Origin of the sequence: Streptomyces sp. NPDC049040, assembly GCF_043197715.1 — a bacterium.
Classification (GTDB): domain Bacteria; phylum Actinomycetota; class Actinomycetes; order Streptomycetales; family Streptomycetaceae; genus Actinacidiphila.
This window is the reverse complement of the sequence record NZ_JBICTO010000007.1, coordinates 203,646-258,801: the sequence shown is the minus strand read 5'-3', so window position 1 is coordinate 258,801 and position 55,156 is coordinate 203,646. Positions and strand designations below refer to the sequence as shown.

Below are 55,156 nucleotides of genomic sequence, written 5' to 3'. Positions count from 1 at the left end.
GGCCCGCGGCCCCTTCGTTGGAGGTGGTGTCCGTGCCAGCCAGGGGCGGTAACCCAACACCACGCGTGGAAATGGACACCGCCCAGACGCAGCTGGGCGGGGTGTGACCGGTGCGATGAGGCAGGCCGCAGCAGTGCGCCCGCCGTGGGACCTCGCGCCGGGGCAAGTGACCGGACGGCAGGGGACAGCAGCCCGGTCACGACTCCAAGGAAAGCGGCCGGCGCCGGGGACGCCCGGAACCGGCCGCTCTGCGAAGAACAGACCGTGAAGCACACATTACAGCGTGTTCAGAGCTGCTTGTCGGGAACGGTCCGCGCCGGCGGCACCGCAGGTACGGGCAGCAACGGCAGCCGCAGACCGCCGAAGGCGTCTTCCGGCACCACGGGGGCGGCCGGCCTGACCGGGGCGATCCTGCGGTAGGCATCGCCTTGGGCCGGCCGCGGGTCGGCCTCGCCCTTGTTGGGCCACAGCGACATCGCCCGCTCCGCCTGGGCGGTGATGGTCAGCGACGGATTGACGCCGAGGTTCGCGGAGACGGCCGAGCCGTCCACCACGTGGATGCCCGGGTGCCCGAACAACCGGTGGTAGGGGTCGATCACGCCGTGCTCGGGGTCCTCGCCGATCGGGCAGCCGCCCAGGAAGTGCGCGGTCATCGGGCGCTGGGTGGCCTCGCCGATGTTGCTGCCGGGGAAGCCGTTGATCTGCTGGGCGATCAGCCGCGCCGCCTCCGCGCCCTCCGGGATGTGCACCGGGTTGGGCTCGCCGTGGCCCTGGCGGGCGGTGAGCAGTCCCTTCCCGAGGCCTTTGGTCTTCCGGAAGGTGGCCAGCGAGTTGTCGCTCGTCTGCATGACCAGGCCGATGATGGTGCGCTCCGACCAGCGGCGGTTGGACAGCGAGCGGAAGGCCAGGACGGGGTGCCTGATGTTGTTGCCTGCGAACTCCAGCCAGCGCGGCACCCTGCCGCGGTAGGGCGCGGCGAGCACCGAGAGCGAGCCCATCGAGTTGGACCCCCGGCCGTAGCGGACCGGCTCGATGTGGGTGTGGTCGTTGGGGTGCACCGAGGAGGTGATCGCCACTCCCCTGGTGAAGTCCAGCGGGCGGTCGGGGTGCTTCCTGCGGTAGCGGCCCGGGGTGGTCTGCGCGCCCACCAGCGCCTCGGAGTTGGTCCGGGTCAGCTCGCCGAGCCGGGCCGACATCCCGGGCAGCCGGCCCGTGTCGCGCATGGCGTGCAGCAGTGTCTGCGTGCCGTAGGTGCCCGCCGCGACCACCACCTGCCGGGCCCGCAGCACCCGCCGCTCGCCCTTCCTGCGGTGGTCGGTGGGCACGGCGGTGACCCGGTAGCCCCCTTCCGCGTCCTCGGTGAGGTCGACGACGGTGGTCATCGGGTGGACCACGGCGCCGGCCTGCTGGGCGAGGTGCAGGTAGTTCTCGTTGAGGGTGTTCTTGGCGCCGTGCCGGCAGCCCGTCATGCACTCCCCGCACTCGGTGCAGGCCCGCCGCGTGGGCCCGGCCCCGCCGAAGTACGGGTCGGGGACCTCCTCGCCCGGGGCGGCCCTGCGGGTGTCCCCGGCGCCGTCCGCCCGCTCGGCGTCCTCGTGCTCGCCGTCCTCCGCCACGGCGTCCTTCCCGTCGCCGAAGAAGACGCCGACCGGGGCCAGATGGAAGGTGTCGCCGACGCCCATCTGCTCGGCCGCGGCCCGCAGATGCACGTCGGAGGGCGTGACGGTCGGGTTGGTCCGCACGCCGAGCATGCGTTTGGCCTGGTCGTAGTAGGGCGCCAACTCCTGCTGCCAGTCGGTGATACGGCCCCACTGCCGGTCCTGGAAGAAGGCGGCGGGCGGCACGTAGAGGGTGTTGGCGTAGTTCAGCGAACCGCCGCCGACCCCGGCCCCGGCGAGCACCAGCACGTTGCCCAGCACATGGATGCGCTGGATGCCGTAGAGGCCGAGCGCGGGAGCCCACAGGTAGTTGCGGAAGTCCCAGGAGTTCCTCGGCAGTTCGTCGCGGGCGAAGCGGCGGCCCGCCTCCAGCACCCCGACCCGGTAGCCCTTCTCGGTCAGCCGCAGCGCCGAGACGGCGCCGCCGAAGCCGGAGCCGATGACCACGACGTCGTAGTCGTAGCCGTCTTCCTCTGCCACAAGTGCCTCCTCAGCGGATCCTCAGCGCCTTCATCAGCCGCAGCGACCGGTTCAGGAAGGCCGCGTACTTCTCGTCGTCCATGCCGAAGGAGGGCGCCATGGGAAGCAGCCGCTGGATGGCGACGGTCTGGGCCTCGGTGAACTTGAGGATCCCCTCGGAGCCGTGCCTGCGGCCGAGCCCCGAGTCCTTCATGCCGCCCATGGGGGCGCGGACGCTGCCGTACGCGGCGGCGTAGGCCTCGTTGACGTTGACGGTGCCGGAGCGCAGCCGGGCGGCGATCCCGGCGCCGCGGCGGGTGTCCTTCGTCCACACGCTGGAATTGAGTCCGTAGTCGGTGGAGTTGGCGCGCTCGACGGCCTCCTCCTCGTCGCGGAAGCGGTAGACCGACACCACGGGGCCGAAGGTCTCCTCCGTGCACACCGCCATCGGGGCCTCGACGCCGTCCAGGATGGTCGGCTCGTAGACGTAGGGCCCGATGTCGGGGCGGGCGCGGCCGCCGGCCAGCACCCGGGCGCCCTTCTCGCGGGCCTCGTCCACGTGGCGGGTCACCACGTCCAGCTGCCGCTGCCCCACCAGCGAACCCATGCCGGCGCCGTACGCCAGCCCGGTGCCGAGGCGCAGGGCCCTGGTCCGCTCGGCGAACTTCGCGAGGAAGGCGTCGGCGACCGACTCGTCCACGAACAACCGCTCGATGGAGATGCACAGTTGGCCGGCCGACGCGAAGCAGGCGCGGACCGCGCCGTCGGCGGCCTTGTCGAGGTCGGCGTCCCGCAGCACCAGCAGGGCGTTCTTGCCGCCCAGCTCCAGGCTCGCGCCGATCAGCCGGGCCGCGGCCCGCTGCGCCACCTCGCGGCCGGTGCGGGTCGAGCCGGTGAAGGACACGTAGTCGGCGTGGTCGACCACCGCAGGGCCGACGACGGGTCCTTCGCCGATCACGATCTGCCAGACGCCGTCCGGCAGCCCCGCCTCGATCATCCGCTCGCGCGCCCACAGGGCGGTCAGCGCGGTCTCGGTGTCCGGCTTCATCACGACCGCGTTGCCCGCCGCCAGGGCGGGCAGCGCGTCGCCCACCGACAGCTCCAGCGGGTAGTTCCAGGGCGCGATCTGCCCCACCACCCCGCGCGGCTGGCGCAGCTCCACGGTGCGGGTGAGGGTCGGGATGGCGCCCAGGTGGCGCCTGGGGGCCAGATACGAGGGGGCCTTGCGCCCGTAGTGCCGGGCGGCCATCGCGACGACCTGCACCTCTTCGTGCGCGTGCAGCCGGGTCTTGCCCGTCTCGACCTGGATGAGGTCGAGGACCTCCGCCTGCCGGGCCAGCACCAGGTCGTGGAACCCGAGCAGCACTCCCGCCCGCTTGCGGGCCGGTGTCGCGGCCCATCCGCGCTGGGCTTCCCGCGCGGCGCGGAAGGCCTCGGCCACGTCGTCGGGCGACGCCTCGGGGTACTCGGCGAGCCGCTCGCCGGTGAGCGGCGTGTGGCTCACGGTCCTGGTGCCGCCCGGCAGCCCGCGGGTCAGCCGCGCCACCAGCTCGGGTGTGACGACGTCCCCAGGGCCCCGGGCGCTGACCGGCGCGGCCGGATTCCCGTCGGGGGGTGCGATCGCTGCTGCCGGCGTCGGCGAATCCGTCATGCCGGTGAGGTTACGACTCCGGACACCGCGTGGCTACCCATGAGTAGCCGTTTTCTCCCCCGGCGACGCGATTCCGCCACCTTCCGCTGGCACTCTCCCTCCCGCGCAGGCCACCCCGGGGTAACCCGCGGTAGCCACAAGTGCAGCATCGGCCCCTGCGGCTTCCTTGCCCGCCCCCTGTCACGCGGACGGATCGGGCGGTGTCTTCATGCCGCACGACGCACACGGACGCCCCGAAGGAGATCGACACCATGACGCCACGCATTCCGAAGGCCGAGCTCGACAGCGAGCTCAGGGAGAACATGATCAAGCAGCTCGGCTCCGTGCCCGAGCCCCTGGAAGTGCTCGCGAACCACCCCGAGCTGGCGCGGGCCAACCAGGAGTTCGCCGCCGAGGTGGGCAGGTGGGACGCGGTCGACGCGGGCCTGAAGACCTTCGCGCACATGGCGGTTGCCGCGCAGGTCGGCTGCGGCTGGTGCCTGGACGTCAACTACTTCGCCGCGCTGAACGGGAACCTGGACCTGGCCAAGGCCAGCCAGGTGCCGCGCTGGCGGGAGTCGGAGGTCTTCACCCCGCTGGAGCGGGACGTGCTGGAGTACGCGGAGGCCATGACGAACACCCCGACGACGGTCACGGACGAGCTGTCCGCGGCCCTGCTCGACCGGCTCGGCCCGGCCGCGCTGGTCGAACTCACCGTCTTCATCGGCTTCGCCAACCTGGCGGCCAGGACCAACACGGCGCACGGGATCACCTCGCAGGGCTACTCCGACACCTGCGCGGTCCCGCTCGCCGCACGCCCCGCCGGCTCCGGCGTAGCGTCCACCGCATGACAGCCGACCAGTTCGTCACCCACCGCAGCCTGCTGTTCACGGTCGCCTACGAGATGCTCGGGTCGGCCGCCGACGCGGAGGACGTGCTCCAGGAGTCCTGGCTGCGGTGGGCCGACGTCGACCGCTCGCAGGTGCGCGACGCCCGCGCGTACCTGGTCAGGATCGTCACCCGGCAGTCGCTCAACCGGCTGCGGACGCTGTCCCGCCGACGCGAGGACTACGTCGGGGAGTGGCTGCCGGAGCCGCTGCTGACCAGCCCCGACGTCGCCGAGGACGTCGAACTCGCGGAGAGCGTCTCGATCGCGATGCTGACCGTGCTGGAGACGCTGGGGCCCACGGAGCGTGCGGTCTTCGTGCTCCGCGAGGTCTTCGAGATGCCCTACGGCGAGATCGCCGAGGCGGTCGGGAAGCCGGCCGCCACGGTGCGGCAGATCGCCCGGCGGGCACGCGAGCACGTGGCGGCCCGCCGGCCGCGGGAGCGGGTGAGCCGGTCGGAGCAGCAGGCGGTGGTGGAGCGCTTCCTCGCCGCGCTGCGCACCGGGCGGTTGCAGGACCTCATGGAGGTCATGGCCCCCGACGTGGTCCTGATCGCCGACGGCGGCGGGGTCACCGCGGCCGCTCCCGCGCCGGTGTACGGGGTGGAACTCGTCGCGCGGCTGCTCGCCCGCCCGGACCGCAGCGTCCACGCGATGTGGCTCAACGGCGCGCCCGCGGCCCGGATCGAGGTCGACGGCAAGTCGGCTGCGGTGAGCCTGGTGGTGGAGAAGGGCCTGATCACCCGGATCCACGCGATCGCCGACCCGCGCAAGCTGACCCGGCTGGAAGAACCGGCGGAACTCTCCAGGTGACCGCGGCCCGCCGCCGAGCGGCCGCGCCCGGTGGTCAGCGCCGCCGGGACGGCCGGGCTCACGGGGTGAAGGTCGCCCGTGCGGTGTCGAAGACGGCCCGGGTCTGCTCGACCTGGGTGACCGGGCCCGAGACCCACACGTCGTACATCCGGCCGTCCTGCGTCCAGCACAGGTCGAAGGTGCGGCGGGCGCCGGTGCCGTCGGCGAAGCCGTCGTAGGTGAACTCCCAGAGCGCGGCCTCCTGGCCGTGCTGGGTGGTCCTGGTGATGACGCCGTCGCGGAAGCCGGTGTACGGGCCGTTCGGGCCGCGGGCGGCGACGTCCTGCGCGTGCATCACCGCGTACGGGCCGCCGGGGTCGAGCGACTGCACGCGCTCGCCGAAGCGGAAGCTGTGGTCGGGCGACCAGTAGTAGACCCGCGGCGCGACCTCCTGCCGGATCCAGCCGGCGGGCAGCGCCACCGAGAAGCCGCGCTTGTCGGTGGTCGTGCGGAATCCGGCCGGGAGGGCCGACGCGGTGGGGGCGGGCGAGGGAGGCGGTGACGCCGTCGTCGGCGGCGGGGACGCCGTGGTCGGCGGCGCGCTCGCGGTGGCGGGCGGCGGCGCGGCCGTGGCGCCGCCGCCCCTGGTGACGACCAGGGCCGCGGTGCCGCCCGCGACGACCGCGATCAGGACGGCCGCCGCGACCCCGGCGAGCAGCCTGCGCCGCCGGCCGCGCGGCGCGGCCGGCGCGGCGGGCTCGTGGACGGGGAGTTCCGGGGTGGGCGCGTCCGGTGTCGGCGGCTCGACGCCGGTCTCCGCGTACGCGACCAGTACGGTCTGCACCTCCGCGGCGGCCATCCGGCGGGCCGGATCGCGCTCCAGCAGCGCCCGTACGACGGGCAGCAGCGGGCCGACCGCGGCCGGCGGTGTGATGTCGGCGATCGCGACGGCGTGCACGATCTCGCCGATCGACTCGCGCTGGAAGGGCGAGTGGCCGTCGACGGCCGCGCACAGCAGCGCGCCGAGCGACCACAGGTCGGACTCGGGGCCCGCGGGCCGGCCCGACATCCGCTCGGGCGCGGTGTATTCGGGCGAGCCGACGAAGCCGCCGGTCTCGCTGATCGTGGCGCTGCCCGGGATGCGGGCGATACCGAAGTCGGTGAGAACGACGCGGCCGGTGGCGCGGTCCACCAGGACGTTGGCGGGTTTGACGTCGCGGTGCTGGATGCCGTGCGCGTGGGCCGCGTAGAGCGCCCCCGCGACGGCCGCGCAGATCCTGGCCGCCTCCCGCGGTGCCAGCGGGCCGTCCTCGCGCAGGATGTCGGCCAGCGAGCGGCCGTCCACCAGCTCCATCACGATCCACGGGCGGCCGTCCTGCTCCACGACGTCGTGCACCACGACGACGTGGGGGTGCCGGATACGGGCCACGCTGCGGGCCTCGCGCAGCGCGTGGTCGTGCTGCCGGCCGGAGTCAGGGTGCAGCTCCTTGACGGCCACCTGGCGGTGGAGCAGTTCGTCGGTCGCCGCCCACACGGTGCCCATGCCGCCGCGGCCCAGGCGTCCGGTGATCCGGTACCGCCCCGCCACGACCCGCCGCGGTGCCGCGGCGCCCGGACCCCCGTCACTCGCCATACGGCCATCATGCCGCACCGCCCCGGCGGCACGGGGGGATCCATCGGCAATGGTGCACCGGTCACTTCGCGGCGTAGGTCTCCATCACCTTGTCGAACGCCCGCTGCACAGCGGCCCGTTGGGAATCGGGACCGTAGATGAGGACCACGTGGTAGCGGCCGCCGATCTGGATCGCGACGTTGCGGCCGTAGACGGACTGCCCGTTGGCGTCCCGCCAGGTGTACTCGCCCTCGGCGGCCGGGTGGCCCTGGACGGTGACGCTCTGCAGGCCGGCCGCCGAGGACCACGACGAGTCGCGGAAGTCGGCGAGTTCGGGCTCGACGAGCTGGTAGGCGAGCGGGTCGTCGCTGTCGCCTGTCGCCTTGTCCCGCCCGGGCACGACGGTCATCGTGAGGTCGCTCCCGGTGTAGCGCACCTGGCCCTTGGAATTCTTGCCCGCCCGCTGCCAGCCGGTGTGGACGGCCACGGTGAAGCCCGCGGGGTCGGTGCGCAGCACGAAGTCCGAGCCGAGGTCCGGCGGCGGGGCAGGCGGCGCCGCGGTGGTGGACTCCTGTGTGGGCTCCTTCGTCGGGGCCTTGGTCGCGGTGTGCGTCGCCGGCGCGGAGGACGGGGGCTCGGTGTCCTTCTTCTTGCCGCCGGAGCCGGGCATCTCGGCCGGCACCGTACGGTCCCCGTTGCCGCCGTCCGTCGAAGTGCCGCGGTGCGGCAGCAGGAGCACCGCGGCCACCACGAGCACGACGAGCGCCGCGAGGACCAGCACCAGCAGCCGGGCGCCGAGCCGGCGCGGGGCGGCCGCGGTGCCGTCGCCCGCGGGGCGGCGCGAGGAGACCACCTGCTCCTGGTGGAAGTGCTCCTGCCGGACCTCGCCGCGCTTGACCCGCTCCCGCTTGGCCTTGGCGACCTTGGCCTGCTTGCCGCGGGCGTGCCTGCGGTGCTGGAGCCCCGCGGGGTCGGCGGCCTCGCGGCGCCGGCGCCTGACGAGTTCGCCCTTGCGGCGCTTGACCGGCAGCTTCGCCGCGTCGGTGGGCACCTGGACGGTGTGGGCGCCGATCTCCGGCTCGGGCGCGGAGCGGATCAGCGAGCGCAGCCAGCCGCCCAGCTCCTCGGCCTCGGGCCGCTCCTCGGGGTCGGGCCGCAGCAGCGACTCGACGACCGGGCGCAGCGGCCCGCACTCCTCGGCGAAGGCCGGCGGCTCCGCGCACACCATCTGGACCAGCTCGGCGGCATTCTCCTCGGGATACGGCGGGTGGCCCTGGACGCTGCGGAAGAGCAGCGAGCCCAGCGCCCACAGGTCGGCGGGCGGGCCGACGGGCGGGGACAGCTGCCAGTTCTCGTGGACGGGGTGTGCCTGTTCGGGCGCCCAGCGCTCGGTGACGGCGCCGACGACGGTGATGCGGTTCTGCCGGGCCCGCTCCTGTTCGAGCGCGGACCTGGGGCCGTGCCAGGCGGCCGGGTCGCGTCCTGCCCCCTCCGACGGGCCCTCGGCGCTCTCCGCGCCCTCCGCGCCGCCGCTCATCGCCGGGACCTGCTCGGGCTCCTCCGGCAGCGGGTCGTAGCCGCACAGGGCTTCCTGTGCGGCGCCGGCCGCGAGGCCGCCGAGCATGGCGCGGCCGTCGTCGCAGACCAGCACCGTGCCGGCGGTCACGTTGCGGTGGGTCCAGCCGTTCGCGTGCAGCGCGCGCAGCGCGGTGAGGACGTCGGAGGCGACCTCGGCGGCGCGGTAGGCGTCGATGGGGCGTTCGGCCAGCAGGGCGGCGAGCGGGCGGCCGGACACCAGTTCGCTCGCGATCCACAGGCTGCCGCCCTCGACGAAGATGTCGAAGACCTGCACCAGCCTGGGGTGGTCCGGTATGGCGGCAGCGGCGCGGGCCGCCGCCAGCGCGCGGCGCGAGCTGTCGTCGAGGCCGTCAGGGCCTGCGTCGTACCCGGCGGACTCCGCGGCGACCACCTCGGGCAGCAGCACCTGGCGGACCAGGACCTCCTGGCCGCTGTAGGTGTCGAAGGCGCGGGTCTCCACGAGTTCGTACTCGTCGGCGGGCGGCCTGGGCAGCCGGTAGCGGTCGGCGAGCACCCGCCCTGCGTATTCGTCCACGGCGCCCCCTCCCTGGCCCGGTCGGACTGCGGTGCGAACCGGTCACGTCCGGGCGGTTCCGGATGCGTACAGTTCGCGCCCCTTCACGATACGTGCTGCGGGACGCTCACTTGGCCGGTTTGAACGTGTCGAAGACGACCTCGCGGATGTGCCGGTTCGTATCGCTGTTCCACGCGTCGACGGGGAAGGTGAACAGCAGCGCGTACCCGTGGTGAGCGTCCGTCACCATGCCTCGGTTCAGGACACGCACTTGCGTACCCGAAACCGTCCGCTTGTACTCCCAGTCCGCGGCGTCGTAATCGCGGTAGGCGGCCTTCCTGACCCCGATGAGGTGGTAGCCGGACATGCTCGGCCCGTACGCCTTGGAGTCGTGCTGCCAGTTGGCGAGCGAGCTGGCTCCGGGCTTGGACGTCCAGTCGACCATGAGCCGGCCGCCGCCCGGACCGCTGAAATACGTGCCCGAGGGGTAGTGGGGATTGTCCGGAAGTCGCTTCCAGCCGTCCGGGATCGCCACCGAGGCCCCTCCGTTGGTGGCGAGGCGCTTGAACCCGGCGGGCACCGCGTCGGCCCCGGCCCCGGTGCCCGGCGTCCCGGTGGACGCGCCGCCGGACGCCGACGTGCCGGTGCCCGTGCCCGTGCCGGTGGCTTTGCCGCTGCCGGTCGCGCTCGGCGGGGCGGACGGGCTGCTGCCCGCGCTCTCCTTCCGCTTCCCGGGCGCCGACGTCGAGCCGCTGCTCTTGCCGTTCTTGCTGTCGCCGTCGCCTCCGCCGGAGTTGGCGATCGCGACGCCTATCACCGTGCCCAGCAGGGCGATCACGACCGCGACCACGGCGATGACCAGGGTGCGGCGCGGCACGACGTCGGTGATCGAGGCACGGGCCGGCTCCGGCACATCGGCGGGGGTGCCGGGTTCCGGGGCCGGCACGGGCGCGGCCTTGGACTTCGTCGCGGCCCTGCGCACCGACCGCAGCGCCTCGCGCACCCTGATCTGCTCGGCGGCGGAACGCCGGGCGGCGGGCGGCGCGTCGGTCGGGGTCGGCTGCGGGTCGACGGGCAGCAGCGTGGTGCGGGTCTCGCCGGTCGGCGCGGGCGGCGCCACCGGCCGCTCGGGGGCGTCGGCGACGCTCTGCAGCATCGCGCGGGCCGCGCGCTCGTCCAGCCGCTTGTCCGGGTCCTTGGCCAGCAGCCCGGTGATGACGGCGCTGAGCGGCCCGGCGTTGCGCATCGGCCCGACGGGCTCGGTCATCACCGCGGTCAGGGTGGCGATGGCCGACCCCATGTCGTACGGCGGCCGGCCTTCGACGGAGGCGAAGAGCAGCGCGCCCAGCGACCACAGGTCGGCCGGCGGGCCGGGCTTCTGGCCGCGGGCCCGCTCGGGCGAGATGTACGAGGGCGCGCCGACCAGCATTCCGGTGGAGGTGACCGAGGGGTCGCCGTCGATCTGCGCGATGCCGAAGTCGCCGAGCACCACCCGGGAGTCGTCGGCGATCAGCACGTTGGACGGTTTGACGTCGCGGTGCAGGATGCCCTCGCGGTGCGCGGCGGAGAGCACGTCGAGGATGACGAGCCCGACCTCCGCCGCCCGTTTCGGGGTCAGCGGGCCGTCCTCGCGGATCGCGTCGGACAGCGATCTGCCCTCGATCAGCTCCATCACGATCCACGGCCGGTCGTCCTCCTTGACGACGTCGTAGACGGTGATGGCACCGCTGTTGCGGATCCTGGCGGTCGCCTTGGCCTCGCGCAGCGTGCGGGTGACCAGGCGGCGCTTCTCGTCCTCGTCGACGTTCCCGGGGAACCGCAGCTCCTTGACGGCGACGGTGCGGCCCAGGGTCTCGTCGACCGCGCGCCAGACCGTACCCATCCCGCCCTTGCCGAGTACGCCGTCGAGGCGGTACCGGTCGGCGAGCACGCGTCCGTCGGTACCTTCGACCTCGCTCATGGGTTCCCTCTGCAGTCCTCCGGTGTGAATCCCCATCATCCCCGACCGGGGCACCCGGATGCGAATACGGAGATTCGGCCGCGCTTCAGCCCGTCTGCTGGAAACCGGCGACGGCGGTGTCGAACACCGGCCTGTACGTGTCCCATTGGGCCTTCGGGGCGGACAGGTAGATCGCGTACTCACGTCCACCCTCCTTGCCGAATCCGAGGTCCACCGCGCGGAAGGTGCTGCTGGAGCCCTTGAAGGTGAACTCCCACAAGGCGGCGTCCTGGCCCGCGGGGGTCTTGGTGCGCAGCATGCGCATGCGGTGGTAGTTGTGGACCTGCTCCTCGGTCTGCGGCTCCAGCTCGATCCAGTGCTGGTAGGGGTCGGGGCCGCCGAAGTCCAGGGAGCTGATCTTGAGGCCGACCTTGCCCGTCGGGTCGACATAGCTGACCTGGTCGCCGCCGTCGACGACCTTCTTCGTCCAGTGGTCGGGGACCGGGACGGTGTAGCCGCGGTCGGCCTGGCTCACCAGGTGGTAGCCGTCGGGGACGGGCGGCGGCTCGTAGGTGGTGGGGGCGGCGGTGGGGGTCGTCGGCTGCGTGGTGGGCGGGGTGGTGGTCGGCGGTGCCGTCGTCGCGGTCGCCGTGGTCGCGGGGGGGCCGCCCTTGTCGCTGCCGTCGGCCGCGGTGTCCGACCGGTTCGCCCGGTCCACGACGAGGGCGACGCCGCCGGCGATCACGGCGACCGCCACCACGGCGGCGATCCAGCGGCCCGGACGGCGGCCGGACGGGCCGGCCTCCGCGGAGCGCTGGGCATGCTGCCCGTGCTGCGGGCCCGGCGGATGCGTACCGCCGGGATGGGCGGCCTGGGAGGCCGGCGGGTCGGTGGCGGGGAGCTGCCGGGTGAAGCCGGTCTCGACCAGCGCGGTGTCCTGCTCCCCCGCCGGTATGCGCAGCATCCCCTCGGCCTCTTCCGCCGACAGCCGCTCGGCCGGCTCCTTGGCCAGCAGGCCGGCGATCACCCGGGTCAGCGCCCCCGCGTTCGGCGCCGGCACGACCGGCTCCTCGGCTATGGCGTACGCCGTCTCGATCGCGGTCGGGCGGCGGAAGGGCGACTTGCCCTCGACGGCCTGGTAGAGCGTGGCGCCCAGCGCCCACAGGTCGGCCTCGGGACCCGGCATGGCGCCGCGGATGCGCTCGGGCGACAGGAAGTCGATGGAGCCGATGAGTTCGCCGGTGCGGGTGAGGGTGGAGGTGCCGGACGCCTGGGCTATGCCGAAGTCGGTGAGCACGATCCGCCCCGCGTCGCCGAGCAGCACGTTGCCCGGTTTGACGTCGCGGTGCAGCACCCCGGCCCTGTGGGCGGCCCGCAGCGCCGCGATCATGCCGCGGCCGATCCTGGCGGCTTCGGCGGGCGGCAGCGCGCCGCGCTCCTTGAGCAGTTCACCGAGGGTGACCGAGGGGACGTACTCCATGACGATGGACGGCAGGCCCGCGTCGTCCACCACGTCGTGGACGACGATGACGTTGGGGTGGCTGATCCGCGCGGCGGCGCGCGCCTCGCGGCGGGTGCGCTCGAAGAGGGTGGCCACCTCCTCCTCCGCCATGTGCGGCTGCGGCGGGTGCAGCTTCTTGACCGCGACCTGGCGGTCGAGGAGTTCGTCCTCCGCCCGCCACACGGTGCCCATGCCGCCGCGGCCGATCCGCTCCATGAGCCGGTAGCGGCCCGCGACCAACCGCCCCTCGTCCGCGGGTCCCACCATGTCGTGCTCCTCCGTCTGTCCCCCGATCACGCGTTCCCTGGAGGCTGTTGTGCGCCCTGTGGGAGCGTCCAGACGCCGTGCGCCTAGAGAGGCACGATATCCGGCGCGCCCAGCCGGGCGGCATCCGCGGTCAGATCATCGGGCTGGAGCTGCGATTCACGCTCGGCTTCCACCCGCTTCTCGTAGTACTCGACCTCCTTGTCGACCTGGTCGGCGTCCCAGCCCAGCACCGGCGCCATCAACTCCGCGACCTCGCGGGCACTGCGGGTGCCGCGGTCGAAGGTCTCGATGGAGATGCGGGTCCTGCGGGCCATCACATCGTCCAGGTGGCGGGCACCCTCGGCGCTGGCCGCGTAGACGATCTCCGCGCGCAGGTAGTCGTCGGCCCCGCCCAGCGGAGCGGCGAGCGACGGGTCGTCCGCGATCAGGTCGAGCACTTCGTCGGCGAGGCTGCCGTAGCGGCTGAGCAGGTGCTCTATCCGCGCGACGTGCACACCGGTGCGGGCCGCGGTCCTGGCGCGGGCGTTCCACTCGGCCCGGTAGCCCTCGGCCCCGGCCAGCGGCACGTCCTCGGTGCAGCACTCGGCGACCCGGTGGTCAAGGCCGTGCACGGCCTCGTCCACCGCGTCCTTGGCCATCACCCGGTAGGTCGTGTACTTGCCGCCCGCGACCACCACGAGTCCCGGCACCGGGTGGGCCACGGTGTGCTCCCGCGACAGCTTGCTGGTGGCGTCCGACTCGCCGGCCAGCAGCGGGCGCAGCCCGGCGTAGACGCCTTCGACGTCGTCCCTGGTCAGCGGGGTGTTCAGGACCGAGTTGACGTGGTCGAGCACGTAGTCGATGTCGGCGCTCGACGCCGCAGGGTGCGCCTTGTCCAGGTCCCAGTCGGTGTCGGTGGTGCCGACGATCCAGTGCCTGCCCCACGGGATGACGAAGAGCACGCTCTTCTCGGTGCGCAGGATCAGCCCGGTCGTGGAGTGGATCCGGTCCTTGGGCACCACCAGGTGGATGCCCTTCGAGGCACGTACGTGGAACTGCCCCCGCTCGGCGATCAGCGCCTGGGTGTCGTCGGTCCACACCCCGGTCGCGTTCACCACCTGCTTGGCCCGCACGTCGTACTCGCCGCCCGACTCGGTGTCGTGCACCCGGGCGCCGACGACGCGCTCCCCCTCCCGGAGGAATTCGGTCACCCGCACCCCGTTGGCGACATGGGCACCGTAGGAGGCGGCGGTGCGTATCAGGGTCGCCACGAAGCGTGCGTCGTCCACCCCGGCGTCGTAGTACTGCAAGGCTCCCACCAGGGCGTCCTTGCGCAGCGCGGGCGCCACCCGCAGGGCGTGCTTGCGGCTCAGGTGGCGGTGCAGGGGCAGGCCGCGGCCGTGCCCAGACGACAGCGACATCGCGTCGTAGAGGGCGACGCCCGAGCCCGCGTAGAGCCGCTCCCAGCCCTTGTGCTGGAGCGGGTAGAGGAAGGGCACCGGGCGGACCAGGTGCGGGGCGAGCTTCTCCAGCAGCAGCCCGCGCTCCTTCAGCGCCTCGCGGACCAGCGCGAAGTCCAGCATCTCCAGATAGCGCAGCCCGCCGTGGATCAGCTTGCTCGACCTGCTCGATGTGCCCGCGGCCCAGTCGCGGGCCTCGACGAGCCCGGTGGACAGCCCTCGGGTGGCCGCGTCGAGTGCGGTTCCCGCGCCCACGACGCCGCCACCCACCACCAGGATGTCGAGTTCCCTGTCCGCCATCCCGGTGATGGCCGCGGCCCGCTGGGCCGGTCCGAGTGTCGTCGTACGCATCCGTACCTCCGTGCCTGCCTGCTGATCGGGCTCTCGGTCGGTTCTGCTCGGTCGTCGCCGCCCCGGCTCCGCCCGGCCCGCCGTGGTTCCGGCGGGATCGCGCGGGAGGCTCTCCTTCGATAGTGACCGGCCCGGCGGTGCCCTGCCAGGCCAGACGGCCGGGTCCGCCCGGCGCGGCGTGTGGTCATATCAGTCATTTGTCTGGTTAGCCTGTTTTGAAGCCATGCATGAGCCCATTCGTGGTGGTCGCCAGGGAGGACACCCCCCATGCCCGCAGACCTCGCCGTACTCGGACTCGGCAGCACCGGACTCCCCCTCGCCCAGGCGGCCACCGCCGCCGGCGTCGGAGTCATCGGCTACGACCCCGATCCGGCCACCGCCGCCGACATCAACGCCGGCCGGGTGCCGCCCGGCTCGCTCGCGGCCGCCGACCTGCGCAGGATGCTGGCCTGCGGCTTCCGGGCCACCGCCGACCCCGCCGTGCTCGGCCGGGTGCGTACCGCGGTGATCTGCGCGCCCACCCCGCCAGGCGAGGACCACGCGCTCGACCTGTCGGCAGTCGCCGCGGCCGCCCGCGCGCTGGCCGCGCACCTGCGCCCGCACACCACCGTCGTGCTGGAGTCCGCCGTCTACCCCGGCACCACCGAGGGCTACCTGCGCCCGCTGCTGGAGTCGCACGGGCTGCGGGCCGGCCGCGACTTCCACCTCGCCTACTCCCCCGGCCGCCTCGACCCCGGAAACCGCGCCTTCCAGCTCGCCAACACCCCCAAGGTGGTGGGCGGCTGCACCCCCGCCTGCACCGAGGCCGCCGCCGCCTTCTACGGCCGCTTCACCGAGCGCATCGTCCGCGCCCGCGGCACCCGCGAGGCGGAGGCGGTCAAGCTGCTCGAGACCAACTACCGGCACGTCAACATCGCCTTCGCCAACGAGATGGCGGTCTTCTGCCACGACCTGGGCGTCGACCTCTGGGACGTCATCAGGTGTGCGGAGACCAAGCCGTTCGGATTCCAGGCCTTCCGTCCAGGCCCCGGCGTCGGCGGCCCCGCCGCTCCCCTCGATCCCAACGCCGCTCCGCACTTCACACCGCCTGCCCACCCCCGGCTGCCCGGACACCCGCTGCGGATGGTCGAACTCGCCCAGGAGGTCAACTCCCGCATGCCGCGCTACGTGGTCCAGCGCGCCGCGGCACTGCTCAACGAGCACGGCAAGTCGCTGCGCGGCGCCCGCATCCTGCTGCTCGGCGTCACCTACAAGGCCGACCTCGCCGACCAGCAGGGCGCCCCGGCCCGCGAGATCGGCACCCGGCTGCTCGAACTCGGCGCCGAGCTGTCCTACCACGACCCCTACGTACCCCAGTGGCGGGTCATGGACCGCCCGGTCCCGCGCGCCGACTCGCTGTGGGAGGCGGCCGCGGACGCCGACCTGACGCTGCTGCTCCAGCACCACCGCACGTACGACCTCCAGGGGCTCGCGGTCAAGGCGCAGCTCCTGCTCGACACCCGCGGCGCCACCCCGGCCGGAGCCGCCGCCCGACTGTGACCCGAGGGCCGCAAGTGCCCTGGTGGGACACGACGTATGGGTCCTGTAACGACCGGATGAATCCTCTTGTCCGATTGTCGCTCCCCCCTGCTAGATTTCGGCGTCACCGTTCGTACACGGGCATGAACGCATCAAACTGCGCGACCGCCGTACGGACCCTCAGCATTTCGTCCCCGGGGGAACCACATGAGCTCCAACTACCCGCCGCCGCCCCAGCAGCCCGGCGGCCAGAACCCGTACGCGCAGCAGCCGCCGCAGACCCCGCAGCCCGGCCAGCAGCCCTACGCGCCCTCCCCGTACGTCACCCCGCCGCAGGGCGCGGCACCCGGCGGCTTCAACGCCGCCGCCTACGCGCCGCCGGCCCCGATCGGCGCGCCGCCGGCCGGCAACCCAGGACTCGGCGTCCTGGCCGGATTCGCCGCGGCGCTGGTCGCCGCCGTGATCTACGGGCTGCTCATCAAGGCCACCAAGCACGAGATCAGCTACGCGGCGCTCGGCGTCGGCGCGATCGTCGGCTTCGCGATCGCCAAGGCCGGCGGCCGCAACCCGGCGCTGCCCTTCCTCGCCGTCCCGCTGGCTCTCTTCGGCGTCTACGCCGGCCAGATGTTCGCCATCGCGCTGGCCGTCTCCGACCTCCCCGGCGCCCCGGGCGTCGTGAGCATCCTCACCCACCACTACGGCCTGGTCCAGGACTACTGGAAGCACATCATGGACGGGAAGGACATCTTCTTCTTCGCCGTCGCCGGCATCGTGGGATTCGGGGTCTCCAAGAACGTGGCGAGCTGACACCGCCCGCGTCCGCACAGCGAGGAGGGGCCCTGCCGCATGACGCGGCAGGGCCCCTCCCGGTGTCGCCGGGCCTCAGCGGTGGTGCGTCGGCGAGACCGTGACCTCGACCCGCTGGAATTCCTTGAGGTCGGAGTAGCCGGTGGTGGCCATCGAGCGGCGCAGCGCGCCGAAGAAGTTCATCGATCCGTCCGGCGCGTGCGAGGGGCCGAGCAGGATCTCCTCCGTCGTGCCCGCGGTGCCCAGGTTCATCCGCTTGCCGCGCGGCAGTTCGGGGTTGACGGCCTCCATGCCCCAGTGGAAACCGCGGCCGGGGGCGTCCGTCGCGCGGGCCAGCGGCGAGCCCATCATCACCGCGTCGGCCCCGCAGGCGATCGCCTTCGGCAGGTCGCCGCTGGCGCCGAAGCCGCCGTCGGCGATGACGTGCACGTAGCGGCCGCCGGACTCGTCCATGTAGTCCCTGCGGGCCGCCGCCACGTCGGCCACCGCGGTGGCCATCGGCACCTGGATGCCCAGCACGTTCCGCGTGGTGTGCGCGGCGCCGCCGCCGAAGCCGACCAGCACACCGGCCGCGCCGGTGCGCATCAGGTGCAGGGCCGCGGTGTAGGTGGCGCAGCCGCCGACGATGACCGGCACGTCGAGCTCGTAGATGAACTGCTTGAGGTTCAGCGGCTCGTGGGACCCGCTCACGTGCTCGGCCGACACGGTGGTGCCGCGGATCACGAACAGGTCGACCCCGGCGTCCACCACGGCCTTGGAGAACTGGGCGGTGCGCTGCGGCGACAGCGCGGCCGCCGTCACCACTCCGGCGTCCCGCACCTCCTTGATCCGCTGGCCGATCAGCTCCTCGCGGATCGGCGCCCGGTAGATCTCCTGGAGGCGGGCGGTGGCCCGGACGTCATCGAGCTCGGCGATCTCCGCGAGCAGCGACTCCGGGTCGTCGTACCTGGTCCACAGCCCCTCCAGGTTCAGCACACCGAGCCCGCCGAGGTTGCCGATCCTGATCGCGGTCTCCGGCGAGACGACCGAGTCCATCGGCGCGGCCAGGAAGGGCAGCTCGAAGCGGTAGGCGTCGATCTGCCAGGCGATCGAGACCTCTTTCGGGTCCCGGGTGCGGCGGCTGGGCACCACGGCGATGTCGTCGAACGAGTACGCCCTGCGGCCTCGCTTGCCCCGACCGATCTCGATCTCTGTCACGTCCGTGCCTCTCTCTGTGGCCTGCGGCCCCAGTATCGCGCACCGGCGCGGTGCCCCTCGCGCTCCGGGCCGCGCCGGAGGTGTCCCGGGGCGCGCGAAAGTGTCCCGGGCGCGCCTGCGGGGTGCCTTCGCATGCTGCGAGGGCACCCCGTCGGCTCACCCGGGAGGGCGGATTCAGCTGTGGTAGTTCGGCGCCTCGACGGTCATCTGGATGTCGTGGGGGTGGGACTCCTTGAGGCCCGCGGCCGTGATGCGCACGAAGCGCCCCTTGGACTCCATCTCGGAGACGGTGGCGGCACCGACGTATCCCATGGTCTGGCGCAGGCCGCCGACGAGCTGGTGGAGCACCGCGGACAGCGGGCCCCGGTAGGGCACCTGGCCCTCGATGCCCTCGGGCACGAGCTTGTCGTCCGAGGAGACCTCGCCCTGGAAGTAGCGGTCCTTGGAGTACGAGCGGCCCTGGCCGCGGGACTGCATCGCGCCGAGCGAGCCCATGCCGCGGTAGGACTTGAACTGCTTGCCGTTGATGAAGAGCAGTTCGCCCGGGGACTCCTCGCAGCCGGCGAGCAGGCTGCCGAGCATGACGCTGCTCGCGCCCGCGGCAAGCGCCTTGCCGATGTCGCCCGAATACTGCAGGCCGCCGTCGCCGATGACGGGGACGCCCGCGTCGATACAGGCCTGCGCGGCCTCGTAGATCGCGGTGACCTGGGGGACGCCGATGCCGGCGACGACACGGGTGGTGCAGATCGAGCCGGGGCCGACCCCGACCTTGACGCCGTCCACGCCCGCGTCGATCAGCGCGCGGGCGCCGTCGCGGGTGGCGACGTTGCCGCCGACGACGTCGATGCCGACGGCCGCCTTGATCTTGGACATCCAGTTGAGCGCGTTGCTGTTGTGGCCGTGCGAGGTGTCGACGACCAGGAAGTCCACTCCGGCGCCGACCAGCGCCTGCGCGCGGTCCAGCGCCTCGGGCCCGGCGCCCACCGCGGCGCCGACGACGAGCCGGCCCTCGGAGTCCTTGGCCGCGTGCGGGTACTGCTCGGCCTTGACGAAGTCCTTGACGGTGATCAGGCCGCGCAGCCGGCCCTCCTCGTCGACCAGCGGCAGCTTCTCGATCTTGTGGCGGCGCAGCAGCGCCATCGCGTCCACGCCGGAGATGCCGACCTTGCCTGTGACCAGCGGCATCGGCGTCATGACCTCGCGGACCTGGCGCGCGCGGTCGGACTCGAAGGCCATGTCGCGGTTGGTGACGATGCCGAGCAGCCGCCCGGTGCCGTCGGTGACCGGGACGCCGCTGATCCGGAACTTCGCGCACAGCGCGTCCGCGTCGCCGAGCGTGGCGTCGGGGCGGACCGTGATCGGGTCGGTGACCATGCCGGACTCGGAGCGCTTGACCAGGTCGACCTGGTTGACCTGGTCCTCGATCGACAGGTTGCGGTGCAGTACGCCGACGCCGCCCTGCCTGGCCATCGCGATGGCCATCCTGGCCTCGGTGACCTTGTCCATCGCCGCGGACAGCAGCGGGATGTTGACCTTGACGTTGCGCGAGATGAGCGACGAGGTGTCCACCTCGTTGGGCAGCACCTCTGACGCGCCCGGCAGCAGCAGCACATCGTCGTAGGTCAGCCCGAGCGCGGCGAATTTCTCGGCTACTCCGTCGGCGTTCAGCGTCATGACACCTTCCCGAATGGTCTTGCCCGGCGAGTTGTTCAATGGTAGTGGCATCGCCGGTATTCCCAGGACCGCCCAGGTGAGGGGCCGTGCCAGGCCCTAGGCCCTAGGCGCTCAGGCCGCCGGCGCCCGCCGCGTGGGCGGCGGCCGACTCCTCGGCGATGGCCCGCAGCCGGCTGAGCGCGCGGTGCTGCGCGACCCGTACGGCTCCCGGCGACATGCCGAGCACCTGGCCGGTCTCCTCGGCGCTCAGCCCGACGGCGACCCGGAGCAGGACCAGCTCGCGCAGGTGCCCGGGCAGCCGGTCCAGGAGTTCCTTGGCCCAGGCCGCGTCGCTGTTGCGCAGCGCGCGCTCCTCGGGGCCGAGGGAGTCGTCCGGCTTCTCCGGCATCTCGTCGGAGGGGACGGCGGTGCTCCCGGGGTGGCGCATGGCCGCCCGTTGCAGGTCGGCGACCTTGTGGGCGGCGATGGACACCACGAAGGCCTCGAAGGGCCGGCCCAGGTCGCGGTAGCGCGGCAGTGCGCACAGCACGGCCAGGCAGACCTCCTGGGCGAGGTCGTCGACGAAATGCCGTGCGTCACCGGGCAGCCGGGACAGCCGGGTGCGGCAGTAGCGCTCGGCGAGCGGGTGCACGTGGGCCAGCAGGTCGTGGGTCGCGCGCTGGTCGCCGTCGACGGCACGACGAACGAGGGCACCGATGGCCGGAGTGTCGTCGTCGCGCATCCACCCATGGTGCCTCGCCGCCGGAGCTTCCGCGGCATCGCGGCCGTACTTCTGCACCGAAGCGTTATCAGCCGCCGTGGCCGAGGCCGCGGCGGAGTCCGCGGCAGCCACTGTCATCTCCGCCTTCTCGTCCGCCATGTGAAGCCCCCGCCGATCCCCGAGGAAGTCCATACGTCAAGCATGCGTCCTCCCCCGGGAAACCGAGGACTCGTGGGCGACTTCGCCGTACGGCGTACGGCGTAGTCGGGTCAGCGGACCAGGCCCCAGCGGAAGCCGAGGGCCACCGCGTGTGCCCGGTCCGATGCGCCGAGTTTCTTGAACAGCCGCCGCGCGTGCGTCTTGACGGTGTCCTCCGAGAGGAAGAGCTCGCGGCCGATCTCGGCGTTGGACCGCCCGTGGCTCATCCCCTCGAGCACCTGGATCTCGCGCGCGGTCAGGGTGGGCGCGGCGCCCATCTCGGCGGACCGCAGCCGGCGCGGGGCGAGCCGCCAGGTCGGGTCGGCCAGCGCCTGCGTGACGGTGGCCCGCAGTTCGGCGCGCGAGGCGTCCTTGTGCAGGTAGCCGCGGGCACCGGCGGCCACGGCGAGGGCGACGCCGTCCAGGTCCTCCGCGACGGTGAGCATGATGATGCGGGCGCCGGGGTCGGCGGACAGCAGCCGCCGGACGGTCTCGACACCGCCGAGGCCGGGCATCCTGACGTCCATCAGGATGAGGTCGGACCGGTCGGCCCCCCAGCGGCGGAGCACTTCCTCGCCGTTGGCCGCGGTGGTTACGCGCTCGACGCCGGGCACGGTCGCCACCGCGCGGCGCAGGGCCTCTCGGGCGAGCGGGGAGTCGTCGCAGACGAGGACGGAAGTCATGACCGCCCTCCGCAGCTGAACCGCGTCACGTTGTGCCTCCAGGCTGTACGAAGTCTTCACCGTTGGGGCTGACGGCATCGGGCAGATGCCCGAATCCTGTGGGACCGCTTGGGCCGCCAACCGCTTCCGCCACACTCAACGACCCTCACCCGAAAGAGTTACGAAGTTTGGTGGCCGCCATCGGCACTCTACGTGATCACGCGCCTACGGATCAGTCACGCCGCAGGTCAGAACGGGTGAGCCGGGGGATATCCGATCCTCCTGCGGCACGACCGCAAGGGGGGCCGGCCCGGCGGATGCTGCTGAACGGGTGTTATGCCGGACTTTGCACCCTTTGGCCGCTCTTTTCTGATGCGTGCGCTAATCGCCGCTAGATTGGCGATGAGTCATATTTACATCTACTACGACAGTAGATGTACGGTCGGAGACACCGAGGTCGTCTTGGCCGTCACGCACCCGTCGAGGGGATGAGCAATGGCAGACTTCTCCCGCCTTCCCGGCCCGAACGCCGATCTCTGGGACTGGCAGCTGGTGGCCGCCTGCCGAGGCGTCGACAGCTCGTTGTTCTTCCACCCCGAGGGCGAGCGCGGCGCGGCCCGCAGCGCGCGGGAGGCCGCGGCCAAGGAGGTGTGCATGCGCTGCCCCGTGCGGGCGGAGTGCGCCACCCACGCCCTTGCCGTACGGGAGCCGTACGGCGTGTGGGGCGGGCTCACCGAGGACGAGCGCGAGGAGATGCTGGGCCGCTCCCGGCACCGGATGCTCAGCTCGCAGAACTAGCGCCCCTCCGCACCGACCGCAGAATCGATTCTTCGGTCACACCCGCCGCAATCCCGCCCGTGCCAGCCGCCCCAGCATCATGTCCACCGCAGGTACGTGCGCGAGGTCAGGCAGCGTGAGCGCCACGACCTCGCGCTGCACGGCAGGGCGCAGCGCGATCACCGCGACGCCCCGCGAACGCAGCGACTCCAGCGCGAGCCGCGGCATCACCGCCACCCCCACACCCGCCGCGACCAGGCCGATCACCGCCGGATAGTCGTCCGTCGCGAAGTCGATCCTGGGGGTGAAGCCCTCCCGCTCGCACAGCTCCACCAGATGCCCCCGGCAGCGCGGGCACCCTGCGATCCACCGCTCGTCGGCCAATTCCGCCATGCCCGCCGGCTCCGTGCGGCCGGCCAGCCGGTGCCACCGCGGCACCACCGCGACCAGCCGGTCGGCGAGCAGCGGGCGAACCACTAGGTCGTCCCACGACTCCTCGGCCGGCGTCGGCAGATCCGGGTAGCGGAAGGCCAGGGTGATGTCGCAGTCCCCGGCCCGCAGCAGGTCGACCGAGTCCGGCGGCTCGGCCTCCACCAGCGACACCTCGGTCCCCGGGTGCCGCTCCCGCATCTCCGCGACCGCCCCCGGCACCAGCGTCGAGATGCCCGAGGGGAAGGACGCCAGCCGCACCCGGCCCGCCCGCAGCCCGGCGATCGCGGCCACCTCCTCCGCGGCCGCCGCCAGCCCGGCCAGGATCCCGTCGGCATGCCGCACCAGCGCCTCGCCGGCCTGCGTGAGCCGCATCTCGCGCGGCCCGCGCACCAGCAGCGGGGTGCCCGCTGACGCCTCGAGCGCCTTCATCTGCTGGCTCACCGCCGGCTGCGTGCAGCCCAGCGCCCTGGCCGCCGCCGAGAAGGAACCACCACGCGCCACCGCCCGCAGCACCCGCAGATGCCGTGCCTCGATCATGCCTCCCACCATAAGCATTGCTTAGGTATCCACCCCATAAATCAGCGATGGACTTTGCCCTGCCCCCGGTCCAGGCTGGCATTCATGAGCGCCCACGCATCAGCAGCCCACGCCCCCGCGGCCCGTGCGACCACCGCCCTCAGCCCCGCCCTCGCCGACCTGTGCGCCGCCGAATACCCCGGCCTGCCGGCCGGATACCTCAACGCCGCCACCCACGCACTCGCCCCGGCCCGCACCGTCACCGCCCTGCGCGGCGCCCTCGACTCGTGGGCGGCGGGCCGGCCCGACACCGGCGGCTACGAGGTCGCGGTCGCCGACGCCCGCGCCGCCCTCGCCCGCATCACCGGTGTGCCGCTGTCCCAGGTCGCCCTGGCAGGAACCGTCGCGGGCGGCGTCGGCCTGATCGCCGCCGCCCTCCCGCCGGGCGCCGAAGTCGTCGCCTACCAGGAGGACTTCAGCTCCCTGGTGCACCCCTTCGCCGCCCGCACCGACCTGCGGCTGCGGCTCGTCCCGCTCCAGGACCTCGCCGACGCCGTACGCCCCGGCACCGCGCTGGTCGCCGTCAGCGCCGCGCAGTCAGCCGACGGCCGCGTCGCCGACCTCGCCGCGATCCGTGCCGCGGCAGCGGCGCACGGCGCCCGCACCCTGCTCGACGCGACCCAGGCCATCGGCTGGCTCCCGATCGACGCCGGCGACTACGACTACGTGGTCTGCCACGGCTACAAGTGGCTGGTCAGCCCGCACGGAGCCTGCTTCCTGACCATCCGCCCCGGCGCGGAGTCCACCCTCTCCCCCGCCTTCACCGGCTGGTACGGCGCCGACGACCCCTGGGCGTCCTGCTACGGCCCCGTCGCCGAGCTGGCGCCCGGCGCCCGGCGCTTCGACGCCCGGCCCGCCTACCTGGCCTACGTCGGAGCCGCCGCGTCGCTCTCGCTCATCGAGGAGATCGGCGTGCCCGCCATCCACGCCCACGACCTCGCACTCGCCGACCGGCTCCGCGACGGCTTCACCGCCCTCGGCTACGACCCGGTCCCCGGCCGCTCCGCGATCGTCGCCGTCCCCGCTGTCCCGCAGGCCGTCCACCAGCGCCTCACCGAGGCAGGTGTGGCCTTCTCCGCCCGAGCCGGAAACCTGCGCTTCGCGCCGCACTTCTACAACACCCCTGCGGACGTGGACCTCGCGCTCGCGGCGGCCGGCTGAGCCCCGGCGGCCGGGTAAACCGGTTGGACCTGCCGCGGTGTGGTGGTGCAATGCCCGGATGAACCCCGCAGAAGCCCTCGCGCTCTTCGACGCCCAGCTCCGCCGCGACGCTCCCCCCGAGACCCCCGGCACCCGGGTCGACCGCGGCGCCGGGGTGGTGCGCCAGGTGGGCGCCGGAGTCCACGAGTGGTGCGGCATCCTCTGGTCCGACCTCGACGCGGACACCGCGGACGCCGCCGTCGAGGCGCAGCTGCGCTGGCTGCGCACCCCGGAAGCCGCAGGCCGCGAATTCGAGTGGAAGACGTACTCCCACGACCGCCCCGCCGACCTGGGCGACCGGCTGCGCGCGGCGGGCTTCACGCCCGAGCCGCCGGAGACCCTCATGGTCGCCGAGGTCGACGAGGTCACAGCCCTCACCCGTGACGCGGCGCTGCCCGACGGCGTACGGCTGGAGCCGGTCAAGGACGCCGCCGGGGTCGACATGGCCGCCGCGGTGCACGAGCAGGCGTTCGGCGCCGACGCGCAGCGGCTGCGTGCCAGGATGCTCGACCAGATCACCCGGAGCCCCGACACCGTGACCATCGTGCTGGCGATGGCGGGCGAACTGCCGGTGTGCGCGGCACGGATGGAACTCGTCCCGGGGACGGACTTCGCGGGCCTGTGGGGCGGCGGCACCGTCGAGCAGTGGCGCGGCAGGGGCATCTACCGCGCACTCATCGCGCACCGGGCGCGTATCGCCGCCGCACACGGGTACCGCTACCTCCAGGTCGACGCGTCGGAGGACAGCCGCCCTATCCTGGCGCGGCTCGGCTTCACGGCGCTGAGCGTGACCACCCCGTACCTGATCACGGCCCCTGACCCGGAAGCCCAGGAAGAGGGACGATGAAGCTGCTCAGCGTCAACGTGGGCCGCCCGATGCCCAATCCGTGGAAGCGGCTGGCCGCCACCGGCATCGACAAGCTGCCGGTCAAGGGCCCGGTCGCGGTGCGGGCACCCGGGCCGAAGGGCACAGGTGCCGTCGGACTGGCCGGCGACCGCGTCTACGACATCAAGAACCACGGCGGCGACGACCAGGCGGTCTACGCCTACGCCCGTGAGGACCTCGACCGCTGGGAGCGCGAGCTGGAGCGCAGCTTCGGCAACGGCTCCTTCGGCGAGAACCTGACGACCACCGGCTACGACGTCAACGCCGCGCTGATCGGCGAGCGGTGGCAGGTCGGCGCGGACGGGCCGCTGCTGGAGGTGTCCTGCCCGCGCATCCCGTGCGCGACCTTCGCCGGCTGGCTGGACGAGCGCGGCTGGATCAAGCGCTTCACCGAACGCGCGCTGCCCGGCCCGTATCTGCGGGTGGTCGAACCCGGCGAGCTGAGCGAGGGCGACACCGTCGAGGTCGTCCACCGGCCGGCGCACCAGGTGACCGTGGAGCTCTCCTTCCGGGCGTTGACCACGGAACCGGACCTGCTGCCCAGGCTGCTGGAAGCCGACGCGCTGCCCGCGGAGGATCTGCGCCAGATCAGGGAACGGCTGGCGCGCACCCGGCGCTGAGCGGCGCTGCGCCTACCCTGCCGGTATGACGACTTCCCTCATCACGGGTGCGACGGCGGGTATCGGCGCGGCGTTCGCGCGGCGGCTGGCGGCCGACGGGCACGATCTGGTCCTCGTCGCCAGGGACGGCGTGCGGCTCGACGAGTCCGCGGCCGAGCTGCGCAAGCGCCACGGCGTCGGCGTCGAGGTGCTCCAGGCCGACCTCGCCAGCGACGGCGGCATCTCCGCGGTCGAGGGCAGGCTGCGGGACACCGCCATGCCACCGGTCGACGTCCTGGTCAACAACGCCGGATTCGGCAACCGCGGCCGCTTCCTCCAGGCGCCCATGACCGACGAGCTGCGCATGCTCACCCTGCACTGCGAGGCGGTGCTGCGGCTGACCGCGGCGGCCGCCGACGGCATGCGGCAGCGGGGCCGCGGCTCGATCGTCAACGTGGCGTCGGTCGCCGCGTTCATGCCGCGCGGCACCTACGCGGCGAGCAAGGCGTGGGTCGTCCGCTTCACCGAGGGCGCCGCCCTCGACCTGCGCGGGTCCGGCATCCGCTTCCTCGTCCTGTGCCCGGGATTCGTCCGCACCGAATTCCACGAGCGGGCCGGCATGGACCCGGCGCGGCTGCCCCGCTGGGCGTGGCTCGACGCGGACAAGGTCGTGTCCGCGAGCCTGCGCGACCTGGCCAGGGGAAAGGTGGTGAGCGTGCCGGACGCCCGCTACAAGGCGGCGGTCAGCCTCGCCCGCCACGTCCCGTCCCGCCTCTTCGGCGCCCTCTCGTCGGGCGCGGGCCGCAAGTACGACCCCAAGGTCTGAGCCCGAAGGCCATCCCCGCGGCACGGCCGACGCCCGCCGCCCCTGAGCGGGGTGGCGGGCGTCGGCCGGGAAAAGGCGAGGTCAGTGCGAGTGGCCGTGACCGCCGCCGGCGGCCTCCGGCTCCTCTTCCTTCTTCTCCACGACCAGCGTCTCGGTGGTCAGCAGGAGCGAGGCGATGGACGCCGCGTTCTCCAGGGCGGAGCGGGTGACCTTGACCGGGTCGATGACACCGGCCTTGACCAGGTCGCCGTACTCGCCGGTGGCCGCGTTGAAGCCGTGGCCCTTCTCGAGCTCGGCGACCTTCGAGGTGATGACGTAGCCCTCGAGGCCGGCGTTCTCGGCGATCCAGCGCAGCGGCTCGACGGCGGCGCGGCGGACGACGGCCACACCGGTGGCCTCGTCGCCCTGCTTGCCCAGGTTGTCGCCGAGGACCTTCACCGCGTGGACGAGGGCGGAGCCACCGCCGGAGACGATGCCCTCCTCGACGGCGGCGCGGGTCGCGGAGATCGCGTCCTCGAGGCGGTGCTTCTTCTCCTTGAGCTCCACCTCGGTGGCGGCGCCGACCCGGATGACGCAGACGCCGCCGGCCAGCTTGGCCAGCCGCTCCTGCAGCTTCTCGCGGTCCCAGTCGGAGTCGGTGGTGCCGATCTCCGCCTTGATCTGGTTGACGCGGCCCTCGATCTCGGCCTTGTCGCCCGCACCGTCGACGAGAGTGGTCTCGTCCTTGGTGATGGTGGCGCGGCGGGTGGTGCCCAGCAGGTCGAGACCGGCCTGGTCCAGCTTGAGGCCGACCTCCTCCGCGATGACGGTCGCACCCGTGAGGGTGGCGATGTCGCCAAGCATGGCCTTGCGGCGGTCACCGAAGCCGGGCGCCTTGACCGCGACGGCGTTGAACGTGCCGCGGATCTTGTTGACGACCAGGGTGGACAGCGCCTCGCCCTCGACGTCCTCGGCGATGATCAGCAGCGGCTTGGAGCCACCCGCCTGGATGATCTTCTCGAGCAGCGGCAGCAGGTCCTGGATCGACGAGATCTTGCCCTGGTGGATGAGCACGTACGGGTCGTCGAGGACGGCCTCCATACGCTCCTGGTCCGTCACGAAGTACGGCGACAGGTAGCCCTTGTCGAAGGCCATGCCCTCGGTGAACTCCAGGTCCAGGCCGAAGGTGTTGGACTCCTCGACGGTGATCACACCGTCCTTGCCGACCTTGTCCATGGCCTCGGCGATCAGCTCGCCGACCTGCTTGTCCTGCGCGGACAGCGCGGCGACGGCCGCGATGTCCTCCTTGCCCTCGATGGCGCGCGCGGTGGCCAGCAGCTCCTCGGAGACCGCCTTGACGGCCGCGTCGATGCCCTTCTTGAGCGAGGCGGGGGACGCACCGGCCGCCACGTTCCGCAGGCCCTCGCGGACCAGCGCCTGGGCGAGCACCGTCGCGGTGGTGGTGCCGTCACCCGCGATGTCGTTGGTCTTGGTCGCCACCTCCTTGACGAGCTGGGCGCCCAGGTTCTCGTACGGGTCCTCCAGCTCGACCTCACGCGCGATGGTCACACCGTCGTTGGTGATGGTCGGCGCACCGAACTTCTTGTCGATGACGACGTTGCGGCCCTTGGGGCCGATCGTCACCTTCACGGTGTCGGCGAGCTTGTTGACGCCGCGCTCCAGGGCGCGACGGGCGTCCTCGTCGAACTTAAGAATCTTGGCCATGCCTGCGAACTACCTCGTCTACTCGTCTAATCACGTCGTCACGGACGGTAAGGACGGTGAAAGAAACCGCCCCGGGGACCCGGCCTCAAGGACACGGACTCCCGGGGCGGGATCACGGCTGCAGCAGCCGGGGGAACTACTTCTCGACGATCGCGAGAACGTCGCGGGCCGAGAGGACGAGGTACTCCTCGCCGTTGTACTTCACCTCGGTGCCGCCGTACTTGCTGTACAGCACGACGTCGCCGACGGCGACGTCGAGCGGCAGCCGGGTGCCGTCCTCGAAGCGGCCCGGGCCCACGGCCAGGACGACGCCCTCCTGGGGCTTCTCCTTGGCGGTGTCCGGAATGACCAGGCCCGAGGCCGTGGTCTGCTCGGCGTCGAGCGGCTGGACCACAATGCGGTCCTCAAGCGGCTTGATGGCAACCTTGGTGCTGGCGGTCGTCACGATCCGACCTCCCCCTTCAAAGGGCTCACGGGAGTGTCTGTCTGGGTCGGCGACCTGGTAGGCCCGTCGTCGCGGGTGCCGGACCTGCCCGTCGCTGTTTGTCTGGCACTCAGCGGGGCCGAGTGCCAGAAGTGAGACTAGGACGCCTTTAGCACTCGGTCAAGCGGAGTGCCAGCCGCGCGCCGTCGCCGGGACGCCCGCCGGGACCTCGCCGGGGACCTCGGGGGACGCCCGCACCGGCACAATGAGCCGGGTGAAGGCTGAGGATCTCGAAGGGCTGCTGACCGCAGAGGGTCAGGAACTGCTGGCAGGGCTGCGCGAGCACGACCCCGTGGACGACCTGGCCGTCGCCACCAGGCTGCGGCGTACGCACGACGCAGGGCTCGTCGCCGCCGCACTCGGCCAGGCGCGGCTGCGGCAGCGGGCCGTCGCCAAGTTCGGCGCGGACGACGCGCACCGGATGTACTTCACGCCGCACGGACTCGAACAGTCCACCCGTTCGTCCGTGGCCACGCACCGGGCGCGGCGCTTCGCCTCCTTCCGGCCGGAAGGCGTGGCCGACCTGTGCTGCGGCGTCGGCGGCGACGTCATCGCCATGCTGCGGGCCGGCCTGTCCGTGCGAGCCGTCGACCGCGACCCGCTGACCTGCGCCGTCGTCGCCGCGAACGCCGCCGCGCTCGGCCTCGCCGACCGCCTCGACGTGGTGTGCGCCGACGTGGCGGACGCCGGCACCGGCGGTCTCGACGGGGTCTTCGTCGACCCGGCGCGGCGCACCGCGAGGGGCCGGGTGTTCGACCCCGAGGCCTACTCGCCGCCGCTGTCCTGGGCGCAGGCCGCCGCGGCCCCGGGTTCACCCGGAGCGGTGAAGGTCGCCCCCGGCATCCCGCACGAAGCCGTGCCGCCGGCCGCGGAAGCCGAGTGGATCTCCGACGGCGGTGACGTGAAGGAGGCCGTGCTGTGGTTCGACGGCCGCGGCGACCGGGTACGGCCGGGCGGCCGCCGCGCGACGCTGCTGCCCTCCGGCGCCACGATCGTCGGACGCGGCCTGCCGGACCCCCCGGTGCGGCCGGTCGGGCGCTACCTGTACGAGCCCGACGGCGCCGTCATCCGGGCGCATCTCGTGGCCGAGGTCGCCGAGGAGATCGACGGCGGGCTGATCGACCCGACGATCGCGTACATCACCGCCGACGGGTTGCGGCCGACGCCGTACGCCACCGCGTACGAGGTCACCGATGTGCTGCCGTTCGGGCTGAAGCGGCTCAAGGCGCTGGTGCGGGAGCGGGGGGTCGGCGTCCTGACCGTCAAGAAGCGGGGGTCTGCGGTGGATCCGGAAGACCTCCGCCGCCGGGTGCGGCCCCCGGGGCCGCACTCCGCCACCGTCTTCCTGACCCGCGTATCCGGCGCCCCCACCATGCTCCTGGCCTCCCCGGCCCCTGCCTAGCCCCACCGGCGCGCGGGTCGCCACCGCCCCAAAGGGGCTGATCGGTCCGATCCGGACCACCGGCCGGTGGCCGGTTACCCGCGCAGTTCCCCGCGCCCCTGATGGTTGCCCTCTCCCGCAAGGAGCACCCCCAAGGGGCGCGAGGAACTGCGCGACAAGCCCCCCACGGCCGTCGTGGTACGACGAACCGCCACCACCCCAGGGGCGCGTGGGGGCACCCCCAGGCGAAGCCCTGGTGGACAACGGAGCGGCCAGCCGCGTACGGCCGTCGTGTGGGGACGGACCGCACCACCCCAGGGGCGCGGGGAACGGCGCGACAAGCCCCCACCGGGGGCGCGGGTCGTCACCGGCCCAAAGGGGCTGTTGCTGTCGCACACGGACCACCCGCCCGGTGGCCGGTTGCCCGCGCAGTTCCCCGCGCCCCTGATGGTTGCCCTCTCCCGCAAGGAGCACCCCCCAGGGGCGCGAGGAACTGCGCCACAAGCCCCCCACCCACCGTCACGTGGCGACCAACCGCGCCACCCCAGGGGCGCGTGGGGGCACCCCCAGGCGAAGCCCTGGGGGAGAACGGAGCCACATGCCCCCCACCGGGGCGCGGGTCGTCACCGACCCAAAGGGGCTGATCGGTCCGATCCGGACCACCCGCCGGTGGCCGGTTGCCCGCGCCCCTGGGTGGCACCTTCTTGCCGAAGGGGAGCGGGGGCCGGTCAGATGTAGTCCTCGAGGCGGGCCAGGGTGAAACCCTGGGACGCGACTTGTCGCAGCAAATTGGCCGTCATCACGGTCATCGTCTCGCCCTTGAGCTGCGAGGGCCCTCGAAAGTGGGCCAGAATGATGTCCCCGGGATGGAATTTCTTGTCGGGCCGCTGGAATTGCACCTTCTTGATCTGCATCGATTCGCGCCAGAGAATCATGGCCCGCAGCCCGCCGCAGGATTTCACGGCGGCCCGGGTGTCGGAGTTGTAGTTGCCGTAGGGCGGCCGGAAGAGCCCGGGAGCCTTCCCGTATTCCTGTGTGAGCTTCTGCTGCTGGAAGCAGATTTCGTGCTTCTGCTGGGCTTGTGTCCGCCCGTGCAGGTCAGGGTGGCTGAGCGTGTGGTTCTCTATCGAGTTGCCCATGGCCTGGAGCGGCCGGAAGAAGCCGTAGTCGTTCTTGATGATGTCGTCGGTGAGGAACATCGTGAAGGGGATCTTGAGGTCCCGCATCATCTCGACGAACTTGGGGTCCTTCTCGGCCCCGTCGTCGAAGGTGAGGAAGACGATCTTCCGGTCGGTCGGTATGTCACTGACCACCGGTATTCGCCCGTCGCCGGTGCGTATGGGTTTGACGGCGGGCGGGGCGGGCGGCGGCGGGAGCAGCGGGATGCCCCATTTGCGGAAGGCGGCGGCGCGGTCGTCCGTCGGTGTCGCCGTGGGGGTGTGTGCGGGTGTCGTGGAAGCCGTCGTGGACTCGCCGGGGGCGGGGGAGCCGGTGGGGGTGCCGGCGGAGCAGCCCGCGGTGAACAGCAGGCCCAGGAGCAGGAGGACAGCGGTTTTCCCGCGTGGTGCGCGCATCGGGGAGGGACCCTACGTCGGTGCTGCTACGTCAAGGAGGGAGCGCGCGACCGCGGACTGGGGCGTCGGCCGCGCGCTCACCTTGGACGAGGGGTTTTTCAGCCCGCGGGTTCCACTGCCACCGAGGTGAACCGCCAGCGGTGCACCTGGCGCCGTACGAGGCCGGCGGCCGGGTCGGGGAGTTCGGGGAGTTCGGCGCCGGGTTCGGCGTCCCACCAGGTGAGTACGAGGACGCGGTCGCCGGGCGCGGTGAGGAATTCGCGCCGCAGGAAGCCGCCGGGCAGTGCGGTGGCGGCCTGCCGTGCCCAGTCGAGGAGTTCGGCGCCGCGGCCGGGGGCGGCGGCGGCCTCCCACATGAGGGTGACGGTCATCCGTAGAGGTTGTCCTTGCTCGCCTGGTGCATGTGGTCGTGGGTGTGCGCCTGCTCGTGGGTGTGGCCGGGCACGGACACCTCCGTCACCGGCAGCGAGGAGTCGGCGGGGAGGTCGAAGGTGGAGGAGGGCCGGTTCCTGGCCACCATCTCGGCGCCGAGCGCGGCCACCATCGCGCCGTTGTCGGTGCACAGGCCGGGCCGCGGCACGCGCAGCCGGATTCCGGCGTCGGCGCAGCGTTCCAGGGCCAGCGAGCGCAGCCGGGAGTTGGCGGCGACTCCGCCGCCGATCATCAGGTGGTCGACGCCGTTGTCCTTGCAGGCCTTGAGTGCCTTGCGGGTGAGCACGTCGACGACCGCTTCCTGGAAGGACGCGGCCACGTCGGCGATCGGCACGTCCTGGCCGTCCCTGCGGCGGGCTTCGACCCAGCGGGCGACGGCGGTCTTGAGGCCGGAGAAGGAGAAGTCGTAGACGGGGTCGCGGCCGCCGGTCAGGCCGCGCGGGAAGGCGATGGCGGCCGGGTCGCCGTCGCGGGCGTGCCGGTCGATGGCGGGGCCGCCGGGGAAGCCGAGGCCGAGCACCCGGGCGACCTTGTCGAAGGCCTCGCCTGCCGCGTCGTCGATGGTGGCGCCGAGCGGGCGCACGTCGCCGGTGATGTCGGGGGCGAGCAGCAGCGAGGAGTGGCCGCCGGAGACCAGCAGCGCCATCGTCGGCTCGGGCAGGGCGCCGTGTTCGAGCTGGTCGACGCAGATGTGCGAGGCGAGGTGGTTGACGCCGTAGAGCGGCTTGCCCAGCGCGTAGGCGTAGGCCTTGGCGGCGGACACCCCGACGAGCAGCGCGCCTGCCAGGCCGGGGCCCGCGGTCACGGCGATGCCGTCGAGGTCGCGGGCGCTCACCCCGGCTTGTTTCAGGGCGCGCCTGATGGTGGGGACCATCGCCTCCAGGTGGGCGCGGCTGGCGACCTCGGGGACGACGCCGCCGTAGCGGGCGTGTTCGTCGACGCTGGAGGCGACGGCGTCGGCGAGCAGGGTGTGCCCGCGGACGATGCCGACGCCGGTCTCGTCGCAGGAGGTCTCGATGCCGAGCACCAGGGGTTCGTCAGGCATGGAATTCCTCAGCCAGGTTCTGTGCCGGGTCGGCGCGGCGCATGACGAGCGCGTTGACGTTCCCCGGCTGGTAGTAGCCCTTGCGGATGTCGATCGGCTCGAAGCCGAAGCGCAGGTAGAGCCGCTGGGCGCGGATGTTGTCGACCCGCACTTCGAGCAGCACCTCGTCGCACTCCGCGGCGGTCGCGGCCCGCAGCAGGGCGGTGAGCAGCCGGGCGCCGAGCCCGGTGCCCCAGTGGTCGCGGGCGGCGGCGATGGTCTGCACGTCGCCGGTGCCCGCGGTGGCGGCGAGTCCCGCGTAGCCGACGACGCGGCCGTCGGGCGTCTCGGCGACGATGTACGTGCGGCTCGCGGCCGGGTGCCTGGTGTCGGCGAGTTCGGACCAGAACATGCCGCGGGACCAGGCGTCGTCGGGGAAGAGGTCGTGTTCGAGTGCGATGACCCGGTCCAGGTCCCACCAGCGCATGTCGCGCAGAACGACGTCTGTCCCGTCGCGCAGGTCGTTCACTTCGGCAGGACCGCCTTGTAGCCGGCGGGGACCTGGGCGTCGGGGCGGCGCAGGTAGAGCGGCAGCGCGGGCGCGAAGTCCTCGCCCGCGGCCAGCCGGTGGGCGGCGAGCGCGGCGAGCGAGCCGGCGGACTGGTGGGCGGGGTCGGGGCGGCGGTCGGGGAAGGCCTCGGGGTAGAGCGCGGCGCCGGGGCCGACGGCGGGCAGCGCCCTTACCTCCTGCGGCAGGTCGGCGGGCCGGTCGACCGCGGCTTGGGTCACGCGGCGGCCGGGGGCGTCGTAGCGGGCCCAGTAGACCTCTTTGCGGCGCGCGTCGGTGGTCACCGTGAACGGCCCGTCGAGCCCTGCCTCGCCGGCGGCCCAGGCGAGGCCGTCGAGGGTGCACAGGCCGTGGACGGGGATGTCGAGGGCGTCGCCGAAGGACGCGGCGGTGACCAGGCCGACCCGCAGCCCGGTGTAGGGGCCGGGTCCGACGCCGACGACGATGCCGGTGACGTCGGCGAGCGCGCGGCCCGCGGCGGCCAGCACCCGGTCGACGGCGGGCACCAGGAGTTCGCCGTGCCTGCGCGCGTCGATCACCGTGGATTCGGCGAGCACCCGCTCCCCGTCGTGCAGGGCGGCGGTGACGGCGGGCGTGGCGGTGTCGAAGGCAAGCAGCAGCACGCCCCCAGGGTACGGGCAGCGTCCGCACACCCGCGGCGGCGGTCGCCGTGGCTGCTACCGTCAACGGGGAGCGAGCGCGCAGACCCGACCGGAGGACACCCGTGGCAATCAAGGCCGGCACCCTTGTCTCGGGATTGACCGCGGGGGCCATAGCGGTGATCGCGGTCCTGGCCGTGCAGGCGTCGGGCTCGGCACCGAAGAGCCCCGCGGCGGCGCATTCCGCGCCTCCGCCGAAGAAGTCCGTGCCGGCCAAGCCGACCCCGAAGACGTACCCGCTGCCGCTGCACTCGGGCATCGGGAAGCGCGTCGTCTACAGCATCTCCGCCAAGCGCGTGTGGCTGGTGGACGGCGGCAACAAGGTGATCCGCACGTATCCGGTGGTCGCGGGCAACCTGGCGCCGTCCAAGGGGCTGCACTACGTCTTCTCCCGGCGGGCGACCGGCACCGGCGGTGACGGCAAGCAGGTCGAGCACATCGCGCTGTTCGCGACGACCCGCGGTGTCCACGTGGGCTTCAGCGCGGCCGTCGACGGTTCGCTGACCAAGCCGGACCCGGCGACGAAGAACGCGGCGATCCGGGCCACCCGGGCCGACACCGCGGCCATGTGGCAGTTCGCGACGTCCGGCAGCGCCATCGACGTGATGCCCTGACGGCAGGTCGCCCGCTGCGGCGGGGCGGGCATGCGGGCGCGGCATCTTGCCGCGCCCGTCGCATTTCACCCGTTCGGGCTATGCCGCGTCCTCGTCGGGGACGTCGGGGCGAGGCGTGGCGGGCGGCGGCGTGGAGATCCGGCGGGCCGCCTCGGCGGCGGCCAGCAGGTCGCTGAAGGTGGGGACGGGCGGGGGCTGCGGATGGTCGTGGGCCGACATGGTGCCTCCCCGAGCGGTGGAAGTTAGGCAGCCCTAAGCGGGCTCCCGGGGACCAGGACACCACGGGTGCCGGTCCCTGCGCAACATCTTCCCGACAGCCTGTCGGTTCATGCCGCGCCCGCTCCGGGAGGCCCGGCGCTCAGACTTCGAGCGCCGCCAGGTCGGTGGCGGCCCAGCGGGGGCCGACACCGCTCACGGTCACCACGCGGGCGTCGTCGTCGGCGTCGGGCGTGGAGCCCACCGTGCGCTCGATGACGACCTGGAGGCGGGCCTCCGAGAGCTCCTCGACCTTGCCCTCGCCCCACTCGACGACCACCACCGACTCCGGCAGCGACACGTCGAGGTCCAGGTCCTCCATCTCGTCGAGGCCGCCGCCGAGCCGGTAGGCGTCCACGTGCACCAGGGCGGGGCCGCCGGTCAGCGAGGGGTGGACGCGGGCGATGACGAAGGTCGGCGAGGTGACGGCGCCGCGTACGCCAAGGCCCTCCCCCAGACCCCGGGTCAGGGTGGTCTTGCCCGCGCCCAGTTCGCCGTTGAGCAGGACCAGGTCGCCTGGGGCGAGCAGCGCGGCGAGGCGGCGCCCCAGGTCACGCATGCGCTCTGCGGTGCGTACGGTGATCCGGACGGCGGGGGGGAGCCGGTCCTGCGTGCCCGCGGGGTACGGTTCGTGCGGTGTGCCCATGACCGCGAAGCCTACGCGTCACGCACCGCGGGGCGCCCGCGCCCGGCCCGCACGGCCGGTCACGCCTCGCCCGCGGTCGCCAGCTCGCGCAGGCCGTCGGCGACCGGCGCCTGCACGGAGTCAGCGGCGTGCGAGATGAGCAGCGCGAGGGCGGAGTTGACCAGCCCCGGCCGTTCGAATATCACCAGGTGCCCGGCGCCCGGCACGATGACCAGCTCGGCGTCCGGCAGCTTCTCGGCGATCTCGGTGCTGTGCGCGCTGGGCGTCAGCAGGTCCTTGTCCCCGGCCATCACCAGCCCCGGCAGCCCGTCGAGCACGGCGAGCGCGTCGCCCTTCTCGTGCTCGGTGAAGGCCGGGTAGAACTCGGCGACCACGTCGATCGGCGTCGACTCGATCAGCCGCTCGGCGAACCGCCCGACCGCCGGGTCCACGTCGGAGCCGAACGAATAGCGCTTGATGATCCCGGCGAAGAGCTCGGCGGTGGCCCGCCGGGCCCGCTCCACCAGGTCGGCCTGGCTGCCCATGATCTTCAGCAGCCCCGGCGCGACCGCGCGGAAGGCCCGCGCCCCGACCGCGGGCAGCCCGAGGGTGACCGCGGCGAGCTTGCCCGACGAGGTGGAGATGAAGCCGACTCCTGCGACGCGCTCGTGTACGTAGTCCGGGTACTGGTCGGCGAAGGCCATCACGGTCATGCCGCCCATCGAGTGACCGACCAGCACCACGGGGCCCTCGGGCACCGCCGCGTCCAGGACGGCCTTCAGGTCGCGGCCGAGCTGGTCGATGGTCGCGGGGCCGCCCGCGGCCTGGTCGTGGCCGCGCCCGCTGCGGCCGTGGCTGCGCTGGTCCCAGTAGACCGCGCGGACGGCGCCGCGCAGGGCGGCCCGCTGGAAGTGCCAGGAGTCCTGGTTGAGGCAGTAGCCATGGGAGAAGACCACGGTGAGCGGCAGCGGCGCCGACGCGCCGCCCCTGCGGCCGCGCAGCCAGCCCCTGCGGGACGGCTCGGGCGGCTCGGGGGCGGCCGCGTCCTCGGTCTCGTAGTAGAGCTCGGTGCCGTCCTCCGCGGTCGCGGTGCCCGCGGTGCCGCGCAGGCTGCCGTAGGGGCCGGTGGCGTCCAGCGCCAGCTGCGCCTTGCGGCGCACGCCCCTGCCGACGGTGACCCGCTCGATCGCCACCCCGGCGGCGGCGCCCGCGGCCACCACGCCGATCGCGGCGCCGACCAGGCCGGCCCGCTCCCACTTCACCCCGTCTCCCACCTGCTCAGCCACTCTCCCCGTAGACCCGCGGCACCCGGCCGCCGATCCGCGTGACGATCTCGTACGCGATGGTGCCGCACGCCCGCGCCCAGTCCTCCGCGGTCGGCTCGCCCCGGTCGCCGGGGCCGAACAGCAGCACCTCGTCACCGGCGGACGCGGCGTCGCCGCCGAGGTCCACCACGAACTGGTCCATCGCCACCCGTCCCGCCACCGTCCGCCATTTCCCGGCCACCAGGACCGGTCCCACGCCGGACGCATGCCGCGGCACACCGTCTCCGTACCCCAGCGGGACCAGTGCAAGCGTCGTCGGACCCGGCGTCACATAGCGGTGGCCGTAGCTGACACCGTGGCCGCCGGGCACCGACTTGACCGAGGCCAGCCGGGCGGCGAGCGTCATCACCGGGCGCAGCCCGAAGTCCGCGGGCCCGCCGACCTGCGGCACCGGGGAGATGCCGTACATGGCCACGCCCGGCCGCACCAGGTCGAAGTGCGACTCGGGCAGCGTCAGGGTGCCGGGCGAGTTGGCGATGTGCCGCACCTCCGGGTCGAGGCCGGCGTCCGCTGCCTGCTCCAACGCGGTGCGGAAGACGCCGAGTTCGCGCTCGATCGAGGGGTGCCCCGGCTCGTCGGCGCAGGAGAAGTGCGCCCACACCCCGGTGACCCGGATCAGCCCGGCTTTCTCCGCCGCCCTCGCCGCCGCGGTCAGCGCGGGCCATTCTGCGGGCTGCGCGCCGTTGCGGCCGAGGCCCGCGTCGATCTTGAGCTGTACGCGGGCGGTGCGGCCCGCGGCCCGCGCCGCCGCCACCGCCTCGTCCAGCGCCCAGTGCGCGCTGACGGTCACGTCGACATCGGCCTCGACGCAGTCGCGCCAGGGGCCGCCCGGCGTCCACAGCCAGCACAGCACCCGGCCGCCGACACCGGCCGCGCGCAGCGCCAGGGCTTCTTCCGGGGTGGCCGCGCCCAGCCAGGTGGCACCCGCCTCCAGCGCGGCCCGCGCGCAGGGGACCATGCCGTGGCCGTACGCGTCGGCCTTCACGACCGCCATGAAGGCCGCGCCGGGGGCCTTCGCCCGCAGGGCCGCGACGTTCGCCCGCAGTGCGCCCAGGTCGATGTGCGCCCAGCCGCGCCCGCTCGTCATGTCGTTCATCCAGGTCAGTGTCTCAGGCGTGGGTCATGGTTGCCCTTGACGGCCCGATAGTAAGCGCGCATACTAAAAGCATGATGACTCTCGGAACGGCCCACATCACCTCGTCCGCCGCCCCCGCCGCCTTCTTCGCCCGCTGGGCGGACATGGCGACCTGGCCCGAGTGGAATGCCGACACCGCGTGGGTGCGGCTCGACGGGCCCTTCACCGAGGGCGCCACCGGCGTCCTCAAGCCCAGGGGCGGGCCGAAGGTGCCCTTCGTGGTGTCCGCGCTGGTCCACGGCGAGGAGTTCACCGACGTCTCGAAGCTGGTCGGCGCCCGGCTGACCTTCCGCCACCTGGTCTCCGCCACCCCCGAGGGGTCCACCCGGGTGGACGTCACCGCCACGCTCGGCGGCCCGCTCGCCCGGCTGTGGAACCTGGCACTCGGCAAGGGCATCGCCGGCAGCCTCCAGACCGACCTCGACCGGCTGCGCGACGTCGCGGAGGCCGCGGCGTGACCTCCTCCCCGCTGGCCACCGGCTTCGGCTCCGCGGAGGAGAGCCCCGGCCTGCTGCTCTGGCAGGTCACCAACCGCTGGCAGGCCGCACAGCGCGCGGCCCTCAAGCCCTACGGGCTCACCCACGTGCAGTTCGTGCTGCTCGCCTCGCTGACCTACCTCCAGGCGGAGGACGCCCCCGTCACCCAGCGCCGGCTCGCCGACCACGCGGCCACCGACCCGATGATGACCTCGCAGGTGCTGCGCGCCCTTGAGGCCCGCGACCTGCTCACCCGCCACCCGCACCCCCACGACGCCAGGGCCCGGGCCCTGTCCCCCACCGCGGAGGGCCGCGACCTCGCCAACCGCGCGGTGGGGGCCGTGGAGGCCTGCGACGCCGCCTTCTTCGCGGCGCTCGGCCCCGGGACCGCCGGCTTCGCGGCCGCCCTGCGCACGCTCCGGGACGCCTGACCCGCCGCGGACCGGCCGGGACCCGCCCTACGCCGCCCGGCGCCGCCTGCGCAACCGGCCGAGGACCACCCTGATCGGGATCAGGACGACCCAGCACCACTTGGCGCCCGCGGGCGAGGCGAAGGCCAGCGGCACCGAGACGACGAAGACGAGGATCGTCGCGCCCAGGTCGGCGGACAGCAGCCGCACGCTGGCGGCGGACAGCGGGCTGCTGAGCAGCTGCGGGCGGCGGGCCACGTACAGCAGCAGGCCGAGGTGCACGGCGTCGACCACGGCGACGGCGCCCGCGTAGATCGCCACCGCCTCGGGCTGGCTGCCGTAGTCCGCCAGGAGCGTGGTGGGGAAGGGCATCAGGGCGACGAGTCCGAGGCCCAGCAGGGTGAGCCGGACGAGCACCTCGTCGGCTCTGACGACCTTCCCGAAGATCCGCCGGTGGTCGCGCCAGAGCGCGGCGATCACCACGAAGCTCAGCCCGTACGCCAGCAGGGAGTCGACCGTCTCCCGCAGCGCGTGCCGGAATTCGGCCGGGTCGAGCCCCTGCCGGACGCTGATGTCGAGCACCAGCAAGGTGATGGCGATCGCGAAGACTCCGTCGGACAGCGCAAGCAGACGGTTCGGCTCGTCGGTCGTCACCGCGGATTCGCTCATGAGCCGATCCTACGAAGCCCGCGGGCACGCCTCGGCGCCGTCCCGCTGCCGGACCCATGGTCAGGAGGGAGCCGCCCGGCCCCCGTCGGACCCGCCGGCCCTGGCGCCCGCGGTCCTGGACACCGGATCAGGACCGGCCCCCACGCGCCTGAAGTCCCCTCCCCGGCACGGGAGTACGGCGGGTGGGAGCCGCCTCCCAGGGCCAGAGGAACGGCCCCGCCACCCGATACGGCGGGGCCGCGACCCTCCGCCTCGCTGGTGCCTTCCTCGGGTCCGCCGGGCGACCCGCACGAGACCCCACCGGCGGCGGTGCGCCACGGCGCCCCCGCCGCCCGCCGGGTGGCGGCAGGTCAGCGGGCCGGGGGGAAGACGCCGCGCCAGGCGGCGGGGATGGCCTCGGCCACGTCCATGGCCGCGAGCGGCCCGCTCGCCAGCCGGGCCGCGAGACCGTGCAGGTAGGCGCCGGCCGAGGCGGCGTCAGGTGCGGCCAGGCCCGCGGCCAGCAGGGATCCGGTGAGGCCGGAGAGCACGTCGCCGCTGCCCGCGGTGGCCAGCCAGGCGGTACCGGTGGGATTGACCCGCACCGGGCCGTCCGCGGCGGGCGGCGCCACGAGGGTCGTGGACCCCTTGAGCAGGACCGTCGCCCCGAAGGCGGCGGCCAGGGCGCGCGCCGCGTCCAGGCGCCCCGCCTCGACCGCTTCGCGGGGCCGGCCCAGCAGCGCCGCCGCCTCTCCCGCGTGCGGGGTGAGCACGGTCGGGGCGCTGCGTGCCAGGACGGCGTCCCGGTCCATGAGCCGCAGCCCGTCGGCGTCGACGAGCACCGGCACGTCCGCGGCCAGCACCTCGGCGACCGCGGCCCTGGCGGCGGCGGAGTCGCCGAGCCCCGGGCCGACGACCCAGGCCTGCACCCGCCCGGCGGCGTGCGGGGAGCCGGTGGAGACCAGCGTCTCGGGGTGCCGGGCGAGTACGGCCCCGGCGCCGCCGCCGACGTAGCGGACGGCCCCCGCGCCGCCGCGCAGCGCGCCGGAGACGGCGAGGACCGCCGCGCCGGGGTAGCGGTCGGAGCCGGCCACGACCCCCACCACGCCGCGCCGGTATTTGTCGCTCTCGCCGCTCGGCTGCGGCAGCATCGCGGCCACGTCGGCGTGCTGGAGCGCTTCGATCGCGGGTGCGCCGAGGTCGGCGTCGAGGCCGATGTCGATGAGCCGCAGGGCGCCCGCGAGTCCGGCGGCGGGGTCGATGAGCAGCCCCGGCTTGTAGGTGCCGAAGGTGACGGTCACATCGGCGCGGACGGCGTCCCCGCCGACCTCGCCGGTGTCGGCGTCGACACCGCTCGGCAGGTCGACGGCGACGACCGCGGCCCGCGCGTCGTATGCCGCCCGCATCAGGCCGGCGGCCTCCGGGCGCAGCCCGCCCTTGCCGCCGATGCCGACGATGCCGTCGTAGACGAGGTGGGCCCTGGCGACCGCGGCGGGCCCGTCCTCCACGCCCGCGACCCGGCCGCCCGCGGCCCGCAGCGCCGCGAGCCCGCCGGTGTGCGCCCGCTCGGGCGAGAGCAGCACCGCGGTGACGCCGGCCCCGCGCCGGGCGAGTCGCGCACCGGCGTAGAGGGCGTCGCCGCCGTTGCTGCCGCTGCCCGCGAGCACCACGACCCTGGACCCGTAGACCCGCCCGAGCACGTCGGCGCCGACCGCGGCGAGCCCGGCGGCGGCCCGCTGCATCAGCGCGCCCTCCGGCAGCCGCGCCATGAGCGCACCCTCCGCGTCCCGAACTGCCTGCACCGTATGCGCGTACCTCATCGCGAACCCTCCCGTCGGCCCTGCGTCCGACGATACGTACCGCCTGCCGCCGCGGCACCCCGGCCCCGGTTCAGCCCTCCGCGATCACCACGGCGGACGCGACGCCCGCGTCGTGGCTGAGCGACAGGTGCCAGCCGGCGACGCCGAGTTCGGCGGCGCGCGCGGCGACCGTGCCCTTGACGGCCAGCCGGGGGCGGCCGGACGGCTCCGTGGTGACCTCGGCGTCCAGCCAGCTCAGTCCCGCCGGGGCGCCGAGGGACTTGGCCAGCGCCTCCTTGGCCGCGAAACGGGCGGCGAGCGAGGCCAGGCCGCGCGGGGCGCCGGAGGGCAGCAGCAGCTCGGCGGGGGTGAAGAGGCGCTCCGCCAGGCCAGGGGTGCGGTCAAGGGCGGCGGCGAACCGCTCGATCTCGGCGACGTCGATGCCGACCCCGACGATCATCGGACGACCGCCGGGGTGCCGCGGCCGGACCCTGTCCTGACCGCCGCCACGAAGTCCCGCCCGCCCCCGGTGCACTCCACGTCGCCGCACATGCGGGCCAGCTTAGGGCCTGCCCGGCGGATCCTGCCGGGTCCGCCCGCCGTACGCACGCTGCCCGTGCCCTGCGAGGATGCTTCACGTGACGACCACGCCGACCGCGCCCGCCAGCCCCTTCGTCGACCTGACAAGGGAGCAGTGGAGCGCTCTGCGGGACCGCACCCCGCTGCCGCTGACCGCGGACGAGGTGGAGCGGCTGCGCGGCCTCGGCGACGTCATCGACCTGGACGAGGTGGTGGACGTCTACCTGCCGCTGTCCCGGCTGCTGAACCTGTACGTCGCCGCGCACAGCGGCCTGCGCGGCGCCCTGAACACCTTCCTGGCCGGCGCGGCGGGCGACCCCCAGCCGGGCACGCCGTTCGTGATAGGCGTGGCCGGCAGCGTGGCGGTGGGCAAGTCCACCACCGCCCGCCTCCTCCAGGCGCTGCTCGCCCGCTGGCCGGAGCACCCGCGGGTGGAGCTGGTCACCACCGACGGCTTCCTGCTGCCCAACGCCGAGCTGCAGCGGCGCGGCCTGATGTCGCGCAAGGGCTTCCCCGAGTCCTACGACCGGCGGGCGCTGACGCGTTTCGTGGCCGATGTGAAGTCCGGCAAGGCCGAGGTCACCGCGCCGGTCTACTCGCACCTGTTCTACGACATCGTGCCGGGCGAGCTGCTGACCGTCCGCAGGCCCGACATCCTCATCGTCGAGGGCCTCAACGTGCTCCAGCCCGCGCTGCCGGGGCAGGACGGCCGCACCAGGATCGGGCTCGCCGACTACTTCGACTTCAGCGTCTACGTCGACGCCCGCACCGAGGACGTCGAGCAGTGGTATCTCGGGCGGTTCCGCAAGCTGCGGGAGACCGCCTTCCAGAACCCCGACTCGTACTTCACGAAGTACACCCGGGTGGCCGAGGACGAGGCGATGGACTACGCCCGGATGATGTGGCAGACGGTCAACCGGCCCAACCTCCAGCAGAACGTGCTGCCGACCCGCAGCCGGGCCACCCTGGTGCTGCGCAAGAACCAGGACCACAAGGTGCAGCGGCTGTCACTGCGCAAGCTGTGACGCCGCCGCGGAGCCCGCGGGCCCCGGCGGCGGCGTGACGACGTGAGCCGGCCGGCTCAGCCCAGGGTGGACTTCACCACGTCCGCGAGGCGGCCCGCGACCGACCTGGCGTGGTCGATGTCGGCGGCCTCCACCATGACGCGGACCAGCGGCTCGGTGCCCGAGGGGCGCAGCAGCACCCGCCCGGTCGCGCCGAGCTCCGCCTCCGCCTCCGCGACGGCCGCCAGCAGCTCGGGCGAGGTCCCGGCGCGGCTCTTGTCGACGTCCGGCACGTTCACCAGCACCTGGGGCAGCCGCTGCATGACGGCGGCGAGATCGGCCAGCGTCCGCCCTGTCGCCATCACCCGGGCCGCGAGCAGCAACCCGGTCAGGGTGCCGTCGCCGGTGGTGGCGTGGTCGAGCACGATGACGTGGCCGGACTGCTCGCCGCCGAGCGCGTAGCCGTGCTCCTTCATCGCTTCGAGCACGTAGCGGTCGCCGACCGCGGTCTGCACCAGGGTGATGCCCTCGCGCTCCATGGCCAGCTTGAAGCCCAGGTTGGACATCACCGTGCCGACGACGGTGTCGCCGCGCAGCTCGCCGCGCTCGCGCAGCGACAGCGCGAGGATCGCCAGGATCTGGTCCCCGTCGACCTCCTCGCCCGCGGCGTCCACGGCCAGGCACCGGTCGGCATCGCCGTCGTGCGCGACGCCGAAGTCGGCGCCGTGCTCTATGACGGCGGCCTTGAGCAGGTCCAGGTGGGTGGATCCGCAGCCGTCGTTGATGTTGAGGCCGTCGGGGCGGGCGCCGATGGTGACGACCTCGGCCCCTGCCCGTGAGAAGGCCTCGGGCGAGACCCGGGAGGCGGCGCCGTGCGCCTCGTCCAGGACGACCTTGAGCCCGTCGAGCCGGTTGGGGAGCACGCCGATCAGGTGGGCGACGTACTGGTCGAAGCCCTCGTCGTAGTCCCGCACCCGGCCCACGCCCGCCCCGGTGGGCCGCAGCCAGGGGGCGCCGGTCCTGTGCTCCTCGTAGATCTTCTCGATCCGGTCCTCGAGGTCGTCGTCCAGCTTGTGGCCGCCGCGCGCCAGGAACTTGACGCCGTTGTCCGGCATCGCGTTGTGGCTTGCGGACAGCATCACGCCGAGGTCGGCGCCCAGCGCGCCGGTGAGATACGCCACCGCCGGGGTGGGCAGCACACCGACCCGCAGGACGTCCACGCCCGCGCTCGCGAGGCCCGCCACGACGGCGGCCTCCAGGAATTCACCGGAGGCGCGTGGATCGCGCCCCACCACCGCGACCGGCCGGTGCCCGGCGAAGGTGCCCGCCTCGGCGAGCACATGCGCTGCCGCGACCGACAGGCCGAGCGCAAGCTCGGCGGTGAGGTCCGCGTTGGCGATGCCACGCACCCCGTCGGTACCGAAGAGTCGTCCCACTGTGTGTCCTCCGATGCGATACGGCGGCTCTGCCGTCTCGGCCGTGCCCGGCCACTGGTACGCAGGTGCCGGGCGCCGCGCCGCGTGCGCGGTTGCGCACCTGCCTGGTGCTTGACGTTTGGCGCCCCGTACTTGGTTGTACCAGTCGTATCACCACAGATATACGACGTCGGCGCCACATGCGAACGCCCCGGAGGCGATGGTGTGCCTCCGGGGCGTCGTGCAACGGCGAAAAAGCAGCGGCAACGGGTGCCGGGTGCGATTTAGCGCTTGCTGAACTGCGGCGCCTTGCGGGCCTTCTTCAGACCGGCCTTCTTCCGCTCGACCGCGCGGTCGTCACGGGTCAGGAAGCCGGCCTTCTTGAGCGGGCCGCGGTTGTTGTCGACGTCGGCCTCGTTCAGCGCACGGGCCACACCGAGGCGCAGCGCGCCGGCCTGGCCCGAGATGCCGCCGCCGCTGATGCGGGCGATGACGTCGTAGCGGTTGTCGAGTTCGAGCACCTTGAAGGGCTCGTTGACTTCCTGCTGGTGCACCTTGTTCGGGAAGTAGCCCTCGAGGGTGCGACCGTTGATCTTCCACTTGCCGCTGCCCGGGACGATACGGACGCGGGCGATGGACTGCTTGCGGCGGCCGGTGCCGGCAGCCGGCTGCGGGTCGCCGAAGCGCGAGGCGAGCGACTCGGAGGTGTACTCCCCCTCGACGGCCTCGGACTCGAAGGTGGTGATCTCCTCGTAGGACTCGTCGCCCTCGATGACGGTCTCGGCAGTGGTCTCAGCCACGATTCTCCTCAGGTTCTTTCTGGTAGCTGGTGGCCGGAACTACTGCGCGACCTGGGTGATCTCGAACGGCACCGGCTGCTGGGCAGCGTGCGGGTGCTGGTCGCCCGAGTAGACCTTCAGCTTCGAGAGCATCTGACGGCCCAGGGTGTTCTTCGGGAGCATGCCCTTGACGGCCTTCTCGACGGCCTTCTCCGGGTTCTTCTCCATCAGTTCGTCATAGCGCACAGAACGCAGACCACCCGGGTAACCCGAGTGGCGGTAGGCCATCTTCTGGGTCCGCTTGTTACCCGAGAGGTGGATCTTGTCGGCGTTGATGATGATGACGAAGTCACCGGTGTCGACGTGGGGCGCGTAGATGGGCTTGTGCTTGCCCCGCAGAAGGGTGGCGGCCTGAGTGGCCAGACGGCCCAGGACAACGTCCTGCGCGTCGATGACGTGCCACTGGCGCTGGACATCGCCGGGCTTGGGGCTGAACGTACGCACGGTCGTAGCCTTCGCTTCTTCTCAGTAGTGGTTTCCCCTGACCCGCCGCGAGGGCGGTGGGGAAGGGTCCTGACAAGGCCACCCGGACGATCACGACAGCCTTGGCCGCGGACGGGGACGCAACCCGCCTGCCTGCCGCTGGTCATCGGCCCGGTGAACCGGCGTAAGGGCCCCTCACGTGAGATAGAGCAAGCCAATACGCATAACGAACCCGAAGAATACCCGGGTGGCCCCCGGCGGGTCAAAACGGCCGGAGCGGGCCGCCGGGCGATCATGGGGAGGCGCGATCGGCTCGTCGACAGGAGCGCGTGCATGCGGGACATCACCGGGGGCGTGGCCGCATGGCAGGCAGCCGGGAAGCGGTTCGCCGTGGCCACCGTGGTGCGGACCTGGAAGTCCGCGCCGCGCCGTCCCGGCGCTGCGATGGCCGTCGCGGAGGACGGCGACGTCCTGGGCAGCGTGTCCGGTGGCTGCGTGGAGAGCGCGGTCTACGAGCTGGCCCGCGAGGTGATCGGCACCGGCCGCCCCGCCCTGGTGTCCTACGGGATCAGCGACGACGACGCCTTCGGAGTCGGCCTGACCTGCGGCGGCACCGTGGAGGTCTTCGTCCGCCCGGCGGGCCGCGGCCACTTCCGGCTGCTCCCCGACGTGCTCGACGCCATCGGGAAGGGCCGGCCGGCCGCGGTGGCCACCCTGATCTCCGAACACGCCGCCGGGCCCGGCGGGCCGCCGGAGCGCGACCTGGTCGTCACCCCCGACTCCGCCGCCGGCACCCTCGGCGGCCCGGAGCTCGACGCGGCGCTCACCGCCCGCGCCCGCGGCCTGCTGGCCCAGGGCGCCAGCGCGGTCGTACGCGTCGGGCGGGCCGGCGAGGAGCGCCGCGAGGACCTGTCCGTCTTCGTGCAGTCCTTCGCGCCGCCGCCGCGGCTGCTGGTCTTCGGCGCGATCGACTTCGCCGGCGCGGTGGCCAGGATGGGCCGCTTCCTCGGCTACCACGTCACCGTCTGCGACGCCCGCCCCGTCTTCGCGACCCGCGCACGCTTCCCCGACGCCGACGAGGTGGTCGTGGACTGGCCGCACCGCTTCCTCGACCGGGCCCCGGCCGACGGCGACACGGTGATCTGCGTGCTCACCCACGACCCGAAGTTCGACATCCCGCTGCTGGAGCGGGCGCTGCGCACACCCGCCAGGTACATCGGCGCGATGGGCAGCCGCCGCACCCACGAGGACCGGCTGCGACGGCTGCGCGAGGCCGGTGTCCCCGAGGCCGACCTGGGGCGTCTCGCCTCCCCCATCGGCCTCGACCTGGGCGCACGGACCCCCGAGGAGACGGCCGTGGCGATCATGGCCGAGGTCATCGCGCTGCGCTGGGGCGGCTCAGGCCGCCGCCTGGCCGCGACCTCGCCCCTGCCGATCCACGGCGCCGCGGAAGGCTGACGACCGCGACCGCCGGCTACTGGCGTGCGGGGTCCGCCGCGGCCGCGTCCTTTCCGCGCTGGACGATGCGGCTGAAGGCGAAGTCGGACGCGTCGTTGGCCGCCTGCTTGCCCAGCGTGTCGTTCGCCGCGAGCGTCGTGCCGTTCTTGAAGCCCGAGATGGCGAAGTAGGCGTAGCGCCCGACGGAGTTCGCCGTCATCTGGCAGCGGACGGCGTGGCAGAAGTCGGCGACTCCCGCGCCGTTGAGCGGAGCCAGGTACTGCGAGACGCCCCCCACCTTCTTCGCGTGCGCGTTGTCGGGGAAGACGGCGACGCCGACGGTCACGGCGAGGGCCCCCTGCGTGTACGTCGCGCGTATCAGCTTCTGGCAGCCGTTGGCGGTGAGGGCCGTCGCGACGGCCTTCCTGGCGTTCTTCGCGCAGGAGGTGGTGACGTCGCTGCGGGTCTTGGCGTACGTGCGGCCCTGCCAGACGAACTGCTTGCCGGGGAAGAGGGAGTCGGGGGTGAGCGGCGCCTTGTCCTTGGCCGCGGTGTTCAGGTAGTCCAGCGGGTTCGCCGGGGGCGGCGGGGCGACCGAGGAGAAGGACGGCAGGGGCGGCAGCGACTGCTGGCTCGCGGTCGCGGTGGCCGAGGAGGAAGGGCCCGCGACCGCCTTGTCGTCGCTCTTGCCCGACATGACGACGGCGGTGGCGACACCGCCGGCGATCACGGCGACCGCCACGATCCCGCCCACGAGCATCAGGACCCTGCGCTTGCGGGCGCCGGTGGCCTCCTGCTGCTCGGCCAGCGCGCCCCAGTCAGGCGTGGCGGGCTCGGCCGCCCCGCCGCCGAGGCCGCCGCCCGACCTCCGCGCCTCCGCGCGCGACCCGGCCCGCGACCCGCTGCCGCCCCCGAACGGCACCCGCCCGGCACCGCCCTCGGCCGGCGCCTGCGCCGCCCGCTCGGGGGTGCGTGGCTGCGCCGCCGGGGCCGCGGCCTGCTGCGGCGCGGCCTGCGCGGGGACGGGCGCCTGCGGCGCCTGGGCCTGCTGCTGGGCGGCGTACGGCTGCGCGGGCGCCTGCGGCTGCTGCGGCGGCGTCTGCTGCTGGGCGGCGTACCGCTGCTGTGGCTCCATCGGCGCCTGCGGCGCCCCCGTGAAGGGCTGCGGCCTGCCCGCATGGGGCTGCTGCTGGCCCGCGTACCCCTGCGGCGCCTGCTGCTGCCCGACCGGCGCCTGCGGCCCGCCCGCGTACGGCTGCTGGCCCGCGTACCCCTGCTGCTGCTCCACCGGCGCCTGCGGCCCGCCCGCGTACGGCTGCTGCTCGGCCGGGGCCTGCGGCTGGGCCGAGTGGGCCGGGATGATCTGGGTCGCCGGGTCCGCGTGCCCGGGTGTGGGGTCCAGGGCGGGCTGCTGCGGTTCCGCGGCCCAGGACTGGCCGCCCTGCACCTGCGCCTGGGGGGCGCTCTGGGAGGCCGCGTCGGCCTGGGCGGACCAGGCGGGGCCGGCCTCGGGGGCCTGCGGCGGTGGGGACTGCCGGCGGAATTGCCGACGCGGGTCCGCGTCCCTCTCGGCCTGCGTACGGGAGGGGATGACGCGTCCCTCCAGCACTTCGCGCTCGCCCGTGCCATCGGCGTTCCTGCGCGGTTCCTGCGGCGGTTGCTGCCCGGGGCCATCGGTCATGTCGCGCATCATATTGCCGGTGCGGCCGCGGGCCTACCGGGGGCCGTCACCGGCGCCGGCTGTACGGCTGCTCGGGGAAAACTGGTTGGGCGCACTCCTGCCGCACGGGAGAATTCAGGCCATGGGACATGTGGAAGCGGCGCACCTGGAGTATTACCTGCCGGACGGGCGGGCGCTGCTCGGCGACGTCTCGTTCCGCGTCGGCGACGGCGCGGCCGTGGCGCTGGTCGGACCGAACGGCGCGGGCAAGACCACGCTGCTGCGGCTGATCTCGGGAGAGATCACCCCGCACGGCGGCGGGGTCACCGTCAGCGGCGGACTCGGCGTGATGCGGCAGTTCATCGGCAGCGTGCGGGACGACAGGACCGTGCGCGACCTGCTGGTGTCCGTGGCGCATCCGCGTATCCGCGCGGCCGCGCAGGCCGTGGACGCGGCGGAGCTGGCGATCATGGCGCAGGACGACGAGCCCGCGCAGATGGCGTACGCGCACGCGCTCGGCGACTGGGCGGAGGCGCGCGGCTACGAGGCCGAGACGCTGTGGGACATGTGCACGATGGCGGCACTCGGCGTCCCCTACGAGCGGGCCCAGTGGCGCGAGGTCAAGACGCTTTCCGGCGGCGAGCAGAAGCGGCTGGTGCTCGAAGCGCTGCTGCGCGGCCCTGACGAGGTGCTGCTGCTCGACGAGCCGGACAACTATCTGGACGTGCCGGGCAAGCGCTGGCTCGAGGAGCAGATCGCCGCCACCAGGAAGACGGTGCTCTTCGTCAGCCACGACCGCGAGCTGCTGTCGCGCACCGCGGAGAAGATCGTCAGCGTGGAGACCGGGCCCGCGGGCTCCACGACCTGGGTGCACGGCGGCGGCTTCGACACCTTCCACGAGGCCCGCAAGGAGCGCTTCGCGCGCTTCGAGGAACTGCGGCGCCGCTGGGAGGAGGAGCACTCCAAGCTCAAGGCGATGGTGCTGCGGCTGCGGCAGCAGGCGGCGAACAGCCCCGACATGGCGTCCCGCTACCACGCGGCCCAGACCCGGCTGAAGCGCTTCGAGGACGCGGGCGCCCCGCAGGAGCCGCCGCGCGAGCAGGACATCAAGATGCGACTCAAGGGCGGCAGGACCGGCGTACGCGCGGTGACCTGCGAGAAGCTGGAGCTGACCGGCCTGATGAAGCCGTTCGACCTGGAGGTCTTCTACGGCGAGCGGGTCGCGGTGCTCGGCTCGAACGGCTCGGGCAAGTCGCACTTCCTGCGGCTGCTCGCGGGCGACGAGGGCGTGGCGCACAGCGGCACGTACAAGCTGGGCGCCCGCGTCGTGCCCGGCCACTTCGCGCAGACCCACGCCCACCCGGAGCTGCGCGGCCGCCCGCTGGTGGACATCCTGTGGACGGAGCACTCCAGGGACCGTGGCCGGGCGATGTCGGTGCTGCGCCGCTACGAGCTGGAGCGGCAGGGCGACCAGCCCTTCGACAAGCTGTCCGGCGGCCAGCAGGCCCGCTTCCAGATCCTGCTGATGGAGCTGGAGGGCACCACGGCGCTGCTGCTGGACGAGCCGACGGACAACCTGGACCTGGAGAGCGCGGAGGCCCTCCAGGAGGGCCTGGAGTCCTACGACGGCACCGTGCTCGCCGTGACCCACGACCGCTGGTTCGCCCGCAGCTTCGACCGCTACCTGGTCTTCGGCTCCGACGGCCTGGTCCGCGAGACCACGGAACCCGTCTGGGACGAGCGCCGCGTCGAGCGCAAGCGGTGAGGCCTCAGGAGCGTGAGGCCTCAGGAGGGGGCGCACCCCGGCAGTGACCGCATGTTGCGGGCCTCGCGGCTGCGGGCCGCGAGCAGGTGGTCCGCGGGGTAGCCGACCTCTTCGAGGGTCAGCCCGTGCGGCCGCACGACGTTCACCGCCGAGTGCCGCACCCGTCCGGCCAGGACCTCCGCGGGGAAGGCGACAGGACGGTGCCCGTCGCCGACCAGGATCATCGCCCCGACCAGGGCCCGCACCATGTTGTGGCAGAAGGCGTCGGCCCTGACGGTGGCGGCGGCGACACCGTCGGCGCCCCGCTCCCAGTGCACGTCGAGCAGGGTACGGATGGTGGTCGCGCCTTCCCGCTTCTTGCAGTAGGCGGCGAAGTCGTGCTCGCCGAGCAGCAGCTTCGCGGCGGCGTTCATCGCGTCGACGTCGACCGGCCGGTCGTGCCAGAGCACGTGCCCGCGCAGCAGCGGGTCCACGCCGCCGGGGTGGTCGCCGACCCGGTAGGCGTACCGGCGCCAGACCGCGGAGAAGCGCGCGTTGAAGCCGGAGGGCGCCTCGCGGACGCCGAAGACCCGGACGTCCCAGGGCAGCCGCCCTGCCAGCCGCCTGCGCAGCTTGTCGCGCTCGGCGTCCCACACCTCGGCCGGCAGGTCGACGTGCGCGACCTGCCCACGGGCGTGCACACCGGCGTCGGTGCGCCCCGCCACGGTCAGCTCCACCGGCTCCGGCAGCCGCAGCACCGTGGTGATCGCCGACTCCAGCTCGCCCTGCACCGTACGGCGGGTGCGCTGCTTGGCCCACCCGGAGAATTCGGCCCCGTCGTATGCCAGGTCGAGCCGGACCCGGGTGAAACCGGGTGCCGCATCGTCGCTCACGCGTAGCTCCTCACCATGGGGGAACGGAACGGACCCGCACCCCCAGGGGGTACGGGTCCGCCCGTCGAACCTGTCGGACGCCTCAGGCGTCCTTGGCCTCGTCCGACTCCTCGGCCGCGTCCGCGTCCGCGGCGGGCTTGGCGTCCTCGACGGCCTCGTCCTTCTTGAGGTCGGCCAGAGCGTCATCACCCGCGGTGTCCTTCGCGGAACGCTTCGTCGCGGCCTCGGCCTCACCGACAGCGGACTGCTGCACGGTCAGGGCCTCGACCAGCTCGATGACCGCCATCGGGGCGTTGTCGCCGCGACGGGGGCCGATCTTGGTGATACGGGTGTAGCCACCCGGGCGGTTCTCGTACCGCGGGCCGATCTCGGTGAAGAGCGTGTGCACGATGCTCTTGTCCGTGATCGTCTGCAGCACCTGGCGACGGTTGTGCATGTCGCCCTTCTTCGCCTTGGTGATCAGGCGCTCCGCGACCGGGCGCAGCCGGCGCGCCTTGGCCTCGGTGGTGGTGATGCGGCCGTGCTCGAAAAGGGCCTTCGCGAGGTTCGCGAGGAGCAGCTTCTCGTGCGCGGCGCTGCCGCCCAGACGGGCACCCTTGGCGGGCTGAGGCATGGTCTTTCTCCTTCTACGCTGCACCGGCCGTATCAGGTACCGGTGTCAGTGCGAACTGGCGGCTGCCAGCTCGTGGGTCTCCGGGCTCGCCCCGGAATGCCCGAGGCTCGCGCCCCGGGAAGCTTCTCCGCGCCCGGCAGGGCGCCCCCGCAACGAGCGGGCTTCTTCGCGCCCGGCAGGGCGCCCCCGCAGGGGCGCGGGGAACTGCGCGACAAGCCCCCACCGGGGGCGCGGGTCGTCACCGGCCCGAAGGGGCTGATCGGTCCGATCCGGACCACCGCCCGGTGGGTGGTTGCTCGCGCAGTTCCCCGCGCCCCTGCGGGGCTGCGGTTCGTCGCCACACGACGGTCGTGCGTGGCTTGTCGCGCAGTTCCCCGCGCCCCCTGGGGGGCTGCGGTTCGTCGCCACACGACGGTCGTGCGTGGCTGGTCGCGCAGTTCCCCGCGCCCCTGGCGGGGTTGCGGTTCGCCGCGCGGTGCAGCCGGCGCCCCTGAGGGGGCTGCTGCCGTTGGTCCTGCGAGGGCGGCCGGTCGTCCCCGGGGGCGGACCCCCCGCGGCAGGAATGCCGCGAGAGGGCGCACCCTCATGACTCCCGACCGCCGGAGGCGATCAGTACTGCTCGGTCTCCACGAAGCCGGCGTCGACGTCGTCGTCGGCGCCGAAGGCGTCGGCGGCGGCGGTCGGGTCGAATCCGGGCGGGCTGTCCTTGAGGGCCAGGCCCATGCCGGCCAGCTTCGCCTTGACCTCGTCGATCGACTTCGCACCGAAGTTGCGGATGTCGAGCAGGTCCGCCTCGGAGCGGGCGACGAGCTCACCCACGGAGTGGATGCCCTCGCGCTTGAGGCAGTTGTAGGAGCGGACGGTGAGTTCCAGCTCCTCGATCGGCAGCGCCAGGTCAGCGGCCAGGGCGGCGTCCGTGGGGGACGGGCCCATGTCGATGCCCTCGGCGTCGACGTTCAGCTCGCGGGCCAGGCCGAACAGCTCGACCAGGGTCTTGCCCGCGGACGCCATGGCGTCACGGGGGCGCATGGCCTGCTTGGTCTCGACGTCGACGATCAGCTTGTCGAAGTCGGTGCGCTGCTCGACACGGGTCGCCTCGACCTTGTAGGTGACCTTGAGCACGGGGCTGTAGATGGAGTCGACCGGGATGCGGCCGATCTCCTGGCCCTGCTGCTTGTTCTGCACCGCGGAGACGTAGCCGCGACCGCGCTCGACGGTCAGCTCCATCTCCAGCTTGCCCTTGGCGTTGAGCGTGGCCAGGACCAGGTCGGGGTTGTGCACCTCGACACCGGCCGGCGGCGCGATGTCGGCGGCGGTGACGACACCCGGGCCCTGCTTGCGCAGGTACATCACGACCGGCTCATCGTGCTCGGAGGAGACGACGAGCTGCTTGATGTTGAGGATGACGTCGGTCACGTCCTCCTTGACGCCCGGCACGGTGGTGAACTCGTGCAGGACACCGTCGACCCGGATCGAGGTGACGGCGGCACCCGGGATCGAGGAGAGGAGGGTACGGCGGAGGGAGTTGCCGAGGGTGTAGCCGAAGCCCGGCTCCAGCGGCTCGATCACGAACCGTGAGCGGAATTCGTCGACGACCTCTTCGGTCAACGAGGGACGCTGAGCGATCAGCATGTTCTGTGGTCCTTCTGTCGTGGGCGCCCGCTATTTGACGCCCCCTGTACTACGAGGGTACGGGCGGCACGGCGAAACCGTCGTGAGACGGCGGCCGCACCGCCCGTGACCGTGAGCCGCTACTTGGAGTAGAGCTCGACGATCAGCTGCTCCTGCACCTGGGTGTCGATCACCTGGCGCTCGGGCAGGCTGTGCACGAGGATCCGCAGCTTGCCCGCGTTGGCCTCGAGCCACGCCGGCACGGTCTTGTCGCCGGCCTCGCCCTGCGCCACCGCGAACGGGGTCAGGTTGCGGGACGACTCGCGGACCTCGACGATGTCACTGACAGCGACGCGAGCCGACGGAATGTCGTTCTTGCGGCCGTTGACGGTGATGTGTCCGTGACGGACCAGCTGACGGGCGTGGTCGCGGGACTTGGCGAAGCCGGCCCGGTAGACCACGTTGTCGAGGCGGGTCTCGAGGATGCGAAGCAGGTTCTCACCGGTCTTGCCGGACTTCTGGTTCGCTTCCTTGTAGTAGTTCACGAACTGCTTCTCGAGGACACCGTAGATTCGCGCGCACTTCTGCTTCTCACGCAGCTGAAGCAGGTACTCGCTGTCCTTGGTGCGCCCGCGTCCGTGCTCACCCGGGGGGTAAGGACGGATCTCGATCGGGCACTTCGCGCTCTCGCACTTGGCTCCCTTGAGGAAGAGCTTCTGCTTCTCCCGACGGCATCGCTTGCAGTCGGCCCCGGTGTAACGCGCCATTGTCTCAGTTCTCCTGTATCAGCTGGTCAGACGCGGCGGCGCTTCGGCGGGCGGCAGCCGTTGTGCGGGGTCGGGGTGACGTCCTGGATCGACCCGACCTCGAGGCCGGTGGCCTGGAGCGAGCGGATCGCGGTCTCGCGGCCGGAGCCGGGACCCTTCACGAAGACGTCGACCTTGCGCATGCCGTGCTCCTGCGCGCGGCGGGCGGCCGACTCGGCGGCCATCTGCGCGGCGAAGGGGGTGGACTTGCGCGAGCCCTTGAAGCCGACGTGGCCGGCGGAGGCCCAGGAGATCACGTTGCCCGAGGGGTCGGTGATCGAGACGATCGTGTTGTTGAACGTGCTCTTGATGTGGGCGTGCCCGTGAGCGACGTTCTTCTT

At 73.1% G+C, this 55,156-nt stretch carries 51 protein-coding genes (1 of these 51 running past the window's edge); 16 read left to right on the top strand and 35 right to left on the bottom strand.

The genetic code is table 11. From position 1 onward, the window contains the following. Nucleotides 1-287: 287 nt before the first annotated feature. Nucleotides 288-2,138 (bottom strand): GMC family oxidoreductase N-terminal domain-containing protein, encoded by a 1,851-nt coding sequence (locus ACGFMP_RS20675; protein ID WP_393674165.1) that lies wholly within the window; start codon nucleotides 2,136-2,138, stop codon nucleotides 288-290. Between the two features lie 10 nt (nucleotides 2,139-2,148). Beyond that, complete coding sequence (locus ACGFMP_RS20670; RefSeq protein ID WP_393674163.1) at nucleotides 2,149-3,768, bottom strand: succinic semialdehyde dehydrogenase; 1,620 nt, start codon at nucleotides 3,766-3,768, stop codon at nucleotides 2,149-2,151. Between the two features lie 251 nt (nucleotides 3,769-4,019). Between ACGFMP_RS20670 and ACGFMP_RS20665 the strand changes: the two genes are divergently transcribed. Both ACGFMP_RS20665 and ACGFMP_RS20660 read left to right on the top strand, forming a co-directional pair. Beyond that, nucleotides 4,020-4,598, top strand: a complete 579-nt coding sequence (locus ACGFMP_RS20665; protein ID WP_393674161.1) for a carboxymuconolactone decarboxylase family protein — start codon at nucleotides 4,020-4,022, stop codon at nucleotides 4,596-4,598. Continuing rightward, complete coding sequence (locus ACGFMP_RS20660) at nucleotides 4,595-5,446, top strand: RNA polymerase sigma-70 factor (RefSeq protein ID WP_393674159.1); 852 nt, start codon at nucleotides 4,595-4,597, stop codon at nucleotides 5,444-5,446. The genes ACGFMP_RS20665 and ACGFMP_RS20660 overlap by 4 nt, the downstream gene beginning before the upstream one ends. 58 nt (nucleotides 5,447-5,504) lie before the next feature. On the opposite strand, the gene ACGFMP_RS20655 is transcribed toward ACGFMP_RS20660, so the two are convergent. The 5 genes from ACGFMP_RS20655 to ACGFMP_RS20635 all read right to left on the bottom strand — a co-directional run bounded on the left by ACGFMP_RS20655 (nucleotide 5,505) and on the right by ACGFMP_RS20635 (nucleotide 14,626). After that, a complete protein-coding gene (locus ACGFMP_RS20655; protein WP_393674157.1) occupies nucleotides 5,505-7,058 on the bottom strand; it encodes a serine/threonine-protein kinase in 1,554 nt (517 codons plus the stop codon). 61 nt (nucleotides 7,059-7,119) lie between these two features. Further along, nucleotides 7,120-9,150: a protein tyrosine kinase gene (locus ACGFMP_RS20650; RefSeq protein ID WP_393674155.1), complete on the bottom strand. Its 2,031-nt coding sequence runs from the start codon at nucleotides 9,148-9,150 to the stop codon at nucleotides 7,120-7,122. 106 nt (nucleotides 9,151-9,256) lie between these two features. After that, nucleotides 9,257-11,089, bottom strand: coding sequence for a protein kinase (locus ACGFMP_RS20645; RefSeq protein WP_393674153.1), 1,833 nt, complete (start codon nucleotides 11,087-11,089; stop codon nucleotides 9,257-9,259). An 85-nt stretch (nucleotides 11,090-11,174) separates the two neighbouring features. Then, nucleotides 11,175-12,836, bottom strand: coding sequence for a serine/threonine-protein kinase (locus ACGFMP_RS20640; protein ID WP_393674151.1), 1,662 nt, complete (start codon nucleotides 12,834-12,836; stop codon nucleotides 11,175-11,177). Between the two features lie 83 nt (nucleotides 12,837-12,919). Further along, entirely contained in the window at nucleotides 12,920-14,626 is a 1,707-nt protein-coding gene (locus ACGFMP_RS20635) for a glycerol-3-phosphate dehydrogenase/oxidase (protein ID WP_393674149.1), read from the bottom strand. A gap of 267 nt (nucleotides 14,627-14,893) precedes the next feature. Between ACGFMP_RS20635 and ACGFMP_RS20630 the strand changes: the two genes are divergently transcribed. Both ACGFMP_RS20630 and ACGFMP_RS20625 read left to right on the top strand, forming a co-directional pair. Further along, on the top strand, nucleotides 14,894-16,165 hold the full coding sequence (locus ACGFMP_RS20630) for a nucleotide sugar dehydrogenase (protein ID WP_393674147.1): 1,272 nt from the start codon (nucleotides 14,894-14,896) through the stop codon (nucleotides 16,163-16,165). 186 nt (nucleotides 16,166-16,351) lie between these two features. Further along, nucleotides 16,352-16,951: a hypothetical protein gene (locus tag ACGFMP_RS20625; protein ID WP_393674145.1), complete on the top strand. Its 600-nt coding sequence runs from the start codon at nucleotides 16,352-16,354 to the stop codon at nucleotides 16,949-16,951. A gap of 75 nt (nucleotides 16,952-17,026) precedes the next feature. Here ACGFMP_RS20625 and ACGFMP_RS20620 read toward each other — a convergent pair whose 3' ends face one another. From ACGFMP_RS20620 to ACGFMP_RS20605, 4 genes are all read right to left on the bottom strand, one after another. Beyond that, complete coding sequence (locus ACGFMP_RS20620) at nucleotides 17,027-18,148, bottom strand: GuaB3 family IMP dehydrogenase-related protein (RefSeq protein WP_327289171.1); 1,122 nt, start codon at nucleotides 18,146-18,148, stop codon at nucleotides 17,027-17,029. Nucleotides 18,149-18,322: 174 nt separating this feature from the next. Next, nucleotides 18,323-19,822 carry an IMP dehydrogenase gene (guaB, locus tag ACGFMP_RS20615; RefSeq protein ID WP_393674143.1) on the bottom strand — a complete coding sequence of 500 codons (1,500 nt, stop codon included), beginning with the start codon at nucleotides 19,820-19,822 and terminating at the stop codon, nucleotides 18,323-18,325. A gap of 103 nt (nucleotides 19,823-19,925) precedes the next feature. Beyond that, nucleotides 19,926-20,543 (bottom strand): sigma-70 family RNA polymerase sigma factor, encoded by a 618-nt coding sequence (locus tag ACGFMP_RS20610; RefSeq protein ID WP_393674142.1) that lies wholly within the window; start codon nucleotides 20,541-20,543, stop codon nucleotides 19,926-19,928. 248 nt (nucleotides 20,544-20,791) lie between these two features. After that, nucleotides 20,792-21,403 carry a response regulator transcription factor gene (locus tag ACGFMP_RS20605; protein WP_003948568.1) on the bottom strand — a complete coding sequence of 204 codons (612 nt, stop codon included), beginning with the start codon at nucleotides 21,401-21,403 and terminating at the stop codon, nucleotides 20,792-20,794. Nucleotides 21,404-21,877: 474 nt separating this feature from the next. Here ACGFMP_RS20605 and ACGFMP_RS20600 point away from each other — a divergent pair, with 474 nt between their 5' ends. Further along, on the top strand, nucleotides 21,878-22,180 hold the full coding sequence (locus tag ACGFMP_RS20600; RefSeq protein ID WP_393674140.1) for a WhiB family transcriptional regulator: 303 nt from the start codon (nucleotides 21,878-21,880) through the stop codon (nucleotides 22,178-22,180). A 36-nt stretch (nucleotides 22,181-22,216) separates the two neighbouring features. Here ACGFMP_RS20600 and ACGFMP_RS20595 read toward each other — a convergent pair whose 3' ends face one another. After that, on the bottom strand, nucleotides 22,217-23,128 hold the full coding sequence (locus ACGFMP_RS20595) for a LysR family transcriptional regulator (RefSeq protein WP_393674138.1): 912 nt from the start codon (nucleotides 23,126-23,128) through the stop codon (nucleotides 22,217-22,219). Nucleotides 23,129-23,212: 84 nt separating this feature from the next. On the opposite strand from ACGFMP_RS20595, the gene ACGFMP_RS20590 reads away from it, so the two are divergent. Genes ACGFMP_RS20590 through ACGFMP_RS20575 form a run of 4 tightly spaced genes read left to right on the top strand, consistent with a single transcriptional unit; the run spans nucleotide 23,213 to nucleotide 26,678 of the window. Beyond that, nucleotides 23,213-24,328 (top strand): aminotransferase class V-fold PLP-dependent enzyme, encoded by a 1,116-nt coding sequence (locus ACGFMP_RS20590; RefSeq protein WP_393674136.1) that lies wholly within the window; start codon nucleotides 23,213-23,215, stop codon nucleotides 24,326-24,328. 58 nt (nucleotides 24,329-24,386) lie between these two features. After that, nucleotides 24,387-25,214 carry a GNAT family N-acetyltransferase gene (locus ACGFMP_RS20585; protein ID WP_393674134.1) on the top strand — a complete coding sequence of 276 codons (828 nt, stop codon included), beginning with the start codon at nucleotides 24,387-24,389 and terminating at the stop codon, nucleotides 25,212-25,214. Then, nucleotides 25,211-25,873 (top strand): MOSC domain-containing protein, encoded by a 663-nt coding sequence (locus ACGFMP_RS20580; protein WP_393674132.1) that lies wholly within the window; start codon nucleotides 25,211-25,213, stop codon nucleotides 25,871-25,873. The genes ACGFMP_RS20585 and ACGFMP_RS20580 overlap by 4 nt, the downstream gene beginning before the upstream one ends. Before the next feature lie 25 nt (nucleotides 25,874-25,898). Next, nucleotides 25,899-26,678, top strand: a complete 780-nt coding sequence (locus ACGFMP_RS20575; RefSeq protein WP_393674130.1) for an SDR family NAD(P)-dependent oxidoreductase — start codon at nucleotides 25,899-25,901, stop codon at nucleotides 26,676-26,678. An 81-nt stretch (nucleotides 26,679-26,759) separates the two neighbouring features. Here the strand turns inward: ACGFMP_RS20575 and groL are convergent, their stop codons facing one another. Together groL and groES are read right to left on the bottom strand one after the other, a co-directional pair. Further along, complete coding sequence (groL, locus tag ACGFMP_RS20570) at nucleotides 26,760-28,382, bottom strand: chaperonin GroEL (protein ID WP_393674128.1); 1,623 nt, start codon at nucleotides 28,380-28,382, stop codon at nucleotides 26,760-26,762. A gap of 136 nt (nucleotides 28,383-28,518) precedes the next feature. Next, nucleotides 28,519-28,827, bottom strand: a complete 309-nt coding sequence (gene groES, locus ACGFMP_RS20565; RefSeq protein ID WP_393674126.1) for a co-chaperone GroES — start codon at nucleotides 28,825-28,827, stop codon at nucleotides 28,519-28,521. Between the two features lie 244 nt (nucleotides 28,828-29,071). Here groES and ACGFMP_RS20560 point away from each other — a divergent pair, with 244 nt between their 5' ends. Beyond that, nucleotides 29,072-30,268, top strand: a complete 1,197-nt coding sequence (locus ACGFMP_RS20560) for an SAM-dependent methyltransferase (RefSeq protein ID WP_393674125.1) — start codon at nucleotides 29,072-29,074, stop codon at nucleotides 30,266-30,268. A gap of 707 nt (nucleotides 30,269-30,975) precedes the next feature. Here the strand turns inward: ACGFMP_RS20560 and ACGFMP_RS20555 are convergent. The 5 genes from ACGFMP_RS20555 to tsaB form a co-directional block, all read right to left on the bottom strand. Next, the gene (locus ACGFMP_RS20555) at nucleotides 30,976-31,821 is read right to left on the bottom strand and encodes a polysaccharide deacetylase family protein (protein WP_393674123.1); all 846 of its coding nucleotides are present in this window, start codon (nucleotides 31,819-31,821) and stop codon (nucleotides 30,976-30,978) included. Nucleotides 31,822-31,919: 98 nt separating this feature from the next. Continuing rightward, nucleotides 31,920-32,192 carry a hypothetical protein gene (locus tag ACGFMP_RS20550; RefSeq protein ID WP_393674122.1) on the bottom strand — a complete coding sequence of 91 codons (273 nt, stop codon included), beginning with the start codon at nucleotides 32,190-32,192 and terminating at the stop codon, nucleotides 31,920-31,922. Next, a complete protein-coding gene (gene tsaD / locus ACGFMP_RS20545; protein WP_393674120.1) occupies nucleotides 32,189-33,298 on the bottom strand; it encodes a tRNA (adenosine(37)-N6)-threonylcarbamoyltransferase complex transferase subunit TsaD in 1,110 nt (369 codons plus the stop codon). The genes ACGFMP_RS20550 and tsaD overlap by 4 nt, the downstream gene beginning before the upstream one ends. Then, nucleotides 33,291-33,764 carry a ribosomal protein S18-alanine N-acetyltransferase gene (gene rimI, locus ACGFMP_RS20540; RefSeq protein WP_393674298.1) on the bottom strand — a complete coding sequence of 158 codons (474 nt, stop codon included), beginning with the start codon at nucleotides 33,762-33,764 and terminating at the stop codon, nucleotides 33,291-33,293. Before rimI ends, tsaD begins: the two co-directional genes overlap by 8 nt. Nucleotides 33,765-33,802: 38 nt before the next feature. Then, on the bottom strand, nucleotides 33,803-34,468 hold the full coding sequence (gene tsaB / locus ACGFMP_RS20535; protein ID WP_393674118.1) for a tRNA (adenosine(37)-N6)-threonylcarbamoyltransferase complex dimerization subunit type 1 TsaB: 666 nt from the start codon (nucleotides 34,466-34,468) through the stop codon (nucleotides 33,803-33,805). Nucleotides 34,469-34,569: 101 nt separating this feature from the next. Between tsaB and ACGFMP_RS20530 the strand changes: the two genes are divergently transcribed. Further along, nucleotides 34,570-35,118, top strand: coding sequence for a hypothetical protein (locus ACGFMP_RS20530; protein ID WP_393674116.1), 549 nt, complete (start codon nucleotides 34,570-34,572; stop codon nucleotides 35,116-35,118). 78 nt (nucleotides 35,119-35,196) lie between these two features. On the opposite strand, the gene ACGFMP_RS20525 is transcribed toward ACGFMP_RS20530, so the two are convergent. The 4 genes from ACGFMP_RS20525 to alr form a co-directional block, all read right to left on the bottom strand. Continuing rightward, nucleotides 35,197-35,337 carry a hypothetical protein gene (locus ACGFMP_RS20525; protein WP_393674114.1) on the bottom strand — a complete coding sequence of 47 codons (141 nt, stop codon included), beginning with the start codon at nucleotides 35,335-35,337 and terminating at the stop codon, nucleotides 35,197-35,199. Between the two features lie 139 nt (nucleotides 35,338-35,476). Then, nucleotides 35,477-36,019: a tRNA (adenosine(37)-N6)-threonylcarbamoyltransferase complex ATPase subunit type 1 TsaE gene (gene tsaE, locus ACGFMP_RS20520; RefSeq protein ID WP_393674112.1), complete on the bottom strand. Its 543-nt coding sequence runs from the start codon at nucleotides 36,017-36,019 to the stop codon at nucleotides 35,477-35,479. A 59-nt stretch (nucleotides 36,020-36,078) separates the two neighbouring features. Continuing rightward, entirely contained in the window at nucleotides 36,079-37,284 is a 1,206-nt protein-coding gene (locus ACGFMP_RS20515; protein ID WP_393674110.1) for an alpha/beta fold hydrolase, read from the bottom strand. Then, a complete protein-coding gene (alr, locus tag ACGFMP_RS20510; RefSeq protein WP_393674108.1) occupies nucleotides 37,277-38,419 on the bottom strand; it encodes an alanine racemase in 1,143 nt (380 codons plus the stop codon). Before alr ends, ACGFMP_RS20515 begins: the two co-directional genes overlap by 8 nt. A gap of 71 nt (nucleotides 38,420-38,490) precedes the next feature. On the opposite strand from alr, the gene ACGFMP_RS20505 reads away from it, so the two are divergent. Next, nucleotides 38,491-38,916 (top strand): SRPBCC family protein, encoded by a 426-nt coding sequence (locus ACGFMP_RS20505; RefSeq protein WP_393674106.1) that lies wholly within the window; start codon nucleotides 38,491-38,493, stop codon nucleotides 38,914-38,916. Next, nucleotides 38,913-39,365 carry a MarR family winged helix-turn-helix transcriptional regulator gene (locus tag ACGFMP_RS20500; protein ID WP_393674104.1) on the top strand — a complete coding sequence of 151 codons (453 nt, stop codon included), beginning with the start codon at nucleotides 38,913-38,915 and terminating at the stop codon, nucleotides 39,363-39,365. The genes ACGFMP_RS20505 and ACGFMP_RS20500 overlap by 4 nt, the downstream gene beginning before the upstream one ends. 27 nt (nucleotides 39,366-39,392) lie before the next feature. Here ACGFMP_RS20500 and ACGFMP_RS20495 read toward each other — a convergent pair whose 3' ends face one another. The 3 genes from ACGFMP_RS20495 to ACGFMP_RS20485 form a co-directional block, all read right to left on the bottom strand. Then, the gene (locus ACGFMP_RS20495; RefSeq protein ID WP_393674102.1) at nucleotides 39,393-40,013 is read right to left on the bottom strand and encodes a TMEM175 family protein; all 621 of its coding nucleotides are present in this window, start codon (nucleotides 40,011-40,013) and stop codon (nucleotides 39,393-39,395) included. 350 nt (nucleotides 40,014-40,363) lie between these two features. Continuing rightward, complete coding sequence (locus ACGFMP_RS20490) at nucleotides 40,364-41,812, bottom strand: NAD(P)H-hydrate dehydratase (protein ID WP_393674101.1); 1,449 nt, start codon at nucleotides 41,810-41,812, stop codon at nucleotides 40,364-40,366. Between the two features lie 70 nt (nucleotides 41,813-41,882). After that, a complete protein-coding gene (locus tag ACGFMP_RS20485) occupies nucleotides 41,883-42,251 on the bottom strand; it encodes a holo-ACP synthase (RefSeq protein WP_393674099.1) in 369 nt (122 codons plus the stop codon). Nucleotides 42,252-42,420: 169 nt separating this feature from the next. Here ACGFMP_RS20485 and coaA point away from each other — a divergent pair, with 169 nt between their 5' ends. Next, nucleotides 42,421-43,395, top strand: a complete 975-nt coding sequence (gene coaA, locus ACGFMP_RS20480; protein ID WP_393674097.1) for a type I pantothenate kinase — start codon at nucleotides 42,421-42,423, stop codon at nucleotides 43,393-43,395. A 56-nt stretch (nucleotides 43,396-43,451) separates the two neighbouring features. Here coaA and glmM read toward each other — a convergent pair whose 3' ends face one another. From glmM to rplM, 3 genes are all read right to left on the bottom strand, one after another. Continuing rightward, on the bottom strand, nucleotides 43,452-44,810 hold the full coding sequence (gene glmM / locus ACGFMP_RS20475; RefSeq protein ID WP_393674095.1) for a phosphoglucosamine mutase: 1,359 nt from the start codon (nucleotides 44,808-44,810) through the stop codon (nucleotides 43,452-43,454). Between the two features lie 263 nt (nucleotides 44,811-45,073). Continuing rightward, on the bottom strand, nucleotides 45,074-45,589 hold the full coding sequence (gene rpsI / locus ACGFMP_RS20470; RefSeq protein WP_033177818.1) for a 30S ribosomal protein S9: 516 nt from the start codon (nucleotides 45,587-45,589) through the stop codon (nucleotides 45,074-45,076). A gap of 39 nt (nucleotides 45,590-45,628) precedes the next feature. Then, the gene (gene rplM / locus ACGFMP_RS20465; RefSeq protein ID WP_393674093.1) at nucleotides 45,629-46,072 is read right to left on the bottom strand and encodes a 50S ribosomal protein L13; all 444 of its coding nucleotides are present in this window, start codon (nucleotides 46,070-46,072) and stop codon (nucleotides 45,629-45,631) included. 312 nt (nucleotides 46,073-46,384) lie between these two features. Here rplM and ACGFMP_RS20460 point away from each other — a divergent pair, with 312 nt between their 5' ends. After that, nucleotides 46,385-47,509, top strand: coding sequence for an XdhC family protein (locus tag ACGFMP_RS20460; RefSeq protein ID WP_393674091.1), 1,125 nt, complete (start codon nucleotides 46,385-46,387; stop codon nucleotides 47,507-47,509). 16 nt (nucleotides 47,510-47,525) lie between these two features. Here the strand turns inward: ACGFMP_RS20460 and ACGFMP_RS20455 are convergent, their stop codons facing one another. Then, entirely contained in the window at nucleotides 47,526-49,169 is a 1,644-nt protein-coding gene (locus tag ACGFMP_RS20455) for a hypothetical protein (RefSeq protein WP_393674090.1), read from the bottom strand. Nucleotides 49,170-49,290: 121 nt separating this feature from the next. Here ACGFMP_RS20455 and ACGFMP_RS20450 point away from each other — a divergent pair, with 121 nt between their 5' ends. After that, nucleotides 49,291-50,913, top strand: a complete 1,623-nt coding sequence (locus ACGFMP_RS20450; RefSeq protein WP_393674088.1) for an ABC-F family ATP-binding cassette domain-containing protein — start codon at nucleotides 49,291-49,293, stop codon at nucleotides 50,911-50,913. A 20-nt stretch (nucleotides 50,914-50,933) separates the two neighbouring features. Here ACGFMP_RS20450 and truA read toward each other — a convergent pair whose 3' ends face one another. The 5 genes from truA to rpsK form a co-directional block, all read right to left on the bottom strand. Further along, nucleotides 50,934-51,785 (bottom strand): tRNA pseudouridine(38-40) synthase TruA, encoded by an 852-nt coding sequence (gene truA, locus ACGFMP_RS20445; protein ID WP_393674086.1) that lies wholly within the window; start codon nucleotides 51,783-51,785, stop codon nucleotides 50,934-50,936. 82 nt (nucleotides 51,786-51,867) lie between these two features. Then, entirely contained in the window at nucleotides 51,868-52,398 is a 531-nt protein-coding gene (gene rplQ, locus ACGFMP_RS20440; protein ID WP_393674084.1) for a 50S ribosomal protein L17, read from the bottom strand. 609 nt (nucleotides 52,399-53,007) lie between these two features. Further along, nucleotides 53,008-54,030: a DNA-directed RNA polymerase subunit alpha gene (locus ACGFMP_RS20435; RefSeq protein ID WP_033177813.1), complete on the bottom strand. Its 1,023-nt coding sequence runs from the start codon at nucleotides 54,028-54,030 to the stop codon at nucleotides 53,008-53,010. Nucleotides 54,031-54,149: 119 nt separating this feature from the next. After that, nucleotides 54,150-54,776: a 30S ribosomal protein S4 gene (rpsD, locus tag ACGFMP_RS20430; RefSeq protein ID WP_327289199.1), complete on the bottom strand. Its 627-nt coding sequence runs from the start codon at nucleotides 54,774-54,776 to the stop codon at nucleotides 54,150-54,152. Nucleotides 54,777-54,802: 26 nt separating this feature from the next. Then, nucleotides 54,803-55,156: the 3' portion of a 30S ribosomal protein S11 gene (rpsK, locus tag ACGFMP_RS20425; protein ID WP_003956432.1), read on the bottom strand. 51 nt of this gene lie beyond the right edge of the window; 354 of the gene's 405 nt are visible here — the last part of the coding sequence; its start codon lies beyond the right edge, outside the window; the stop codon is at nucleotides 54,803-54,805.

Coding starts and splice junctions, on each gene's coding strand:
- ACGFMP_RS20555 (WP_393674123.1), bottom strand. CDS start 31,821: ATGCGCGCACCACGCGGGAAAACCGCTGTCCTCCTGCTCCTGGGCCTG.
- ACGFMP_RS20495 (WP_393674102.1), bottom strand. CDS start 40,013: ATGAGCGAATCCGCGGTGACGACCGACGAGCCGAACCGTCTGCTTGCG.
- tsaD (WP_393674120.1), bottom strand. CDS start 33,298: ATGCCTGACGAACCCCTGGTGCTCGGCATCGAGACCTCCTGCGACGAG.
- ACGFMP_RS20655 (WP_393674157.1), bottom strand. CDS start 7,058: ATGGCGAGTGACGGGGGTCCGGGCGCCGCGGCACCGCGGCGGGTCGTG.
- ACGFMP_RS20485 (WP_393674099.1), bottom strand. CDS start 42,251: ATGATCGTCGGGGTCGGCATCGACGTCGCCGAGATCGAGCGGTTCGCC.
- ACGFMP_RS20630 (WP_393674147.1), top strand. CDS start 14,894: ATGCCCGCAGACCTCGCCGTACTCGGACTCGGCAGCACCGGACTCCCC.
- coaA (WP_393674097.1), top strand. CDS start 42,421: ATGCTTCACGTGACGACCACGCCGACCGCGCCCGCCAGCCCCTTCGTC.
- ACGFMP_RS20600 (WP_393674140.1), top strand. CDS start 21,878: ATGGCAGACTTCTCCCGCCTTCCCGGCCCGAACGCCGATCTCTGGGAC.
- ACGFMP_RS20525 (WP_393674114.1), bottom strand. CDS start 35,337: ATGTCGGCCCACGACCATCCGCAGCCCCCGCCCGTCCCCACCTTCAGC.
- ACGFMP_RS20665 (WP_393674161.1), top strand. CDS start 4,020: ATGACGCCACGCATTCCGAAGGCCGAGCTCGACAGCGAGCTCAGGGAG.
- rimI (WP_393674298.1), bottom strand. CDS start 33,764: ATGCGCTGGTGGGACCTGGACCGGGTCATCGCACTCGAACACGACCTC.
- ACGFMP_RS20660 (WP_393674159.1), top strand. CDS start 4,595: ATGACAGCCGACCAGTTCGTCACCCACCGCAGCCTGCTGTTCACGGTC.
- ACGFMP_RS20490 (WP_393674101.1), bottom strand. CDS start 41,812: ATGAGGTACGCGCATACGGTGCAGGCAGTTCGGGACGCGGAGGGTGCG.
- tsaE (WP_393674112.1), bottom strand. CDS start 36,019: ATGGGCACACCGCACGAACCGTACCCCGCGGGCACGCAGGACCGGCTC.
- ACGFMP_RS20450 (WP_393674088.1), top strand. CDS start 49,291: ATGGGACATGTGGAAGCGGCGCACCTGGAGTATTACCTGCCGGACGGG.
- ACGFMP_RS20585 (WP_393674134.1), top strand. CDS start 24,387: ATGAACCCCGCAGAAGCCCTCGCGCTCTTCGACGCCCAGCTCCGCCGC.
- ACGFMP_RS20595 (WP_393674138.1), bottom strand. CDS start 23,128: ATGATCGAGGCACGGCATCTGCGGGTGCTGCGGGCGGTGGCGCGTGGT.
- groL (WP_393674128.1), bottom strand. CDS start 28,382: ATGGCCAAGATTCTTAAGTTCGACGAGGACGCCCGTCGCGCCCTGGAG.
- guaB (WP_393674143.1), bottom strand. CDS start 19,822: ATGACGCTGAACGCCGACGGAGTAGCCGAGAAATTCGCCGCGCTCGGG.
- alr (WP_393674108.1), bottom strand. CDS start 38,419: ATGAACGACATGACGAGCGGGCGCGGCTGGGCGCACATCGACCTGGGC.
- ACGFMP_RS20645 (WP_393674153.1), bottom strand. CDS start 11,089: ATGAGCGAGGTCGAAGGTACCGACGGACGCGTGCTCGCCGACCGGTAC.
- ACGFMP_RS20610 (WP_393674142.1), bottom strand. CDS start 20,543: ATGCGCGACGACGACACTCCGGCCATCGGTGCCCTCGTTCGTCGTGCC.
- ACGFMP_RS20560 (WP_393674125.1), top strand. CDS start 29,072: ATGAGCCGGGTGAAGGCTGAGGATCTCGAAGGGCTGCTGACCGCAGAG.
- ACGFMP_RS20590 (WP_393674136.1), top strand. CDS start 23,213: ATGAGCGCCCACGCATCAGCAGCCCACGCCCCCGCGGCCCGTGCGACC.
- ACGFMP_RS20625 (WP_393674145.1), top strand. CDS start 16,352: ATGAGCTCCAACTACCCGCCGCCGCCCCAGCAGCCCGGCGGCCAGAAC.
- rplQ (WP_393674084.1), bottom strand. CDS start 52,398: ATGCCTCAGCCCGCCAAGGGTGCCCGTCTGGGCGGCAGCGCCGCGCAC.
- ACGFMP_RS20605 (WP_003948568.1), bottom strand. CDS start 21,403: ATGACTTCCGTCCTCGTCTGCGACGACTCCCCGCTCGCCCGAGAGGCC.
- ACGFMP_RS20550 (WP_393674122.1), bottom strand. CDS start 32,192: ATGACCGTCACCCTCATGTGGGAGGCCGCCGCCGCCCCCGGCCGCGGC.
- ACGFMP_RS20635 (WP_393674149.1), bottom strand. CDS start 14,626: ATGCGTACGACGACACTCGGACCGGCCCAGCGGGCCGCGGCCATCACC.
- ACGFMP_RS20670 (WP_393674163.1), bottom strand. CDS start 3,768: ATGACGGATTCGCCGACGCCGGCAGCAGCGATCGCACCCCCCGACGGG.
- ACGFMP_RS20460 (WP_393674091.1), top strand. CDS start 46,385: ATGCGGGACATCACCGGGGGCGTGGCCGCATGGCAGGCAGCCGGGAAG.
- ACGFMP_RS20640 (WP_393674151.1), bottom strand. CDS start 12,836: ATGGTGGGACCCGCGGACGAGGGGCGGTTGGTCGCGGGCCGCTACCGG.
- ACGFMP_RS20580 (WP_393674132.1), top strand. CDS start 25,211: ATGAAGCTGCTCAGCGTCAACGTGGGCCGCCCGATGCCCAATCCGTGG.
- ACGFMP_RS20575 (WP_393674130.1), top strand. CDS start 25,899: ATGACGACTTCCCTCATCACGGGTGCGACGGCGGGTATCGGCGCGGCG.
- rpsD (WP_327289199.1), bottom strand. CDS start 54,776: ATGGCGCGTTACACCGGGGCCGACTGCAAGCGATGCCGTCGGGAGAAG.
- ACGFMP_RS20435 (WP_033177813.1), bottom strand. CDS start 54,030: ATGCTGATCGCTCAGCGTCCCTCGTTGACCGAAGAGGTCGTCGACGAA.
- ACGFMP_RS20455 (WP_393674090.1), bottom strand. CDS start 49,169: ATGACCGATGGCCCCGGGCAGCAACCGCCGCAGGAACCGCGCAGGAAC.
- ACGFMP_RS20505 (WP_393674106.1), top strand. CDS start 38,491: ATGATGACTCTCGGAACGGCCCACATCACCTCGTCCGCCGCCCCCGCC.